The 55,295-nt window shown below is 66.5% G+C and carries 53 protein-coding genes and 1 tRNA gene (2 of these 54 cut by a window edge); 21 read left to right on the top strand and 33 right to left on the bottom strand.

The window, feature by feature from the left end:
- Positions 1-1,492: the 5' portion of an aminotransferase class III-fold pyridoxal phosphate-dependent enzyme gene (locus ACN5W5_RS19565; RefSeq protein ID WP_420050132.1), read on the bottom strand. Its footprint begins 164 nt before the window's first position; 1,492 of the gene's 1,656 nt are visible here — the first part of the coding sequence; the start codon lies at positions 1,490-1,492; the stop codon falls past the left edge of the window.
- A gap of 59 nt (positions 1,493-1,551) precedes the next feature.
- Here ACN5W5_RS19565 and asd point away from each other — a divergent pair, with 59 nt between their 5' ends.
- Together asd and ACN5W5_RS19555 are read left to right on the top strand one after the other, a co-directional pair.
- Positions 1,552-2,475 (top strand): archaetidylserine decarboxylase, encoded by a 924-nt coding sequence (gene asd, locus ACN5W5_RS19560; RefSeq protein ID WP_420050131.1) that lies wholly within the window; start codon positions 1,552-1,554, stop codon positions 2,473-2,475.
- Positions 2,462-3,688, top strand: a complete 1,227-nt coding sequence (locus tag ACN5W5_RS19555; RefSeq protein WP_420050130.1) for a glycosyltransferase — start codon at positions 2,462-2,464, stop codon at positions 3,686-3,688. Before asd ends, ACN5W5_RS19555 begins: the two co-directional genes overlap by 14 nt.
- On the opposite strand, the gene ACN5W5_RS19550 is transcribed toward ACN5W5_RS19555, so the two are convergent.
- Positions 3,689-4,663, bottom strand: a complete 975-nt coding sequence (locus ACN5W5_RS19550) for a Bug family tripartite tricarboxylate transporter substrate binding protein (RefSeq protein WP_420050129.1) — start codon at positions 4,661-4,663, stop codon at positions 3,689-3,691. It lies immediately after the preceding gene.
- Positions 4,660-5,655, bottom strand: coding sequence for an esterase (locus ACN5W5_RS19545; RefSeq protein ID WP_420050128.1), 996 nt, complete (start codon positions 5,653-5,655; stop codon positions 4,660-4,662). Before ACN5W5_RS19545 ends, ACN5W5_RS19550 begins: the two co-directional genes overlap by 4 nt.
- A gap of 69 nt (positions 5,656-5,724) precedes the next feature.
- On the opposite strand from ACN5W5_RS19545, the gene ACN5W5_RS19540 reads away from it, so the two are divergent.
- Positions 5,725-6,624 (top strand): LysR family transcriptional regulator, encoded by a 900-nt coding sequence (locus ACN5W5_RS19540; RefSeq protein ID WP_420050127.1) that lies wholly within the window; start codon positions 5,725-5,727, stop codon positions 6,622-6,624.
- Positions 6,625-6,693: 69 nt separating this feature from the next.
- Here the strand turns inward: ACN5W5_RS19540 and ACN5W5_RS19535 are convergent, their stop codons facing one another.
- Both ACN5W5_RS19535 and ACN5W5_RS19530 read right to left on the bottom strand, forming a co-directional pair.
- Positions 6,694-7,956: a glycerophosphodiester phosphodiesterase family protein gene (locus tag ACN5W5_RS19535; protein WP_420050126.1), complete on the bottom strand. Its 1,263-nt coding sequence runs from the start codon at positions 7,954-7,956 to the stop codon at positions 6,694-6,696.
- A gap of 138 nt (positions 7,957-8,094) precedes the next feature.
- Positions 8,095-8,262 carry a hypothetical protein gene (locus tag ACN5W5_RS19530; RefSeq protein WP_420050125.1) on the bottom strand — a complete coding sequence of 56 codons (168 nt, stop codon included), beginning with the start codon at positions 8,260-8,262 and terminating at the stop codon, positions 8,095-8,097.
- A gap of 179 nt (positions 8,263-8,441) precedes the next feature.
- Here ACN5W5_RS19530 and ACN5W5_RS19525 point away from each other — a divergent pair, with 179 nt between their 5' ends.
- Together ACN5W5_RS19525 and ACN5W5_RS19520 are read left to right on the top strand one after the other, a co-directional pair.
- Positions 8,442-9,458 carry a M14 family zinc carboxypeptidase gene (locus ACN5W5_RS19525; protein WP_420050124.1) on the top strand — a complete coding sequence of 339 codons (1,017 nt, stop codon included), beginning with the start codon at positions 8,442-8,444 and terminating at the stop codon, positions 9,456-9,458.
- A 547-nt stretch (positions 9,459-10,005) separates the two neighbouring features.
- The gene (locus tag ACN5W5_RS19520; RefSeq protein ID WP_420050123.1) at positions 10,006-10,767 is read left to right on the top strand and encodes an alpha/beta fold hydrolase; all 762 of its coding nucleotides are present in this window, start codon (positions 10,006-10,008) and stop codon (positions 10,765-10,767) included.
- Position 10,768: 1 nt separating this feature from the next.
- Here ACN5W5_RS19520 and phnE (ACN5W5_RS19515) read toward each other — a convergent pair whose 3' ends face one another.
- From phnE (ACN5W5_RS19515) to ACN5W5_RS19505, 3 genes are read right to left on the bottom strand one after another with little or no spacing between them, the layout of a single operon-like run.
- On the bottom strand, positions 10,769-11,578 hold the full coding sequence (phnE, locus tag ACN5W5_RS19515) for a phosphonate ABC transporter, permease protein PhnE (RefSeq protein WP_420050122.1): 810 nt from the start codon (positions 11,576-11,578) through the stop codon (positions 10,769-10,771).
- Entirely contained in the window at positions 11,571-12,425 is an 855-nt protein-coding gene (locus ACN5W5_RS19510; RefSeq protein ID WP_420050121.1) for a phosphonate ABC transporter ATP-binding protein, read from the bottom strand. Before ACN5W5_RS19510 ends, phnE (ACN5W5_RS19515) begins: the two co-directional genes overlap by 8 nt.
- Positions 12,426-12,435: 10 nt before the next feature.
- Complete coding sequence (locus ACN5W5_RS19505; protein WP_420050120.1) at positions 12,436-13,311, bottom strand: PhnD/SsuA/transferrin family substrate-binding protein; 876 nt, start codon at positions 13,309-13,311, stop codon at positions 12,436-12,438.
- Positions 13,312-13,481: 170 nt separating this feature from the next.
- Here ACN5W5_RS19505 and ACN5W5_RS19500 point away from each other — a divergent pair, with 170 nt between their 5' ends.
- Positions 13,482-14,684, top strand: a complete 1,203-nt coding sequence (locus ACN5W5_RS19500; protein WP_420050119.1) for an alpha-D-ribose 1-methylphosphonate 5-triphosphate diphosphatase — start codon at positions 13,482-13,484, stop codon at positions 14,682-14,684.
- Between the two features lie 326 nt (positions 14,685-15,010).
- On the opposite strand, the gene ACN5W5_RS19495 is transcribed toward ACN5W5_RS19500, so the two are convergent.
- From ACN5W5_RS19495 to phnG, 12 genes are all read right to left on the bottom strand, one after another.
- On the bottom strand, positions 15,011-16,210 hold the full coding sequence (locus ACN5W5_RS19495) for an MFS transporter (RefSeq protein ID WP_420050118.1): 1,200 nt from the start codon (positions 16,208-16,210) through the stop codon (positions 15,011-15,013).
- A 30-nt stretch (positions 16,211-16,240) separates the two neighbouring features.
- Positions 16,241-17,047, bottom strand: coding sequence for a phosphonate ABC transporter, permease protein PhnE (gene phnE, locus ACN5W5_RS19490; protein ID WP_420050117.1), 807 nt, complete (start codon positions 17,045-17,047; stop codon positions 16,241-16,243).
- Positions 17,048-17,141: 94 nt separating this feature from the next.
- Entirely contained in the window at positions 17,142-18,086 is a 945-nt protein-coding gene (gene phnD, locus ACN5W5_RS19485; protein ID WP_420050116.1) for a phosphonate ABC transporter substrate-binding protein, read from the bottom strand.
- Between the two features lie 100 nt (positions 18,087-18,186).
- Positions 18,187-19,047, bottom strand: coding sequence for a phosphonate ABC transporter ATP-binding protein (gene phnC / locus ACN5W5_RS19480; protein ID WP_420050115.1), 861 nt, complete (start codon positions 19,045-19,047; stop codon positions 18,187-18,189).
- An 82-nt stretch (positions 19,048-19,129) separates the two neighbouring features.
- Positions 19,130-20,299, bottom strand: coding sequence for an alpha-D-ribose 1-methylphosphonate 5-triphosphate diphosphatase (locus ACN5W5_RS19475; RefSeq protein WP_420050114.1), 1,170 nt, complete (start codon positions 20,297-20,299; stop codon positions 19,130-19,132).
- On the bottom strand, positions 20,296-21,012 hold the full coding sequence (gene phnL / locus ACN5W5_RS19470; RefSeq protein ID WP_420050113.1) for a phosphonate C-P lyase system protein PhnL: 717 nt from the start codon (positions 21,010-21,012) through the stop codon (positions 20,296-20,298). Before phnL ends, ACN5W5_RS19475 begins: the two co-directional genes overlap by 4 nt.
- The gene (gene phnK, locus ACN5W5_RS19465; protein ID WP_420050112.1) at positions 21,009-21,794 is read right to left on the bottom strand and encodes a phosphonate C-P lyase system protein PhnK; all 786 of its coding nucleotides are present in this window, start codon (positions 21,792-21,794) and stop codon (positions 21,009-21,011) included. Before phnK ends, phnL begins: the two co-directional genes overlap by 4 nt.
- Before the next feature lies 1 nt (position 21,795).
- The gene (locus tag ACN5W5_RS19460) at positions 21,796-22,248 is read right to left on the bottom strand and encodes a GNAT family N-acetyltransferase (protein ID WP_420050111.1); all 453 of its coding nucleotides are present in this window, start codon (positions 22,246-22,248) and stop codon (positions 21,796-21,798) included.
- Complete coding sequence (locus ACN5W5_RS19455) at positions 22,245-23,147, bottom strand: alpha-D-ribose 1-methylphosphonate 5-phosphate C-P-lyase PhnJ (protein ID WP_420050110.1); 903 nt, start codon at positions 23,145-23,147, stop codon at positions 22,245-22,247. The genes ACN5W5_RS19460 and ACN5W5_RS19455 overlap by 4 nt, the downstream gene beginning before the upstream one ends.
- Complete coding sequence (locus ACN5W5_RS19450) at positions 23,144-24,253, bottom strand: carbon-phosphorus lyase complex subunit PhnI (RefSeq protein WP_420050109.1); 1,110 nt, start codon at positions 24,251-24,253, stop codon at positions 23,144-23,146. Before ACN5W5_RS19450 ends, ACN5W5_RS19455 begins: the two co-directional genes overlap by 4 nt.
- Before the next feature lie 2 nt (positions 24,254-24,255).
- Positions 24,256-24,894: a phosphonate C-P lyase system protein PhnH gene (phnH, locus tag ACN5W5_RS19445; protein ID WP_420050108.1), complete on the bottom strand. Its 639-nt coding sequence runs from the start codon at positions 24,892-24,894 to the stop codon at positions 24,256-24,258.
- Entirely contained in the window at positions 24,894-25,412 is a 519-nt protein-coding gene (gene phnG / locus ACN5W5_RS19440) for a phosphonate C-P lyase system protein PhnG (protein WP_420050107.1), read from the bottom strand. Before phnG ends, phnH begins: the two co-directional genes overlap by 1 nt.
- Positions 25,413-25,487: 75 nt before the next feature.
- Between phnG and phnF the strand changes: the two genes are divergently transcribed.
- From phnF to ACN5W5_RS19420, 4 genes are read left to right on the top strand one after another with little or no spacing between them, the layout of a single operon-like run.
- Positions 25,488-26,249, top strand: a complete 762-nt coding sequence (gene phnF, locus ACN5W5_RS19435; RefSeq protein ID WP_420050106.1) for a phosphonate metabolism transcriptional regulator PhnF — start codon at positions 25,488-25,490, stop codon at positions 26,247-26,249.
- Positions 26,239-26,955, top strand: coding sequence for a DUF1045 domain-containing protein (locus tag ACN5W5_RS19430; RefSeq protein WP_420050105.1), 717 nt, complete (start codon positions 26,239-26,241; stop codon positions 26,953-26,955). The genes phnF and ACN5W5_RS19430 overlap by 11 nt, the downstream gene beginning before the upstream one ends.
- Positions 26,952-27,506 (top strand): phosphonate metabolism protein/1,5-bisphosphokinase (PRPP-forming) PhnN, encoded by a 555-nt coding sequence (phnN, locus tag ACN5W5_RS19425; RefSeq protein ID WP_420050104.1) that lies wholly within the window; start codon positions 26,952-26,954, stop codon positions 27,504-27,506. The genes ACN5W5_RS19430 and phnN overlap by 4 nt, the downstream gene beginning before the upstream one ends.
- Complete coding sequence (locus ACN5W5_RS19420; RefSeq protein ID WP_420050103.1) at positions 27,503-28,216, top strand: DapH/DapD/GlmU-related protein; 714 nt, start codon at positions 27,503-27,505, stop codon at positions 28,214-28,216. Before phnN ends, ACN5W5_RS19420 begins: the two co-directional genes overlap by 4 nt.
- A 149-nt stretch (positions 28,217-28,365) precedes the next feature.
- Here the strand turns inward: ACN5W5_RS19420 and ACN5W5_RS19415 are convergent, their stop codons facing one another.
- From ACN5W5_RS19415 to ACN5W5_RS19405, 3 genes are all read right to left on the bottom strand, one after another.
- Complete coding sequence (locus ACN5W5_RS19415) at positions 28,366-28,707, bottom strand: TOBE domain-containing protein (protein ID WP_420050201.1); 342 nt, start codon at positions 28,705-28,707, stop codon at positions 28,366-28,368.
- Between the two features lie 67 nt (positions 28,708-28,774).
- On the bottom strand, positions 28,775-29,164 hold the full coding sequence (locus tag ACN5W5_RS19410) for a carboxymuconolactone decarboxylase family protein (RefSeq protein ID WP_420050102.1): 390 nt from the start codon (positions 29,162-29,164) through the stop codon (positions 28,775-28,777).
- A complete protein-coding gene (locus ACN5W5_RS19405) occupies positions 29,100-29,570 on the bottom strand; it encodes a MerR family transcriptional regulator (protein ID WP_420050101.1) in 471 nt (156 codons plus the stop codon). Before ACN5W5_RS19405 ends, ACN5W5_RS19410 begins: the two co-directional genes overlap by 65 nt.
- A gap of 134 nt (positions 29,571-29,704) precedes the next feature.
- Between ACN5W5_RS19405 and ACN5W5_RS19400 the strand changes: the two genes are divergently transcribed.
- Positions 29,705-31,921 carry an esterase-like activity of phytase family protein gene (locus tag ACN5W5_RS19400; protein ID WP_420050100.1) on the top strand — a complete coding sequence of 739 codons (2,217 nt, stop codon included), beginning with the start codon at positions 29,705-29,707 and terminating at the stop codon, positions 31,919-31,921.
- Positions 31,922-32,088: 167 nt separating this feature from the next.
- Positions 32,089-33,057, top strand: coding sequence for a porin (locus ACN5W5_RS19395; RefSeq protein ID WP_420050099.1), 969 nt, complete (start codon positions 32,089-32,091; stop codon positions 33,055-33,057).
- 179 nt (positions 33,058-33,236) lie between these two features.
- On the opposite strand, the gene ACN5W5_RS19390 is transcribed toward ACN5W5_RS19395, so the two are convergent.
- From ACN5W5_RS19390 to ACN5W5_RS19380, 3 genes are read right to left on the bottom strand one after another with little or no spacing between them, the layout of a single operon-like run.
- On the bottom strand, positions 33,237-33,740 hold the full coding sequence (locus ACN5W5_RS19390; protein WP_420050098.1) for an acetone carboxylase subunit gamma: 504 nt from the start codon (positions 33,738-33,740) through the stop codon (positions 33,237-33,239).
- Between the two features lie 35 nt (positions 33,741-33,775).
- The gene (locus ACN5W5_RS19385; protein ID WP_420050097.1) at positions 33,776-36,100 is read right to left on the bottom strand and encodes a hydantoinase B/oxoprolinase family protein; all 2,325 of its coding nucleotides are present in this window, start codon (positions 36,098-36,100) and stop codon (positions 33,776-33,778) included.
- An 11-nt stretch (positions 36,101-36,111) separates the two neighbouring features.
- Positions 36,112-38,256 (bottom strand): hydantoinase/oxoprolinase family protein, encoded by a 2,145-nt coding sequence (locus ACN5W5_RS19380; protein ID WP_420050096.1) that lies wholly within the window; start codon positions 38,254-38,256, stop codon positions 36,112-36,114.
- A gap of 355 nt (positions 38,257-38,611) precedes the next feature.
- On the opposite strand from ACN5W5_RS19380, the gene ACN5W5_RS19375 reads away from it, so the two are divergent.
- Positions 38,612-40,600: a sigma-54-dependent Fis family transcriptional regulator gene (locus tag ACN5W5_RS19375; protein WP_420050095.1), complete on the top strand. Its 1,989-nt coding sequence runs from the start codon at positions 38,612-38,614 to the stop codon at positions 40,598-40,600.
- Positions 40,601-40,623: 23 nt separating this feature from the next.
- On the opposite strand, the gene ACN5W5_RS19370 is transcribed toward ACN5W5_RS19375, so the two are convergent.
- Entirely contained in the window at positions 40,624-43,059 is a 2,436-nt protein-coding gene (locus ACN5W5_RS19370; protein ID WP_420050094.1) for a UvrD-helicase domain-containing protein, read from the bottom strand.
- A gap of 248 nt (positions 43,060-43,307) precedes the next feature.
- Here ACN5W5_RS19370 and ACN5W5_RS19365 point away from each other — a divergent pair, with 248 nt between their 5' ends.
- Positions 43,308-44,285 carry a GMP reductase gene (locus tag ACN5W5_RS19365; RefSeq protein WP_420050093.1) on the top strand — a complete coding sequence of 326 codons (978 nt, stop codon included), beginning with the start codon at positions 43,308-43,310 and terminating at the stop codon, positions 44,283-44,285.
- 125 nt (positions 44,286-44,410) lie between these two features.
- On the opposite strand, the gene ACN5W5_RS19360 is transcribed toward ACN5W5_RS19365, so the two are convergent.
- Positions 44,411-45,295 carry an alpha/beta hydrolase gene (locus ACN5W5_RS19360; RefSeq protein ID WP_420050092.1) on the bottom strand — a complete coding sequence of 295 codons (885 nt, stop codon included), beginning with the start codon at positions 45,293-45,295 and terminating at the stop codon, positions 44,411-44,413.
- An 82-nt stretch (positions 45,296-45,377) separates the two neighbouring features.
- Between ACN5W5_RS19360 and ACN5W5_RS19355 the strand changes: the two genes are divergently transcribed.
- The 6 genes from ACN5W5_RS19355 to ACN5W5_RS19330 all read left to right on the top strand — a co-directional run bounded on the left by ACN5W5_RS19355 (position 45,378) and on the right by ACN5W5_RS19330 (position 49,463).
- Positions 45,378-46,082 (top strand): GntR family transcriptional regulator, encoded by a 705-nt coding sequence (locus tag ACN5W5_RS19355; protein ID WP_420050091.1) that lies wholly within the window; start codon positions 45,378-45,380, stop codon positions 46,080-46,082.
- 132 nt (positions 46,083-46,214) lie between these two features.
- Entirely contained in the window at positions 46,215-47,123 is a 909-nt protein-coding gene (locus ACN5W5_RS19350; RefSeq protein ID WP_420050090.1) for an NAD(P)-dependent oxidoreductase, read from the top strand.
- A gap of 108 nt (positions 47,124-47,231) precedes the next feature.
- Positions 47,232-48,056, top strand: a complete 825-nt coding sequence (locus ACN5W5_RS19345; RefSeq protein ID WP_420050089.1) for a motility protein A — start codon at positions 47,232-47,234, stop codon at positions 48,054-48,056.
- On the top strand, positions 48,043-48,879 hold the full coding sequence (locus ACN5W5_RS19340; protein ID WP_420050088.1) for an OmpA/MotB family protein: 837 nt from the start codon (positions 48,043-48,045) through the stop codon (positions 48,877-48,879). Before ACN5W5_RS19345 ends, ACN5W5_RS19340 begins: the two co-directional genes overlap by 14 nt.
- Positions 48,880-48,928: 49 nt before the next feature.
- Positions 48,929-49,004, top strand: a tRNA-Ala gene (locus ACN5W5_RS19335).
- A gap of 93 nt (positions 49,005-49,097) precedes the next feature.
- Entirely contained in the window at positions 49,098-49,463 is a 366-nt protein-coding gene (locus ACN5W5_RS19330; RefSeq protein ID WP_420050087.1) for a hypothetical protein, read from the top strand.
- On the opposite strand, the gene ACN5W5_RS19325 is transcribed toward ACN5W5_RS19330, so the two are convergent.
- The 3 genes from ACN5W5_RS19325 to ACN5W5_RS19315 form a co-directional block, all read right to left on the bottom strand.
- The gene (locus tag ACN5W5_RS19325) at positions 49,460-50,089 is read right to left on the bottom strand and encodes a hypothetical protein (RefSeq protein ID WP_420050086.1); all 630 of its coding nucleotides are present in this window, start codon (positions 50,087-50,089) and stop codon (positions 49,460-49,462) included. The two genes, ACN5W5_RS19330 and ACN5W5_RS19325, sit on opposite strands and share 4 nt — an antisense overlap.
- Positions 50,090-50,298: 209 nt before the next feature.
- Positions 50,299-51,324 carry an MlaD family protein gene (locus ACN5W5_RS19320; RefSeq protein ID WP_420050085.1) on the bottom strand — a complete coding sequence of 342 codons (1,026 nt, stop codon included), beginning with the start codon at positions 51,322-51,324 and terminating at the stop codon, positions 50,299-50,301.
- 20 nt (positions 51,325-51,344) lie between these two features.
- Positions 51,345-52,151 carry an MlaE family ABC transporter permease gene (locus tag ACN5W5_RS19315; protein WP_420050084.1) on the bottom strand — a complete coding sequence of 269 codons (807 nt, stop codon included), beginning with the start codon at positions 52,149-52,151 and terminating at the stop codon, positions 51,345-51,347.
- A gap of 145 nt (positions 52,152-52,296) precedes the next feature.
- Between ACN5W5_RS19315 and ACN5W5_RS19310 the strand changes: the two genes are divergently transcribed.
- Complete coding sequence (locus ACN5W5_RS19310) at positions 52,297-53,856, top strand: acyl-CoA synthetase (protein ID WP_420050083.1); 1,560 nt, start codon at positions 52,297-52,299, stop codon at positions 53,854-53,856.
- 36 nt (positions 53,857-53,892) lie between these two features.
- Here the strand turns inward: ACN5W5_RS19310 and ACN5W5_RS19305 are convergent, their stop codons facing one another.
- Both ACN5W5_RS19305 and queG read right to left on the bottom strand, forming a co-directional pair.
- Positions 53,893-54,330 (bottom strand): c-type cytochrome, encoded by a 438-nt coding sequence (locus ACN5W5_RS19305; protein ID WP_420050082.1) that lies wholly within the window; start codon positions 54,328-54,330, stop codon positions 53,893-53,895.
- A gap of 135 nt (positions 54,331-54,465) precedes the next feature.
- A protein-coding gene (gene queG / locus ACN5W5_RS19300; RefSeq protein WP_420050081.1) for a tRNA epoxyqueuosine(34) reductase QueG crosses the window boundary here: on the bottom strand, positions 54,466-55,295 show its 3' portion. 262 nt of this gene lie beyond the right edge of the window; the window shows 830 of its 1,092 coding nt (coding positions 263-1,092); its start codon lies beyond the right edge, outside the window; the stop codon is at positions 54,466-54,468.

Genomic DNA, 55,295 nt, shown 5'->3' with positions numbered 1-55,295 from the left:
AGTTCAGGCTGAAGATCAGGCGCCCCGTGCCCACCCAGCTCAGGGCCAGACCGTGCCAGCGCAGGTAATACTGCAGCAGCCAGTTGTAGCGCGAGGGCTCGGTGTAGCCGATGGTCCAGATGCTGTGCAGGTGGGTCGCGCGCATCGGCAGGCCTTCGGCGGCCATGGTCTGATTGAAGCGCAGGGCGCGCGCGTCCCAGCGCGCCTCCTGCCCGTCGTAGATGGCCCGCACCTCGGGCGTGTCCAGCCGGCGCAGGAAGGCATTCATGCCACCCATCACATACGGATGGGCGTTGAAGGTGCCACGCGCAAAACACAGGTCGGCCGGGCGCTCGGGGCGGTAGCGCTGCATCAGGTCGTGCCGCCCGCAGACCACGCCCACCGGGTAGCCGCCGGCCAGCGTTTTGCCGTAGGTGACCATGTCGGCCTTCACGCCAAAGTACTGCTGTGCGCCGCCCGGCGCGAGCCGGAAGCCGAGGAACACCTCGTCGAAGATCAGCACGATCCCGCGCTCGGTGCAGACCTCGCGCAGCTGCTGCAGCCACGCGGTGTAGGCGGCCTTGTCGTAGCCCGCCTGACGGCTGCTGTCGACCAGCGCCGAGTCGGCCGGCGCGTTGCGGTTGGGGTGCAGTGCCTGCAGCGGGTTGACCAGCACGCAGGCGATGTCCTTGCGCGTGCGCAACACCTGCAGGCTGCGCTCGCTCAGGTCGGCCAGGGTGTGGGTCTCGCGCGGGGGCAGCGGGTTGCCCGGGCCGGGCTGCACGTCTTCCCACCAGCCGTGGTAGGCGCCGCAGAAGCGCACCAGGTGTTGGCGCCGCGTGTGGTAGCGCGCCAGGCGCACGGCCTGCATCACCGCCTCGGTACCCGACATGTGGAACGACACCTCGTCCAGCCCCGAGATCGCGCGCAGCCGCGCGATGTTGTCGGCCACGCAGGGGTGGTAGGCGCCGAGCACCGGCCCGAGGTCCTGGGCCATCGCCGCGCCCTCGGCCATGGTCGCCTTGTAGAAGTCCACGCCGAACACATTCACGCCGTAGGAGCCGGTCAGATCGATGAAGCGGTTGCCGTCCAGGTCGGTCAGGCTCACGCCCTCGGCCGACTGCACGAACGCGCCCACCTTCAGGCGCTCGCTCACGATGGGGCTGAACTGGAAGGGCACGCGGTATTGGCCGGTGAACTGCAGGTCGGCCAGGCCCTCGCGTGCCTCTGCGGTGAGCGCCAGGGTCTTGGCATAGCGCTGGGCGAAACCGGCGCACAGGGTCTCAAACGCGGCGCGGCGCAGCTGCGCGACCTCATCGGACACCCCGTCGCAGTTGAAGAACTTTTCCTCGTCGTAGGCGTAGCCCGGCAGCAGCCGCGCCAACCGCTTGGCCATGCGCGAATGGCCGGCGAGCGAGCGGTGCTTGGCGCGCGAGAGGTCGAGGCGGCGCTTGAGCGCGGGCAGACCCAGCGCGAGCGCGGCGGCCGGGAGGGCGTATTCGATGAAGGGCATGGCGATGACTGCTCCGTGACTGCAATCCCGCGTTTCTATTTCACCCCCATGACACCCGTATGAACCTGCGAGCCGCCGCTCAGCGCCTGGCGCTGAACGAAGACCTGAATTTCCTGCTGACCAACCGCGTGCCGCGCATCGCGCTCACGCGCTTCATGGGCTGGTGGAGCCGCATCCGCCACCCCTGGGTGCGCGACGCGTCGATGGCGGTCTGGAAAACTTTTTCCGACCTCGACCTGAGCGAAGCCAGAGAGACGCACTTTCACAGCCTGCACGACTGCTTCATCCGCGAACTCAAGCCGGGCCTGCGCCCGATCGACCCGCGTCCTGGCGTGCTGACCAGCCCGAGCGACGGCATCGTCGGCGCCTGTGGCCGCATCGAGGCCTTGCAGTACGGCACGGACGCCCAGCTGTTCCAGGCCAAGGGCTTCCCCTACCGGCTGCTCGACCTGCTGGGCGATGACGAGCGCGGCCGGGCGCTGGCGCGCGAGCTGGCCGGCGGCAGCTTTGTCACGCTGCGCCTGACGTCGAGCATGTACCACCGCTTTCACGCGCCCTGCGACGCCACGCTCGAACACGTCACCTACATCAGCGGCGACACCTGGAACGTGAACCCGATCGCGCTGCAGCGCGTCGAGCGCCTGTTCTGCCGCAACGAACGCGCCGTGCTGCGGCTGCGCCGGGCCGACGGCGGCCTGCTGGTGCTGGTGCCGGTGGCGGCGATCCTGGTGGCCAGCATGCGCCTGCGCGCGCTGGACGTGCCGCTCAACCTGCTCTACCGCGGCCCCCACCAGCTGCCCTGTTCGGCCCGCTACCAGCAGGGCGATGAACTCGGCTGGTTCGAACACGGCTCCACCATCCTGGTGCTGGCGCCGCCCGGGCTGGCGCTCGACCCCACGCTGCGCGACGGCCACCGCATCCACATGGGAGAGGCCCTGCTGCAAACCACCCCCTTCACCCCTCAAACCCATGACCACGGTTGACCTGATCTACTTCAACGCCGGCGGCGGCCACCGCGCCTCCGCGCTCGCCCTGCAATCCGTGCTGCGCGAACAGGGGCGCCCCTGGGACGTGCGGCTGGTGAACCTGTTCGAGGTGCTCGACCCGTCGGGCCGCTTCAAGCGCATCACCGGCAAGGCCCCTGAGGACTGGTACAACCAGCGCCTCGCGCGGGGTTGGACCCTGGGCATGGCGCAGGAGCTCAAGCTGCTGCAAAGCCTGATCCGCGTGGCGCACCCTGCCCTGCTGCGGCGCCTGCGGAGGCACTGGCAGACCACGCAGCCCGACATGGTGGTGTCGCTGATCCCTAACTTCAACCGCGCGCTCTGCGAGAGCCTGGACGCGGCCCGGCCGGGCGTGCCGTACGTCACCGTGCTGACCGATCTGGCCGACTTCCCGCCCCACTTCTGGATCGAGCGCCACCCCTTGCAACACTTGGTGTGCGGCACGCCCCGGGCGGTCGAACAGGCCCAGGCACAGGGCCACGACGCGCACCACGTGCACGCCACCTCGGGCATGATCCTGCGCCCCGAGTTCTACCGGCCGAGCACCGTGAACCGCGCCAACGAACAGCGCCGCCTGGGGCTGGACCCGGGGCGCCCGACCGGGCTGGTGCTGTTCGGCGGCCACGGCTCCAAGGCCATGCTGGGCATCGCCGAGCGGCTGATCGACACGCAGCTGATCCTGGTCTGCGGCCACAACCAGAAGCTGGCCGATGCCTTGCGCGCGCTGCCCCAGGTGGCGCCGCGTCTCGTGGTGGGGTTCAGCACGGACATCCCGCGCTACATGCAGCTGGCGGACTTCCTGATCGGCAAGCCGGGGCCGGGCAGCGTGAGCGAGGCGGTGCAGCAGCAGTTGCCGGTGATCGTGGTGAACAACGCCTGGACCATGCCGCAGGAACGCTACAACGCGTTATGGATCGAGGAGAACCGGGTCGGTCTGGTGCTGCGCAGCTTCCGCTCCATCGACCGGGGCGTGGCGAAGCTGCTGGGCGACCTCGAGGCCTACCGCGCCAGCGTGCGCCAAGTCAACAACCGGGCGCTGTTCGAGATCCCGGAGATCCTGGCCGGCCTCCTGCAAAGCGGGGCGCCCGAGCGCCCCGCTGTCTCAGAGGGCAAAGAGCTGGCGACGACCTCGCGTCGGGCTCTCGAAAACTCGCCTCAACATTGTTCAGGTGTCAGCGCAACCGCGCCCTGACTACTTGGCCTTCGATTGCCGGAGAACGCCGGTCCAGGTGTCATTGCTGGCGGCAACAAACGAGAAGAACTCTGCGGGCTTCATGGGGCCGATCAGCTTGACGCCCACATCGTGGAAGCGCGCGGCGACAGCGGGTTCTCGAAGCGCTTCCTGGAAAGCGACGTTGAGTTTGTCGATGATGGGGGCGGGTGTGCCCTTGGGCGCAAACAGCCCGGTCCAGAAGTAGAAGTCCATGCCCTTGAGCTCGGGCGTTTCCGCAGCGGAAGCCATGTCCGGGTTTCCAATGTCGCGGTCTTTGCTCATCACACCGACCGGGTTGAGCTTTCCCGTTTTGACGTATTCGAGCAGGGCCGGCAAGCCAGAGACCGCCACGTCAATGTGGCCACCCAGCGCATCCTGCGCGATTTTCGACGCACTGGCATAGGGCACGAAGTTGACATCAATCCCGGCTCGGCGTTTGAGGTCTTCCATGGCCAGGGCAGGCAAGGACCCTGCGCCCGTCGCGCCATACGACAGTTTTCCCGGGTTCTTCTTTGCGTAGGCGATCATGTCCGAGAACGACTTGATGCCGGTGCTGGGAGCGGCCACCACGCCAAGGCCGCTGGTGCCCAACGGTGCAATGGCGTCCAAGTCTTTGTATGTGTAGGTTGCCGAGCTTTCCGTCAGGGGGGCGAGGACCACGTCAGACACGATGCCAAGCAAGATGGTGTAGCCGTCGGGAGCGGCTCTCGTGACGCGGCTCACGCCAATCATCCCGCCGGCACCAGCGACGTTCTCGATGACGACCGTCTTGCCCAGTTTGGCTTCAAGCCGGGGGACCACCAAGCGGGCAAACGCATCCACCGTTCCGCCCGGCGCATACGGGACCACCAGCTTCACTGGCTTCTCGGGGTACTGTGCGAACGCCGTCAGCGGGGCGGCCAGCATCGAGAGTCCCGCGCCAGCAGCCAGAAGGGTTGCTTTGAGATATTTCATGATTTGTCTCCTTGGATCATGCTTGTTTCAGTGTTCGAGGACTGCGAAGCGATCCACGCGCAAATGAGCGCGAGAACCTCATCGCTGTTGGTGTCCATCATCGGAAAGTGAGAGTTGCCCGTGATGCCGCTGCGCGGCAGGTCAAGCTCGGTGACGCTGGCCACCTGGTGGGCCGCTGCGAAGTACTGGGTGGCTTGGGCCCGGTAGCGGGACCAATACGGTCCAGACGCCTGGATGTGGTCCCCCCAAACCACCAGATGGGGAGGCAAGCGGTCTGGGTTGGGGGCCACGGGGACACCCCCTGGTTCAACGGCGACCACACCTGCCACCAAGTGCGGAAGGCGATTCGCGATCTCTGCGGCAAACCCGGCACCCTGGCTGTGACCGACGATGAAGCAGCGGCCGGTCTTTCGAATGAGCGCTTCGTAGGCCGCCAGAATCCGCGCCTCGTTGTCGGACCAGCGCGGGACCCACTGCTTGACGAAGTCATCAAAATGCTCGACGGGAAAGCGCTGTCCCTCATGAACATGCCGCTCCGTGGCGTTCGCTGAGTACCTCAGGCCAAGGCGAAAGGTGGTCCAACCCTCTTCCTTGGTGCGAAACACGGGATCGGACCCATAGATCTGGGGCGACATGGCAAAGGATGATCTGCCGCGCTCGACCGCGTCGCACACGATGACGTCATAACCCGCCTCCAGGAAACGCCAAGCCCATCCGGTCCCGCCACCCGGCTTGGTCTCCCATGTGCACCCGGTCATCCCGCCGCCATGCCACAGAACAACCGGCACGGTGCACCTGGGCGCAGCCAGGCGGTATTCCTGGACATACATCTGCCCGGCCATGTGTGCGCCATTGGGATTCACCTCTCGCGGCGCACCATTGAGCACCATGCTCTTGTGCGTGACGGGAAGGCCACTGAGCACGTGCGTTTGACCACCCACAAAGTAGGTGTTGATGTCTTTGAGCTGAACAGCTGCTTGTTGCGTCTCCATACCGGCAGATTACAAATCGGCCTACACTGCGTCAAACGGAAATATCGCAACGATTGTTGAGTTTCACGCATGAATTACAGCATTGACGATCTTCGGGCTTTCTGCGCGGTGGTGCGCCTGGGGCGCTTTTCCGAGGCGGCGCAAGCGATGCACATCACCCCATCGGCATTGAGCCGCCGGATTGCCAGCATCGAGCGCGAGGTGGGGGGCGAACTCTTTGAGCGTTCCACCAGAAAGATCGTGCTCACCCCCACCGGAGCGACGCTTCACGAAAAGCTGCTGCCGCTGATAGCGCAGATGGACGAAAGCCTCAGCGAAGCGTCAAGATCGCTTCAAGGGCGTTCGAGGGGACTGTCAGTGGCATCCGTGGCCACCCTTGCCTCGTCCACGCTGCCGCTCGTGGCCAAGGCACTGTTTGAAGAGTTTCCGGACCTCGTCCTGTCCATCCGCGATGGAACGGCGTCTGCGGTCACGGCGCTGGTCGAGCAAGGCGCGGTCGACTTTGGCATCACCACCCAACTGACCTTTGGCTCATCGATTCATGCAGACTCCCTGGGTCGCTATGGCTTCAATCTCATCGTCGCTTCACCAGAAGAGATGTTGGGGAAAAATCGGAAGTCCCTGTCCTGGAAGGACATCCAGAACCTGCCTTTCGTTGGCCTCAACCCCTTGAGTTCAACCAGACTGCAGATAGATGGGGCCTTGAAAACCCTGGGGATGAGCATCCCTTGGAAGGTCGAGGTGGATCAGCTGTCGACCTTGGTCACCATGGTGAGGTTCGGCGGCTACGCATCGATCATGCCGACACTCTTTGACTGCACGCAGCAGGGTGTGTACAGCGTCGCACTTCGTCAGCCCACCCTGACCCGTGAGCTCTATCTGATTCGCCGATCTGACGCCTCCATCTCGGCCAGCGGGTCCGCCTTCATCAGGCACGTCCGCGCTTTCTCGAAGGGGATTCTCGACTGAGACGGTGCATGGCGCCCTCGCGGCGCGATGCACCGCCATGGCTCGTGGGTCATGGCGGGCATTTTCGGATCAGCGCAGGCCGGCACAGTTCGCGTAGAAGGTGGTGGTGGCGGGCCAGTCGGAGAACACGCCCATCACCTTCACGTCGCGCGCCAGCACGTCGAGCACGCGCAACACGTCGCCCTCGGTCTTGATGGCGCTGTCGAACGACTGGTAATAAAAGCCGTTGTTGCCATCGGCCAGCAGACCCGAACGCTCCAGCGACCAGGCGATGATGCCCAGCCCGGCCGCCCGGGCGTCACGCGCGTACTGAGAGGGCACGATGTCGCCCGCGGCGTTGGTGCTCAGCAGGGCAAAGATCGGAGGCGCCACGATCTGGATGCCCTGGCTCTTGTAGTCCACCAGCTCGTTGCGGCCCGGCAGGTCGGCCACGGTGTTGGCGTCGTCCAGGTACACCGCCTGCTTGCCGAACGCGGCCTCGTTGCGCACCCAGTACAGCACGTCGTCGATGTTGAACGACTGCGCAAACACCTGGCGCGGCGACACGCCGGCCTGCTTGTACTCGTCGATCATCTTTTGCGCGTAGGCGGTCTGCGTGAATCCGTCAAAAGGCATCGTCACGCTCGCGCTCTTGAGTTCCGGCGTCATCTTCACGCCCAGCCGCTTGAAGAGTTCGATGCTCTCGGCGTGGGTCATCAGCGTGCCGCTCGTGGGACCCGAATACAGGTCGGTGCGGAAGTTCGCCGTGCCGCCCAGGTATTCCTGCGGTGTGCGGGCCGCCGGGTTGGATGCATCCATCTTGCCGCGCAGGGTGCGGAACTCGGCGAGCGTGATGTCGCTGGTGCGGCATTCGGCCTTGGCGGGCGTGACCACCTTGCCGTCGGCATCGAGCGTGGCCGGCACGAAGGGCGTGGTGCACTTGGCGGCCAGCGGCGTGACCAGGATGTTGGTGGTGGTGTGCAGGTCGTTCTGCGCGTGGCGGCAGACCAGCTCCTTGTCCTTGGTGAAGGTCACGTCACACTCGACAACGCCGGCCCCCATGCGCGCCGCAGCGGTGTACGACTCCACCGTGTGCTCTGGGAATTGCAGCGGTGCACCCCGATGACCGATGGAGAAATCGCGCGCGGTGAACTGGCCGCGCTGCGCACACTGCTGGAGCTTCTGCTTCAGGCGGCTGTCGGCCATGTCGTCGACGAGGAAGAACGGGCGCACGCCCAGCTCGACGGATGCCAGCTTTTCAGCGCGGTGAGCAGGCCGCTGGTCGCCCGGTGAAGCCAACGCAGCGGTGGCGGTCAGACCCAGCAGGGCCAGGACGGGAATCAGGTGACGCATGGAGTACCTCATGAAGGAGATGGTGATCGGTGTGTGAACGCGACGCGGACTGCATCGCCCGGACCATGCTAGGTCGCCCATGTGGCAACGGCGTGGCAGCCGCCACCGGTCAGCACTGTCACATCAGGATCGCGTGCTTCAGCGGTTCCAGGCGGACTGGCTGCGTTCGCGGCGGGCCTGGAAACGACAGCGCTGCAAGGCCAGCAACTCCAGAACGCCACCGACCACGCCGCAGCCGATCGCGCCCAGCAGCTTGAGTGTCCGAAGGGGATCCCGCTTGCGGCGATCTCCGGCGTTGTTCATCATGCAAAGCCCTTTCTGGCCGACCCGTGATGCCGACGCGCCACCTTAGCTTTTTCATGTGACGATTTTGCGTCTACCCCAGTCCTGCGCAAAGTTGGCCGACGGTGTACCGAACCGGTCCCCCAGCGTTATGCTCGGCGCTGATCCAACCGTCATCACACCCCACACCACCGCGCCGCACCGTGCCTGAAACCGCCCTGCCCGAGCTGCTGGCACTTGAAAAGATCATGGAGCTGGGCGCGCCCCATCTGCAGGTGCAGGAGCCGTGCCGGATCACGCTGCCATCGGGCCGCAGCTTTCCCGTGCATGCCATCACCCTGGGCAACCCCAGCCCCGAGGTGCCTGCGGTGGGCTACTTCGGCGGTGTGCACGGGCTGGAGCGCATCGGTGCCCAGGTGGTCATCGCCTTCCTGCAGAACATCGTCACGCGGCTCGCGTGGGACACCTCGCTGCACAGCCTGCTGGAGGGCGTGCGCCTGGTGTTCATGCCCATCGTCAACCCCGGCGGCATGTGGGCCGCGACGCGGGCCAATCCGCGCGGCGTGGACCTGATGCGCAACGCCCCGGTCGAAGCTCGCGAAAAGGTGCCTTACCTGCTCGGTGGCCAGCGCCTGAGCGCGGGCCTGCCCTGGTACCGCGGGCGCCTCGGCGATCCGCTGGAGGCGGAGAGCCAGGCGGTCTGCGATGTGGTGCACAGCGAACTGCTGAACCGCCCGTTCAGCATCGCGCTGGACTGCCACTCGGGCTTCGGCATCAGCGACCGCCTCTGGTTCCCCTTTGCCCACACGCGCGAGCCCATCCACCATCTGGCCGAAGTGCACGCGCTCAAGACCATCTTCGAGCAGGCCCACAGCCACCACCCTTACATCATCGAACCGCAGAGCGCGCAGTACCTGACCCACGGCGACCTCTGGGACCACCTCTACCTGCAGGCCAGCGCCGCGCATCCAGAGCGCACATTCCTGCCGCTGACCCTGGAGATGGGCTCGTGGCTGTGGATCAAGAAAAATCCGCGCCAGCTGTTTTCGCGCCGGGGCATCTTCAACCCGCTGATCGGCCACCGCCAGCAGCGCGTGCTGCGCCGTCACCTGGCGCTGCTGGACTTCCTCTCCCGCGCCGCGAGCAACCACATGCGGTGGGCACCTGGCGCCGAACAGCGCGGTCAGCGCCATGCGGATGCGCTGGCTGACTGGTATTGAGCTGGTTTTTCATGATGCTCTTCTGTTGTGAACTGTCAGTGTTGTTTGTTGCACCTCGCGAGCCAAGGCGTGCGCGGGCAGAAATGACGTTGGCGCGCCACCGTTGGAGAGCCAACACCCCTTCATGCTGCGGCAGGCGCTGTCCGGTGGGGGCGATGTTCCGGGGTGGCTGTGTCCGCCCGTCGGGGGCCGGGCGCGCCAGTGCGCGCTTCGTTTCTGACTTGCGGCCAAAGTGCCTTGAGCCCCCACGCTCCACCGCTGCGCGGGTCGCTGCCCCCCGTAGGGGCTGTTTCGGCTTGGGGCGGCCCGGCGCCGAAACGGAGCGGAGAGAGCGCCAGCGAAAGCAGCGAGTTTGGCCGCGCCGGCCCCAGGCGGGTGGGCGCAGCGGAGTCGGCGCAACGCGCCGACCACCCTGGATGAGCCCCCGCCGGGCAGCGCCTGCCGCAGCCGCGAGAAGCAAAGAACGAGACGTGCAGCGGCAGATCCGCTCAACCCCAGTCATTCCAAAAGGAACTCACACAACAGCACGACGTGAGGAGATTTCCCCATGACCACCTGGATTTTCCTCAGGGGCCTGACGCGCGAAGCCGCGCACTGGGGCCGCTTCACAGCCATCTTCCAGCAGACCCTGCCCCACGCCCGCATCCACACCATGGACCTGCCGGGCAATGGCGAACACCACCGCCAGACCAGCCCGCTCTCGGTGGCCGGCATGGTGGCCGCCTGCCGCGACGAATGCGCCCGCCGCAGCATCGAGACCCCGGTGTACCTGCTCGCCATGTCGCTCGGCGCCATGGTGGCGGCCGAATGGGCGCGTGTGGCGCCCGACGAACTGGACGGCTGCGTGCTCATCAACACCAGCATGCGGCCGTTCAGCCCCCTGAACCACCGGCTCCGGCCCGCCAACTACCCGGCCCTGCTGCGCCTGGCCCTGGGCGGGGGATCGGCCGAAGCCATCGAACAGACGGTGCTGCGGCTCACCAGCAACCAGCCGGGGCAACTGCGCGAAGTGATCCCGGACTGGGCGGCCGTGCGCCGCCACCGCCCGGTGAGCGCCGGCAACGCCGTGCGCCAGCTGCTCGCCGCGGCCCGTTACCGCGCGTCCCGGGAGGCGCCCGGCGTTCCCCTGTTGCTGCTGGCCAGCGAACACGACCAGCTGGTGGACAGCCACTGCTCCCAGGCCATCGCCAGCGCCTGGCACTGCCCGCTGCTGACGCACCCGGCCGCTGGCCACGACCTGCCGCTCGACGACCCGCGCTGGGTGGCGGACCAGGTGCGGCGGTGGCTGTCTGGCCAGCCCGGGGGCTGACTCACATCACCTTCTTGCGCAGCAACGCGCTGAGGCGTTCCACCAGCACCACCAGCGCGAAGATCGCCAGGATGATGGTGGCCGCCTCGTCGTAGTTGAACAGGTCCATCGCCACCTTCAGCTCGATGCCGATGCCGCCCGCCCCCACCAGCCCGAGCACCACCGACGAGCGTGTGGCCTTTTCCAGGCTGAACAGCGAGGTGTTGATGAACGACGGCATGGCGGCCGGGAACACCGCGCACATGATCAGCGACAGGCGGCTCGCCCCCATGGCCGAGAGCGCCTCCTGCGGCCCGCGGTCCACCTCTTCCATGGCCTCGGCAAAGAAGCGGCCGCAGAACCCGATCTTGTCGATGACGATGGCCAGGGTGCCGGCGAACGGCCCCAGGCCCACCGACACAACGAAGAGCAGCGCCCACACCAGGTCGGGCACGGTGCGGAAGAAGGCGATCAGGTTGCGCGCCGCGTGGTAGACCAGCGGATGGGGCGACAGGTGCGGCGTGGCCAGCACGGCGATCGGCACGCTCAGCAGCACCCCGACCACCGTGCCCACGAAGGCCATCTGGAAGGTCTCCAGCAGCGCCCAGCCCACGGCCTCCAGCCGCGCGGTGGACGGCGGCAACATCTCGCCCACCAGGCGCGTCATCTGCGGAATGCCGCCCCAGAGGTCACCGAACGAGACGCCGGTCTTGTTGACCGACCAGGCGAAGAAGCCGAGCACGATCAGCCAGAGCATGAAGCTGGACGGGCTGGTGCGTTCGAAGCGGTCGGGCAGGACCCGCAGGGCCGGGGTGGCGGTGTGCTCAGGCATACAGGGCTCTCAGTTCGGCGACGTCGATCTCGTGGCTCAGGGCATCGAGCACGATCTCGCCGCGCTGCAGGGCAATGACCCGGTCGGCGTATTTCACGGCGTGCACCAGGTCGTGGGAGGTGAAGACCATGGTCAGGCCTTCGTCCTTCACCAGCCCGGAAAACAGCGACATGACCTCGTCGCCGGCCACCGGGTCCAGGCTGGCCGCGGGCTCATCGGCCACGATGAGGCGGGGCCGCTGCATCAGGGCGCGCGCCACCGCCACGCGCTGCGACTGGCCACCCGAGAGCTTGTCGGCGCGGCGCAGGGCGATGTGCGCCAGCCCCACACGCTCCAGACAGTGCATGGCCTCCTCGCGCAACGCCGCCGGAGCCAGGCTCTGCAGCCAGGCGCGGGCCAGCGGTGCGCGCGGCAAGGCACCGTGCAAGACGTTGGACAGGGCCGAGAGGCGCGGCACCAGGTTGTGCTTCTGGAACACGAAGCCCACCTGGGCGCGCAGCCGGCGCAGCGCCTGGGCGTCGAGCCCGCCCAGCGGTGCGCCGAACAGCCGCACCTCACCCGCGTCGGGCCGGATCAGGTGCATGCAGCAGCGCAGCAGCGTGGACTTGCCCGCGCCGTTGGCGCCGATGAGCGCCACGCGCTGTCCCGTCGTCACCTGGAAGTGCACGTTCCTGAGCACCGGCGTGCCCGGCTCGAAGGACTTGCCCAGCGCGCTCACCTCGAGTTCGGCGACCGGGCCGCCGGTGGCCGCCGCGCCCGGGCCCATGGCGGGCGACGCACCGACGAACGAGGTCACCGGTGGGGGCACATGCAACACCCGGGCGGCGGGTTCGGGCCAGCGGGACATGGCACCGTTCTCAATCACCGACGAAGGCGGCGTACTGCGCCTGGCCGATGGTGGTGTACATCTTGCGCACGTAGTTGTAGTCGGCATCGGCGATGCTGGGGATGAACTTCATGCCCTGGAACTTCTGGTTTTCGTCCGGGCCGAGCAGCACGGCGGCGATGAGCGCTTCGGAGTTTTCGCTGAAGACTTTCTTCATCTGGCCGACCACGGCGTCGGGCACGTGGGTGCCGGCGAGCAGCACGTCGTTGGGCAGGTCGCGGCCACGGGCGATCACCTTGAAGACCACATCGGGGTGGCGCTTGGACAGGCCCGGCAGGTCGGTGCGGTTGATGCCGATGGCGGCGACGTCGCCGCGCTTCATGGCCTCGACCGCCACGTTGCGGTTGATGTGCAGGATCTGCACGTCCTGCCCGGGCTTGAGGCCCAGGTCGGCCAGCACCTGGATCGGCGACAGGTGGCGCGAGGTGGAACCGACGTCACCCAGCGCGACCTTCTTGCCCTTGAGGTCTTCCACGCCGTCGATGCCCGAGCCCACCAGCGTGACCACCGAACCGTAGTACTCGGGGCGGCTGAAGCCCACCACCAGCTTGGCATCGGTGCGCTTCTTGAACACCACGTATTCGGCCGGGCCGGTCAGCACGAGGTCGATCTTCTTCGCGTTGAGCGCTTCCACCGCGGCGGTGCGGTTGGGCACGGGGAACAGCTCGACCTTCATGCCCGATTTTTCCGACAGGATCTTCTGGAAGCCGGCGTATTCGCGCTGCAGGTTCTCCAGTCCGACGATGTCGGTGACGGCCAGGCGCAGCGTTTGCGCCTGGACTGAGAAAGCCGTGGCGGTGAGGCCGATCACCGCGGCGGCGGTGGCGAGGTGTTTGGTCCAGTTCATGAGGCAACTCCAGGTGGTTTAGACAACTTCACGAGCGTGACGCCGTGCGATGACAAAGTTGTGTAGACGACATGAAGTTCTCATGACTTGCATGACACTGCGGTTTCGTCGTGCAGCTGTCACACAAACGGGGCACGCTGGACGGCTTTCGATCACCGGGGACACCAGGCATGAACACATTGGAACGGTTTGCGATCGCGGGAGGCAGCGCCCTGCTGCCATCGGGTTTTCAGGACGACGTGGTCATCACGGTGGACCACGGCGTCATCGTGGAGATCGGCAGCGAAGCCAACGGCGCACCGCTGATGGACGCCCGTGGCCTGCGCGTGATGCCGGGCATCATCGACCTGCACGGCGATGCCTTCGAGCGCCAGATCATGCCCCGGCCAGGCGTGCATTTCGACCTGCAGATCGCCCTCGCCGAAACCGACCGGCAACTGGTGGCCAACGGCATCTCCACCGCCTTCCACGGCGTGACCTTCTCCTGGGAACCCGGCCTGCGCAGCCGTGAGACGCTGGTGCGCCTGATGGCCGCGATGGACGCCGCGGCCGACCACCTCTCGTGCGACGCGCGCCTGCACCTGCGCCACGAAACCTACAACCTGGACGGTGAAGACGAGGTGCTGGCCTGGCTGGCCGAGGGGCGCATTGCCCTGCTCGCCTTCAACGACCACACCGCCGACATCCTGCGCAAGATCGCGCACCCGAAAGACGGCATGACGGTGCTGCAGCGCACCGGCCTGACCGCCACCGACCTGCAGGCGCTGGCCGAGCGGGTCGCCGCGCGGCGCGACGAGGTGCCGGCCTCCATCCGCCGCCTGGCCGCCGCCGCCCTGGCCGCTGGCGTGCCCATGGCCTCGCACGACGACCCGTCGCCCGAGGTGCGCACGGACTACCAGTCGCTGGGCTGCGGCATCTCGGAATTTCCCAAGACCCGCGAGACCGCGCTGCTGGCCCGCCAGTACGGCAACCCGGTGGTGTTTGGCGCACCCAACGTCGTGCGCGGCGGCAGTCACATGAGCAACGCGATGTCGGCGGCGGTGATGGCGCGCGCCGGCCTGTGCACGGTGCTCACGTCCGACTACTACTACCCGGCCATGTTGCCGGCCGCCTTCCGTCTGCACGAAGACGGCGTCTGCGATCTGCCCACCGCCTGGGCCATGATCTCCAGCAACGCCGCCGATGCCGCCGGGCTGTCTGATCGCGGGCGCCTCGCCGTGGGCCTGCGGGCCGACATCGTGCTGGTGCGCACGCCGGCCGGGCGGCCACCGAGCGTGGCGGCGCACGTCATCGGCGGTCACCTGGCCTTTGCGGCCAAGGGGGCTCCGCGGTTTCATGCCCCGTCGAAAGCCGTTGCCCTGGAAACGCTCTGACGGTTTGCTGGAGGTTTTTTTGCAGGCCAAAGCCGAGGGGCTGCACCTCGCGGCTGCCAAGGCGTGTGCAGGCAAGCCGCAGCGCGCCTGTGAGGCGCCGAGAAGCGCAGTGGCCGTGGCCGCGCGCGCAGCGCGCTTCGTCAACTGACTTGTCGCACTTGTCTGAGCGGAGAGAGCGCAGCGAACGCAGCGAGTTGTGCGACGGGCCACGGCCGCGAGCATCGCAGGGAAGTCGGTGCGCAGCGCCGACCGCCTCACTGAAGCGCTGCGGCCTGCCCGCACACGCCTTGGCACGCGAGGTGCAACAACTACAGGCAGCAACGCCGCTACCGAACCACCGACCCGCTGCGCTGCAGCCACACCAGCGCGGCCAGGCCGACCAGCCCCACCCCGGTGGACACCCAGAGGGCACCACCCCCGAACTGGTCAATCGCCAGGCCAAAGACCAGCGGTGCAAAGGCCTGCGCCACCCGCGCCGGCACCATCAGCAAGCCCTGGCGCGCGCCGTAACCCTGCGGCCCGAAGATCACCAGAGGCAAGGTTCCCTTGGCGATGGTGAGGATGCCGTTGCCCGCGCCGTGCAGGACCGTGAACAACAGCGCCGCCGGCCCCCCCACCACCATCAGCAACACGGCGCCCAGCGGGTGCGCGGCCGTGGCCAGCTGGGCCGACAGCAAGGGGTGCACCTTGCGCAAAAAGCCGAATTCCAGAAGTCGGGCCGCCACCTGGGCCGGCCCCACCAGGGCCGCCAGGGCCAGCGCAGCGGCCAGCGTCAGACCGTGGGCCTGCAGCAGGCGCGGCAGGTGGGCCGCCATGGCGGTGCTGGTGAACCAGGTGACGGCGAAGACCAGCGACAGCAGGACCGTGGGCCAGAACGTGGCACCCAGCGCCGCCGCTGGTGTTGGTGTTGGTGCGGCAGTGGGTGACACCGCCGCCACCACCGGGCTCACGCCGGGCGCTGCTGCGCTGCGCGGCAAGGAGGCGTTGAGCGGCAGACCCAGCAACAAGTGCAGGCCCGCCCAACACAGACAAGCGCCGCGCCAGCCGAATTCGAGCTCCAGCCAGGCCGTCAGCGGCCAGCCCACGGTGCTGGCGAAACCGGCGATCAGGGTGATGCCGGTGATGCTGCTGCGCGCGTCGTGGCCATACAGGCGCACCAGGGTCGCGAAGGCGGCGTCGTAGAGGCCTGCCGCCATCGCCACGCCGATCAGGCCCCAGGCCAGCAACAGCAGCACCGGCCCTTGCGCCAGCGCCAGGGCCAGCAGCCCCGCGGCGAACAGCAAGTTGGTGCCGATCAACACCGGGCGACCACCGTGGTGGTCGATCAACTGCCCCGCCCAGCGGCCGAACACCGCCGAGACGATCAGGGCAAACGAAAAGGCAGCAAAGACCGTGGTCACGGACACGCCGAGGTCCGCGGCCATCGACGTGGCCAGCATGGCCGGGAGGTAGTAGGACGAGGCCCAGGCCAGGGTCTGCGCGGTGCCCAGGCGGGCGACCACCGAAGTGCGGTGCGAGATCAGCATGGTGCCGACTCTATGCCGGCCAGAGCCATCTCAGATCAGAACCTTGCGAATCCGGGAGGAAATCACGTCGATCACGCTCACCGTGACGATGATCATCAGCATCACGGCGCAGGTCTCGGCGTACTGGAAGCCGCGGATGATTTCCCACAGCACGACGCCGATGCCGCCCGCGCCCACCATGCCCACCACCGAAGCCGAACGCACGTTGGACTCGAAGCGGTACAGCATGTAGGAAATCCACAGCGGCATGACCTGCGGGATCACGCCGTAGACGATCTCGTGCAGCGCGCTGGCACCGGTGGAACGGATGCCCTCCACCGGCTGCGGGTCGATGGCCTCCACCGCTTCGGAGAACAGCTTGGCCAGCACGCCCGCGGTGTGGATCCACAGCGCGAGCACACCGGCAAAAGGCCCGAGACCGACCGCGACCACGAACAGCATGGCGAACACCATTTCGTTGATGGCTCGGAACGCGTCCATCAGGCGGCGCACCGGCTGGTGCACCCACCAGGGCGTGATGTTGCTGGAGGCCAGCAGGCCCAGCGGGATGGCGGTGAGCACGGCCAGTGCCGTGCCCCAGAGCGCGATCTGCAGCGTGATGATGATCTCGCTCAGGTACAGCTTCCACTGTGAAAAGTCGGGCGGAAAGAAGTCGGCCGCGTAGGTGGCCATGTTGCCCGAGTCGCGGATCAGGTCGAGCGGGCGCATGTCGGCGCCCTTCCACGAGCCCGCCAGCAACAACAACAGCGCAGCCCAGGAGAAGTACCAGGTCAGGCTGCGCCTGGACGCTGGAACCATGGGCGGTGTCAGGCGGTGGACATTGAGCGTGGAAGACATCTTCGTGATCGGGAGGTGGATGTTCAGGAGGCAGGTCAGACGAAGACCGTCTGTGGCTGCTGCCACGGACGGTCTTCGATCTGGCGGCAGGCGATCAGTTCAGCGCAGCCAGCAGCTTGTCGATCTCGGCCAGCTTGGCCATCTTCTCGGCTTCGCTCAGCGCGGTGTCGGATTCGATCTTGTTGCGCTTGCCGAACAGGTCCAGCTGGCGAATGGGCAGCAGCTGGGCGTTGGTCGACGCCTTGAAGCCCGAGAGCTTGGAGATCTTCACCAACACCTCTTTTTCACGCGCATCGGTCTTGCCGTAGTTGAAGAGGAAGTTCTTGATCTTGGCTTTGGTGGCGTCCGGCAGGTCTTTGCGCATGACCAGCGGGTCCAGCGGGATCAGCGGCGAGGTCCAGATCACGCGGATGTCCTTGCGCTTCTCGGGGAATTTCTGGGCGATCTTCTCGAGGTTCTCGCTGTTGTTGGTGGCCACGTCGACCTGCTGGTTGGCCACGGCCAGGGCATTGGTCTCGTGGTTGGCGGAACGCACGATCTTGAAGTGCGTGCGTGCATCGATCTTGTTCTTGGCGAACACGTAGAAGCTGGGCACGACGAAGCCGGAGGTGGAGTTCGGGTCGCCGTTGCCGAAGCTGTAGCTCTTGCCGTTCTTCAGCACATCGTCCAGCGACTTGATCGGGCTGTCCTTGTGCACGATGAGGTGCGAGTAGTAGCCCTCGGTGCCGTCGGCGTTGACCATCTGGGCGAACACCTCGCCGCTGGCGCGGTCCACGGCCTCGATGGCCGACTTGTTGCCGTACCAGGCCACGTGCACCTTGTTGAAGCGCATGGCTTCGATCACACCGGCGTAGTCGGGCGCGAAGAAGGCCGTGACCTTGAGGCCGGTCTGCTTGGCCATGTCGTCCAGCAGCGGCTGCCAGTCGGCCTTCAGGTTCTGCGACGACTCGGTCGAGATGATGCCGAAATTGATGTCCTGCGCCATGGCGCCGGTGAGGGTGAGACCGAGCGCGAGGCCGGCCAGGGTTTTCTTGAGCATGAAAGACTCCGTCAGGATGGGAAGGGATGGGAAACGGGGATCGGATGGAAGCAGGGAAACGCGGGAACAGAAGGCAGAAGGAAACGCGGCTTTCAGCCGCTCAAGCCGCTTGCGCCAGCGGCGTCGGCCAGTGGCGCTCGGGCATCGGGGCGAGAGAGATCGGGGCGGGCGCCTGGGGAGCGCCCATCAGCATTTCGTCGGCCTGCATGCCGTAGAGCTCGCGCAGCAGCGCCGGCGTGAGCGACGATGCAGCGCCGTCAAAAACCACCTGGCCCTGGTGCAGCGCGATCACGCGCGGGCAGTACTTCAGTGCCATGTCCACCTGGTGCAGCGACACCACCACGGTGGAGCCGTCTTCGCGGTTGATGCGCGTGAGGATTTCCATGACCTTGCGCGAGGATTCGGGGTCGAGCGAGGCGATGGGCTCATCGGCCAGCACCACCTTGGCGCCCTGCACCAGCGTGCGGGCGATGGCCGCGCGCTGCTGCTGGCCACCCGAGAGCGTGGACGCGCGCTGGGCGTGGCATTCGGCGATGCCGACACGGGCCAGGGCTTCGATGGCCATCGCCCGCTCCTGGGCGTTGAACCAGCGGGTCAGGCCGCGCCACAGCGGCATGCGGTGCAGGCGACCGACCAGCACATTGGCCATCACCGGCAGGCGGTCCACCAGGTTGAACTGCTGGAACACAAACCCGATCTCCGAGCGCACCTTGCGGATGTCGCGGTGCACACGGCCGCCCTGCTGCACACACTGGCCACCGATCTCGATCAGCGAGCCTTCGCCCGCGTCGGCCACCACCAGGCCCGCCACATGGCGCAGCAGCGTGGACTTGCCGGAGCCGGATGCGCCGATCAGCGCCACCATCTCGCCCTGGCGGATGTCCAGGTTGATGTCGCGCAGGGCGTGCTTGCCGTTGGCGAAATGTTTGTTCAGCTTGTGAATGCGCAGGGCGGTTGTCATGGGTGGCTCCAAAGTCGTCTAGACACGCTGAGTGTGGTTTCGCGTTGTGACAGTCGTTTGACGGTTCACGGAAGATTGCAAGTCAGAGCACCCTCTGACCTTCTCTCCAGACCGCGCGCACGACCCCGTGGCGCAACCCGTTGGGCATGTTCACCACACGCACCTGGACCAGGTCGGCGCGCAGGCCGGGCTCGATGGCGCCTCGGTCATCCAGACCGGTGGCGCGGGCCGGGTTGCGGCTGACGATGGCCACGGCCTCGGGCAGGCTCAGGATCTCATCGGCCACCAGCCGCAGCACCGCGCTGAGCAGGCTGCCCGGCACGTAGTCGCTGGAGAGGATGTCGAGCAGGCCGTGGCGCGCCAGGTCGGCCGCGGCCACGTTGCCCGAATGCGAGCCGCCGCGCACCACGTTGGGACCGCCCATCACCGTCAACAAGCCGTGCTCGCGCGCGGCCCGCGCAGCCGCCATCGTGGTCGGGAACTCGGACAGGCTGGCGCCTTCGGCATGCGCCTGCTCCACATGGGCGACGGTGGTGTCGTCGTGGCTGGCCAGCGCGATGCCGTGTTCGCGGCAATAGTCCACGAAGTAGTCGCGGTGCGGCTCGGCGTACTGGGCCTGCAGGCGCTCGGCGTGTGCCACCTGGTGCTCGAACTTTTCCTGGCTCCAGCCCTTCTTGCCGGTGTAGTAGATCCGGGCGTGTTCGATGTTTTCCCACTGGCGCTGGCCCGGCGTGTGGTCCATCAGCGAGATCAGCGACAGGCGCTGGTGGCCGTGGAAGGGCTGGAACAGGTCGATGGTGTTGTGCGCCGGCAGTTCGCAGCGCACGTGCAGGTGGTGGTCGGCGCGCAGCACGTTCTCGGTCGTGCAGGCGTCCAGCGTCTGCAGCACCGCGTCCCACGCCGTGCCACGCAGGCTCTCGTGGTCGGCGTCGCCCACACCCAGCGCGTCGAAGACGGTGGTGATGCCGGCGGCGGCGATCTCGGCGTCGTGGGCCAGCAGCGCCGGCATCTCGGCCCACTGCACCTTGGGACGCGGCATCAGGTGGCGTTCGAAGTTGTCGGTGTGCACCTCGATGAAGCCAGGCATGAGGTAGTCGCCCTCCAGGTCGATGGCCTGTGGCAGCGAACTGTTGCTGGCGCCGAAACCGGCGATGCGGCCGGCCTCCACCGACAGGCTGCCGGCCTGCACTTCATCAGGCAGCACCATGCGGGCGTTCTTGAACACGACGGGTGGGTTCACGGTGTGATTCATGGGGCGCTCCTGAAATCACCGACGTTGATGCGCCGCGTGGCCACGGCATCGCCCACATGGGCGTCGTGAAAGATGCCAACCAGCGCGGCGCCGCGCGCGGCGGCTTCCTGGATCAGCTCGATCACGGTGCCGGTGTTGGCCGCGTCCAGCGAGGCGGTGGGCTCGTCCAGCAGCATCAGCGGCCGGGGCTTGATCATGTTGCGTGCGATGTTCACGCGCTGCTGCTCGCCGCCGGAAAACGTGGCCGGTGGCAAGGCCCACAGGCGCTCGGGGATGCGCAGCCGGGTGAGCCAGGCGCGCGCCTGCTCGCGTGCGGCCTCCAGCGCCGCCGGGTCGTCACCACTGTCTTCCACCAGCGGCTCGGCCACCACGTCCAGCGCCGACACGCGAGGAATCACGCGCAGGAACTGGCTCACGTAGCCGATGCTCTCGCGGCGCAGCCGCACCAGCTCGCGCGGCGAGGCCTCGGTCACCTCCACCGGCGCGCTGCCCGGGGGCGCCACCGTGATGCGGCCTTCGGTGGCGCGGTAGTTGGCGTAGATGAGCTTGAGCAGCGTGCTCTTGCCCATGCCGGACGGGCCGTCGAGCACCAGGCATTCGCCGGGGCGCACCTCCAGATCGACGTTGTGCAGCACCGAGAGTTCGGCGCCGTTCTGGTGGTGCAGGGTGAAGCGCTTGGCCACCCCTTTCATCTGAAGCAGGGGTGGGTTCATGGTTGCAGTACCGATGAGACGAGGAGCTGGGTGTAGGGGTGTTGCGGGTCGTCGAGCACCTGGTCGGTGAGGCCGGCTTCGACCACGCGGCCGCGTTGCATCACCATCATGCGGTGGGCCAGCAGGCGGGCCACGGCGAGGTCGTGCGTGACGATGATCGCGGCGAGCTGCATCTGGCGCGTGAGCTGGCGCATCAGGTCGAGCAGGCGGGCCTGCACCGACACGTCCAGCCCCGAGGTGGGCTCGTCCATGAAAATCAGGCGCGGCTGCGTGACCAGGTTGCGCGCGATCTGCAGGCGCTGGCGCATGCCGCCGGAGAAGGTGCGCGGTGCATCGTCGATGCGGATCGGGTCGATCTCGACGCGCTGCAGCCATTCTTCGGCGGTGCAGCGCAGCCGCCCGTAGTGGCGCTCGCCCAGGCCCATCAGGCGTTCGCCCACGTTGGCACCGGCCGACACGTCCATGCGCAGGCCATCGGCCGCGTTCTGGTGCACAAAGCCCCAGTCGGTGCGCGCCAGCAAGCGTTGCTGTGCCTGCGACATGCCGTGCACGTCCTGCAGCAGGCCGTCGCGGCCCAGGAATTCGACACTGCCGGCGTCGGGCGTGGTGCGCGCGGCGATGGCGTTGAGCAGGGTGGTCTTGCCCGAACCGGACTCGCCCACCACGGCCAGCACCTCGCCCGGCCAGAGATCGAAGGACGCCTCGTGCAGCGCGACACGGTCGCCGTAGCGCTTGGCCACGCCGCGCACGCGCAGCAAGGGGGTTGAAGAAGAGGGTTTCATTTCAAGTCTCAATCACAAAACTCAGGCCGTGGCGCTGGAAGCCGAGGGATTCGTAGAAGGCGTGTGCGGCCTGGCGTTTGGCGTTCGACGACAGGGCCAGCTTGTAACAACCGGCGGCGCGGGCCTGTTCGATGGCGTGCGCCATCAGCTGGCGACCAATGCCACGGCCCTGGCGTTGCGGGTGCACGACCACGTCTTCGACGATGGCCGAGGGTGCGCCGCAGTGCGCGAGGTTGTGCATCACCAGCAAGGCGTAGGTGGCGATCACGCTGTCGGGAAACGCGGGCTCGCAGGCGACGAAGAGCCGGTAGCTGGGGTAGCGCGCAAACTGCTGGAACACCTCGCGCGCCTGCGCCAAGGAAAGCACGGCGTCGTTGTCCAGTCCCGACTGCCCGTACAGCGCCAGCACGCCGGGGAGATCGGCTTCGGTGGCTTCGCGGATCTGCAGGCTCATGAACCCTCCCTTGCTGCCGGCTGGCGCGACTGGCAATAGTCCGAATCCGAGCACACGTGCATGCGTGCGCCGGCGTCGTCGGTGATCACCTCGTCAAGGAAGGAATCGGTGGCGCCGCACAGGGCACAGGCGGCGTCCCAGCGCTGCACCTCGAACGGGTGGTCCTCGAAGCTGAGGCTCTCCACCGGCGTGTACGGCGGCACGGCGTAGATGCGCTTCTCGCGACCTGCGCCAAAGAGCTGCAGGGCGGGGTTCATGTGCATCTTGGGGTTGTCGAACTTCGGGATCGGCGACGGCGCCATCACGTAGCGGCCGTTGACCAGCACCGGGTAGTCGTAGGTGGTGGCGATGTGGCCGTAGCGCGCGATGTCTTCGTAGAGCTTCACGTGCATGAGGCCATATTCAGCCAGGCCGTGCAGGGTGCGGGTCTCGGTCTCGCGCGGCTCCAGGCGCTGCATGGGTTCGGGCACCGGCACCTGGTAGACCAGCACCTGGCCTTCCGCCAGCGGGATCTCGGGAATGCGGTGGCGCGTCTGGATCAGCGTCGCCTCGGTGGTGCGCGTGGTGGTGGCCACGCCGGTGGTGCGCTGGAAGAAGCGCCGGATGTTGACCGCGTTGACGGTGTCGTCAGAACCCTGGTCGATCACCTTCAGGGTGTCGTCCGGCCCGATCACCGAGGCGGTGACCTGGATGCCACCGGTGCCCCAGCCGTAGGGCAGCGGCATCTCGCGCGAGCCGAACGGCACCTGGTAACCGGGAACGGCCACGGCCTTCAGGATGGCGCGGCGGATCATGCGCTTGGTGCGCTCGTCGAGGTAGGCGAAGTTGACCTCGGCCGCGCGTTCGACGGACGGCTCGGGCAGGCGCTCCAGCGCCACGGCTTCATAGGGTGCGTTCATGCGGCGTCCTCTTCTTCGGGGATGGGCTGTGTGGCGGACACGGTGCGCATCTTGCGCACCAGCTCCAGCTCGGCCTGGAAGTCCACGTAGTGCGGCAGCTTCAGGTGCTGCACAAAGCCCGAGGCTTCCAGGCTGTCGCTGTGCGAGAGCACGAACTCCTGCATCTGCGCCGGCGACGTCACGGCCTCGCCGAGTTCGTCGGCGCGCAGGGCGCGGTCCACCAGGCTCATGGCCATGGCCTTGCGCTCGCTGTGACCAAAGGCCAGGCCGTAGCCGCGCGTGAACTGCGGTGGCTCGGTCTTGCTGCCTGCGAACTGGTTGACCATCTCGCACTCGGTCAGCTCCATGTCGCCGATGGAGATGGCAAAGCCCAGCTCTTCGGGCACGATCTCCACCGCCACCTGCCCAAGCCGGATTTCGCCGACGAAGGGGTGCGAGTTCGCATAACCGCGCTGGGTCGAATAGGCCATGGCGAGCAGGAAACCCTCGTCACCGCGCGCCAGGTTCTGCAGCCGCGTGGCGCGGTCGGCCGGGAAGCGCAGCGGTTCGCGCGTCAGGTCCACCGGTGCCGGGTCGCCCGGCGGCACCGGGCGGGTCTCGATCAGGCCTTCCTGGTTCAGCAGGTCCACCACGCGCGGCGTGGCCTCGGACTGGGCGCTGCCCGCTGCGGCCGCGTCACCCGACACCACCGGTGCGCCGCTGGCCAGCAGGGTGAAGTCGAGCAGACGCTGGGTGTAGTCGTAGGTGGGGCCGAGCACCTGGCCACCGGGCAGGTCCTTGAAGGTGGCCGAGATGCGGCGCTCCAGCGCCATGCGCGCGGTGTCCAGCGCGCAGGTGGTGCCCAGGCGCGGCAGCGTGGCGCGGTAGGCGCGCAGCAGGAAGATGGCTTCGACCAGATCGCCCGAGGCCTGCTTGATGGCCAGCGCGGCGAGCTCGGGGTCGTACACCGAACCTTCGGTCATGACACGGTCCACCGCCAGCTTGAGCTGCTCGCGGATCTGCGCCACGCCGAGCTCGGGCTGGGCCGGGTCGCCACGGCGCTGGTCGGCCAGCAGGCGGTAGCTGTTGAGGATGGCGGTTTCTCCGCCCTTGACGGCAACGTACATGGTCAGGCCTCCAGAGCGGTGTGGGTGTGGATGCGCGTGGTGCGCGGCAGGCCCACGAGCTGGTCGCGGGTGGCGAGGAACAGGTCGACACCGCGCGGGAAGCCGGCGTGGTTGAGCGCCCATTGCGCGGCAAAGTCGTCGGGCAGGCCGGTCACGCCGAGCAGCGCCTGCTCGCGGATGCCGGGACCGCTCAGCGTCCAGTGCTGCGCATCGGCATCTGCATCGACATCGGCGGACAGGGAACCCACATCAACCACGCAGGTGGCCGACTGCTCGGGGCATTCGTCGCTGCCCTGGCGCAGGCTCTGCAAAGCGGGCAGCGGGTCGCCAGCGCCCACCCAGACGAACTGGGCCTGCGCCGCGTGCGCCACCAGCTGGCAGCCGGTGTGAAAGCGCAACCACATCGCCACATCGCTGTCGCGCAGCGAGGGTGACAGCCAGAGACCACAGTCGGCGTCGAGCATGGCGAGCAGGAACACCGCCGCGGCGGCATTGCCGTGGCGCGGCAGCTCGGCGTCGTGCGCCACGGAGATGCAGCGGCCGGGGTGCGACAGGGCCTGCAGGGCCGAGCGGAACACCGCCTGGCTGCCGAAGGCCTCGTGGGAAAAACCGGCGCCCACCAAAGACAGATCGTGGGCCATCAAGCGCCCTCCTCTTCGTCGTCGGCACCGCCCGACTCGCGCGCCACGGTGAAGAATTCCACCTTGGTGCTCTGCACACGTTGCTGGCGTTGCACCTGCTGATGCGCCAGGTGTTCGCGCACCGGCTGCAGCAGTTGCACATCGAGAACGGTCTGCTGTGACGGGTCCTGCAACAGGGCATCGGCCAGTGCCGCGAGCTGCGCATGGCGGTGTGAGCGGCCCATCACATAGGCCACGCCCACCGGGGCCTGCTGGGTGGCGCCGGGCAGGCGCAGTGCGCAGCGGGTCACGGTGACTTCGCCGAGGTTGAAACGCTCGCCGGTGCCGCCCGCGCGGCCCTGCACCATCATCAGGCCGGTCTCGGGTGCGCGCATCCAGCGCGGTGCTGTCGCGCTGTGGGGCGCCAGCGCGGCTTCGAGCACCGGCATCGGTGCGCGCGCCAGCAGGGCCATCCAGTCAGGCCTTGTCAGCGGTGATTTCGGCCGGTTCGGCGCCGAACTGTCAAATGCGTGAAACATGTCCGTGGTACCTTTTAAGACGTCTAGACAAATTGAATCCAGGCCCCGAGCGTAGAGCCACCAAATGTCCCTTTCATGACAAAACTCCTGACCCTTGCAACATCCCTCCCGGACACGCCCCGCGAAAGCCAGAGCTTCTGGGCGCGCATCGCCAACGAACTCGCCGAAGCCATCGCGCGGGGCGTGTACGAGCCGGGCCAGCGCCTGCCCTCGGAGCACGTGCTGGCCGAGCAGTACGGCGTCAACCGCCACACCATCCGCCGCTCGCTGGCCAGCATGTGCCAGAAGGGGCTGGTGCGCATCACGCAGGGCAGCGGCACCTACGTCGAAGACTTCGCGGTGGACCTGATCATTGGCAAGCGCACGCGCCACCGCCAGAACATGGCGCAGGCTGGTCTGCAAGGGCGTTTCGAAGTGCAGGACGCCCAGCGCACCCGCGCCACCGCCGCGATGGCGCAAGCCCTGCAGCTGCCTGCGCGCGGCCCGGTGTTGCGCCTGCAGGTGCTGGGGGTGGGTGCCGGCCAGCCGCTGCACGTGAGCGACCGCGTGTTTCCCCTCCCCCGCTTCGACCGGCTGGAGGCGGTGTTGCGCGAGACCGGCTCCATCACCGACGCCTTCACCGCCCATGGCGTGACGGACTACACCCGGAAAGAAAGCCGCATCACGGCGCAGCTGCCGAGCCCGGAAGTGGCGGCCTTGCTCAAGCAACCGGTCAACCGGCCGGTGCTGTTCGTGACCAGCGTGAACGTCGACGGCGCGGGCGTGCCGATCGAATTCGCCAGCACCTGGTTCGCGGGCGACCGCGTCAAACTCACGGTGACCCACGATGACCGTTGACCTCAGCAACGCCCACCGCTTTGCGGTCTACTTCGCGCCCGCGACAGACTCGGCCTGGTGGGCCGCGGGCAGCGGCTGGCTGGGCCGTTGTGCGGCCACGAACGACGCGCTGCCCCAGCCCACCATCGACGGCATCGCGCCCGAGCTGCAGCGGCAACTGACCGCCGATCCGCGGCGCTACGGCTGGCACGCCACGTTGAAGGCACCCTTTTCGCTCGACGAGGGCGTGGGCCTGGACGGCCTGCGCAACGCCCTGCAGACGCTGGCCGCGACGTTCAGCCCTTTCGATCTGCCCCCGCTGCGCGTGCGCCGGCTGGGCGGTTTTCTGGCCTTGTGCGCCGACGGCGACCCGGACGCCATCAACGCCGTGGCCCGCGCCTGCGTCACCGGCCTGCAAACGCTGGCGGCGCCGCTGTCGTCGGACGAGCTGGCACGCCGCCGCCGCAAGGGCGCGCTGTCGATCCAGGAAGACGCGCTGCTGGTGCGCTGGGGCTATCCCTATGTGCTCGACCGCTACCGTTTCCACCTCTCGCTGACCGGCGATCTGGACGGCGTGGCACTCGATACCGTGCAGCGGCTCGAACGCGCCGCGCGGGACACGTTCGAGCGCCTGCCCCCCTGCCGCTTCGACAGTCTGGCGCTGTATGCCGAGCCCGCGCCGGGCGCGGATTTTGTACTGCTCGAACGCATGGGGTTCACAGGATGAGCCGGCGCCTGGTCTACGTGGTCGGGCCGTCGGGCGCCGGCAAGGACAGCGTGCTCGCCTGGTTGCGCCACCACCTGCCACCCAGCCCGGCGGTCCACTGGGCGCGGCGCACGATCACGCGGCCGGCCCGCGCCGGCGACGAGGTGCACGAAGCGGTGGACCCGCCGCAGTTCCTCGCGCTGCGCGAGCGCGGCGCCTTTGCGCTCGCCTGGCAGGCCAACGGCCTGCACTACGGCGTGCGTGCCAGCGAGCTGGCGCCCATCGAACACGGCGGCTGGGTGCTGGTCAACGGATCGCGCGCCCACCTCGACCCCACCCGCAGCCGCTTCCCCGGGCTCACCGTGGTGCACATCACCGCCCGCCCGGACACTTTGCGCCAGCGCCTGCTGGGGCGGGGCCGCGAAAGCGCGGCCGAGGTGGAAGCGCGCATCCAGCGCACCCAGACCCTCCAGCTGCCGCACGCCCTGCAGGTGCAGAACGACGGCGCGCTCGACGACGCCGGGCACCAGCTGCTGAACCACCTTCAAACCCTGCCCGGATGGCCTGCATGAGCGCAGCGCCGGGCCGTTCCCAAGCCAGCTCGCACCGCAGCCCACAGGGCGAAGGCAATCCCATGAACTACACCCACATACCGTCTTTCAATGTTGAAGCGACCCGCATGCTGTCGGAAGCGCCCAGCATCGCCCCCACCGCGGTCATCAAGGACTGCCGCTTCGGCCGCTACACCGATGTGGGCGACCATGCGCGCCTGGCCGACAGCCTGCTCGACGACTATTCGTACATGGACCGCGGCTGCGACATCATGTCGGCCGACATCGGCAAGTTCAGCAACATCGCATCCATGGTGCGCATCAACCCGGGCTTTCACCCGGTGGAACGCCCGACCCTGCACCACTTCACCTACCGCCGCTTCAAATACGGCATGGCGCCCGAGGACGACGCGAACTTCTTCGAATGGCGCCGCCGACAGCGCGTGCACATCGGCCACGACACCTGGATCGGTCACGGCGCGGTGATCATGCCGGGCGTGCGCATCGGCAACGGTGCGGTGGTCGGCAGCAACACCGTGGTCACCAAAGACGTGCCGGCCTACGCCATCGTCGCCGGTGCGCCGGCCAAGGTCATCCGGCAGCGCTTCCCGGCCCCGATCGCGGCCGCCATCGAATCCACCACCTGGTGGGACTGGGACCACGCCACCCTGACCGAGCGCATGGACGATTTCTGCGACCTGCGGAGGTTTCTGGCGAAGAACGCCGCATGACGACCCACTCCGGTCATGTCCACGCACCGGGCACCGCCCATGGAGACGGGCTTTCACACCAACGTCATGTTTTTGTCATCAAACGCGGCGCCACCGCCGGTATGCTCGGCCCTAGGGCATACCCTGAGGCCTTTGGTATGCCAGCCGATTCACAAACCGTTGAGAGAGAGCGAGGTCCCATGATTGCCCTGAAAAAAGCCCGCAAGCTGATCGAGAACCACGCCGGCAAACCGAAGGCAGATATCCTGTCCCGGCTGGTGCTGGCGCTGGAATCGGAAGTGCCGTTCCTGCTGTCGGACCTGTATCGGCTGGACTACGACGACTTCAACCTCGCCATGGAGATCATGGCCGAGTGGCGCCTGGACCGTTACTACACCAGCAAGGCCGTGCTGCTGGACCTGTCGATGCAGGTGAGCCAGCAACAGGAACAAGCCAGGGGAGCGCTGCCCCAGGCCGCCTGAATCCCCGGCGGCTTGCGCCGGAACAGCCACACCCGCCCACAAACCCCTGCCCGTGTTCGCCGGCAGGGGTTTTTTTGCGCTCAGGCCATCGCCCAGTTCATTCGCCGCCGCACTCTGCAAACACTTCCTTGGCCACAGCGAGTCCGTTCAAGGCCGCCGGGAATCCGGCATAGACCGCCATTTGCATGATGGTCTCGACGACTTCCGTGCGTGTCGCCCCCACGTTGAGCGCCCCCTGGATATGCACTTTGAGTTGGGGTGCCGCATGACCCAATGCGGTCAGCGCGGCGACGACCGCAATTTCCCGGCTCTTCAGGTCGAGACCCGGTCGGGAGTAGATGTCTCCAAAGGGAAATTCGATCAGGTAGCGGGCAAAGTCGGGGGCGATACCGTCCAGACTTTCCAGCACACGGTCACCGGCTTCACCGTCGATTTCCCGCAGCTTTTCGAGTCCGCGTTCGTAGCGGTTCTGGGTGTTCATCAACATCGTCAACACGTCCTTCATGAGAGAGTGAACCCGGCGCCAGGGACTTCTCGAACGAGCGGTAGTGCTCGATCTTTGCTTGCAGCGCTTGCGCAGATTGACGCATCGCCTCGATGCCTGAAAGCACATCGGTCAGGTGTGCTTCCAGCATCTGGCGGCGATCCGGCACCGTCGAGTCCCCAACGCCACGCAGTTTTGCGAACGCCTGCATCTTGCCGATGGGCATCTTCGTCGTCCGCAGCCGCAGCAGGAATCCGATCCAGGCCATGTCTGTAGCCGCGTAGCGTCGTTGCCCACCGGCGGCACGGGCGACAGGCGCAATCAAGCCAATGCGCTCGTAATACCGCAGGGTGTGGGCCGTCAGGCCTGTTCGCCTGGCTGCTTCGTCAATGCTCAGAGGGGATTCCATGGGGTGATCCTAGAAGTTGGAGCGCACTCGAAGTCAACCACTTTATCGGGCATGGCTTGTGACGTCTTCGGGTCACAGCCATGACACATGCGAAACGTAGGCTGCGAGGTTCTGTTCCTCGCTCACCATTTCCCATGAACACACTTCGCTTCTGCACCCTGACCGCGGCGCTGGCCGCTTCCTTCGCCTTCACCTCACTGGCCCAGGCGGCGCCGTCGGCCGGTCGCTTTGCCATGGTCCACCACCTGCCCGTGGACGGCGTGGCCGAGATCGTGGCCGCCACGCCCGACGGCATGACCCTGGTCTACACCAGCGCCGACGCCGGCGTGCTGGGCATGGTCGACATCACCAGGCCCGAGCAACCGGTGCTGCTGCCGCGCGTGGACGTGCGGCTGATGGGCGTGGGCGAACCAACCTCGGTCACGATCTCGCCCGACGGGCGTTTCGCCGTGGTCGCGGTGCGCCTGGGTGACGACGTGGCGAATGCGCGCCGCGGTCTGGTGCGCGTGTACGACATTCGCCAGCCCGCCGCGGTGAAGCACGTCAAGGACATCACCGTGGGCATCGGCCCCGATTCGCTGGCGCTGACGGGCCAGGGCCGCACGCTGCGCGCCGTGGTGGCGATCGAAGACGAAGAAACCGATGCCGAGGGCGACGCCACGCTGGGCGGCCAGCGCCCCGGTCGCATCGACGTGGTCGGTCTGCAGGACCTGTATGGCGGTACCAGCAGCGGTGTGCAGTCGATCGAACTGGTGCAGGCACTGCAGACCGTGCCCGGCATCGTCTACCCGAACGACCCGCAACCCGAATTCGTTTCAATCGATGAGCGTGCCCGGAAGGCGGTGGTCTCGCTGCAGGAGAACAACGCGGTCGCCCTCATCGATCTGAGTCACCCGCGGCGTGCGCGCCTGGAGCGCGTGTTCTCCATCGGCACGGTGACCCGCAACGGCAACGCCGACCTGAAGAAGGACAAGGAAGTCGCGTTCAAGGACAGCTTCACCGCGCGCCGCGAGGCCGATGCGGTGGCCTGGGTGGCCCCCGGCGTGTTCGCCACCGCCAACGAAGGCGACGGCAAGAAGGACAAGAACGGCGTGCTGCCTGGCGCACGCGGCTTCACGCTGATGAACACCCGCGGCGAAGTGGTCTACGAGACCGGTGAACACACCGAGCTGCACGCCCTCGCGCATGGCCACTACCCGGACGGGCGCTCGGCATCCAAGGGCGTGGAGATGGAATCCGTGACGGCCGGCCGCTTCGGCGGCAGGCCCCACCTGCTGGTCGGTTCGGAGCGGGGTTCCTTCGTCGAGGTCTACCGCCTGGACGATCCGAAGCAGCCGCAGTTTGTGCAACTGCTGCCCACCGGGATGTCGCCAGAGGGTCTGACCACGGTGACGAAACGCCGCGACGGCCAGCAGCTGTTCGTGACAGCGAACGAAAAAGAAAACTCGCTCAACATCTACCGCTTCCATGCGCGGGGCATGCCAGCCGGCGCTGCCGAACCGCAACTGGTGGCGAAGGACGCGGGCCGGCCCTGGGGCGCGCTCTCGGGCCTGAGCACCGATGGCACACACCTCTACGCCGTGCCCGACAACGCCTTCGGCCAGTCGCGCATCTTCCGCATCGACCCGACCGATGCGGCGCAGGGACGTTTGACCCTGGACCAGGTGACCCTGCTCACCGAGGCCGACGGCCAAGCGCTGAAGGTGGACCCCGAAGGCCTCGCCAAGGTGGCCGATGGTTTCTGGATCGCCTCGGAAGGCAAGACCGTTGCCGACAACGAGCTCATCAAGGTGAACATGGCCGGCGTGGTGCAGCAGCGCGTGAAGCTGCCCGCCAGCGTGCAGGCCAGGTTCGCCAGCCCCAAGACCAGCACCGGCTACGAGGGCGTGACCGCCAGCGCCGACGGCCAGACGCTCTACATGGCGGTGCAGCGCGGCTTTGACCTGAACAAACCCCAGGCCGCCATCCTGAAGCTGCACCTGCCCACCAACACCTGGACCACGGCGCTCTATCCGCTGGAGCAGCACAGCAAGGACGCGAAGAAATACTGGATGGGCCTGTCCGAAATCCAGCTCACGGACGACGGCCGCCTGCTGCTGCTCGAACGCGACAAGGGCGGTGGCGAAGGCCAGGCCATCAACGCCGAAGTCAAACGCATCTACAGCGTGAAAGCCGCCGACGTGACCGAAGGCGCCGTGCTCGCCAAGACCCTGGTGCGCGACCTGCGCAAGGACTTCAACTACGTGCAGGAAAAGGCCGAAGGCATGGTGGTCTTCAAGGGCGCGCTCTGGGTCGTCAACGACAACGACGGCGCCGGCTGGACGCGCTGGGTCAATGCCGGCAGACCCTGAAAAATGTTTGTTGTTGCATTGCAACAATGAGAGCAAACCCGGCTTGTGTCACAGAGCTTTTATGGTCATTCGATGAAATACACACACCTGCTTGCAAATGGCAACGGGTGTGGAAGCCGGCGGTCTCTCGCTGGCTTCCCATTCACCAAACCTCTGGAGAAAATTCAATGAAAAAGAGCCTCATCGCTCTGGCCGTGCTGGCCGCTTCGGGCGCCACCATGGCGCAATCTTCCGTCACCCTCTACGGCCGCGCCGACGTGGGCGTGGGCTCCGAAAAAGTCGACGGCGACAGCACCACCAAAATGATCAACGGTGGCCTGACCACCTCGCGCTGGGGCCTGCGTGGCACCGAAGACCTGGGCGGCGGCCTCAAGGCCCATTTCAAGTTCGAGCAGCGCCTGGACCTGAGCACCGGTGAAGTGCAATCGCCTTCGTTCAAGGGCGAAGCGAGCATGGGCCTGATGGGTGGTTTCGGCAAGCTGACCCTGGGTCGCGGCTACACCGTCTACGACGACGCGCGCGCTCTGTCTGTCAGCAACTCCGTGTTCGACTCGTCCTTCACCCCTGCGGGCAACGGCGTGTTCAAGTCGGGTGGCGACTACGCGAGCCGCGCCAACAGCCAGATCCGCTACGACCTGCCGAGCATGGGCGGCGTTTACGGCGGCCTGTCCTACGCCTTCGACCAGAAGGCCGACGTGGACAGCACGATCACGGCCTTGCTGCTGGGTTACAAGAACGGCCCGATGAACTTCGCGCTGGGTTACCAGAACCAGAAGGAAACCGAGGACAAGTACCTGCAACTGGCCGGTGCCTATGACCTGGGCGCAGCCGCTCTCTCGATCGGCTACAACACCCGCTCGGGCACGGATGCCAAAGGCGACGACACCGAGCTGACCCTGGGTGTGAACGTGCCCGTGGGCGCCTTCGACTTCTCGGTGGGCTACGCCACGAGCAAGACCGAAATCGGCGGCGGCACCAGCGCCAAGGCCAGCGGCCTGGGCCTGGGTGCCACCTACAAGATGTCCAAGCGCACCAAGCTGTACGCCGGTCTGCGTGACATCGAGAACAAGGACGGCGCTGGCAACAAGACGGGCGAGAACCGCCTGTACGCCGTGGGCGTGCGCCACGACTTCTGATGTGACTTGAAACGGCGTGCCTCGCGCACGCCGCGGCAGTTGCCAGGTTGCGCGGAGACATCAGTCAATCAGAGACCGCGTGATTTTTTTAGCCGCGACAGGCTGTGCCTGTCGCGGCTTTTTTGTCGCCTGGCCGTTGCAAACCAAAATCACGCTGGCTTGCCCGTTGCCAGCGGCTGTCAGTCGGCCCGCTCAGGCACCGGCAGATGCACCCATTCCTTGTAGAAGGCCTCGATGTCCGGCTCGAAGTCGTGGATCACCGGGTACCACGGGGTCGGTGCCTCGACATCGTGCAGCGTGCCGCAAGTCGGGCAGTAGTACTCGCGGTACACCTGCCACTGGGTATCCGCCGCCATCAGCTTCGGGTACACCTCGGTCATCGCCTCCTCGGTGTCGCGCACGTAGATCGCCGCGTGCAGCTTCCAGTTTTCTTTGTAGCCGCAGAACTCGTGGCCACAGTCGCACTTGATGAGCCACTGCTTGGTCTTGGCCGACTGCACGATGTACATGTGCGGCGCCAGTGGCAGCACGATGCGGTCCTTGAAGCGGACCTTGGCCTGCAGGGCCGCGACGTACTGCTCGAAGCGGCTGTTGTCCTTGGGCATCGACAGCATGCGGAAGGTGGTTTCCCAGTCCAGCGTGCCTTCGACCAGATGTGAAACCTGTTCATTGGTGTATGACATGTTTGTCTCCTTGATTCAGATGGTGGGTTGTCGGCTTACTCTTCGACCTGGACGACGGTCTTCACGTCGGGCATCAGCGAGAGGTCCATGCGGTGCTTGGAGCCATAGGTCGGCACGCCCAGCTCCTCCTCCAGCAACTGCCAGTCGGCCGGCAGGGTCCAGAAGTCCTTGAACTCCTGGGTGAACTTTTCGGACAGGGCGAAGCTGGTGGCGAACATGTGCTGGACCTGGACGGACGCATGCTTGTTGATGATGCGTTCGCGCTCTTCCTTCATCCACTCCCGGGTCGGCAGGGCACGGGCCAGGCGCTCCTTGCGCATGGCCAAACGCCGGGCCTGGGTCTTGGCGGCGTCAATGACAAACACACCCTTGGCATCCTGCGTGAACACCGCGCCATAGACCTTCTGCGCATATTCCGGCAGCAGGAACTTCTGGTTGAGGTCGTTCTCGATGGCCTTGACGTCACGATCGATCGGATCGCCGAAGCCCGGGCCGCCCCGCAGGTAGTTCAGGTACAGGTCGTGGTTGTCATAGCAGTCCTCGGTCGTCATGCACTGCTTGTCGCGCTTGACCACAGCGGTCGCATCGAGGTGGCGCTCGTAGTCGGGCGCGCTGGGATCGATGTCGCCACCGAGCGGCAGCGAGTCGCCGATGGCGATGCGCTCCTTGAGGCCGGTCTTGTGCGCTTCGAAGCGGTAGCCGGTGGCCGACGGGTAGCCGCCCATCATGCCCCAGTCGCTGTTCATGTAGCCATTGCCCATGAAGAACATCGTCCAGTCCTGGGCGTTCCAGACCATGCGCAGGGTTTCGAAACCACAACCGCCACGGTACTTGCCGTAGCCGCCGGAGTTGGATTTGACGTTGCGCCCCAGGTAGAGCAGCGGCTCGGCCATTTCCCAGATCTCGATGTCGCCCATGTCGCCTTCCGGGTTCCAGATGGCGGCGGCATGGTTCAGACCGTCCTTGACGGCGCAGGCACCGGTGCCACAGGATGAGGCTTCGAAGCTGTTGACCGCGTGGATCTCCCCGTCCTGGTTGATGCCGCCACCCTGCAGCCAGTTCGAGGTGTTGGCGTTGCCGGCATTGACCTCTTCCAGATAGCCGCGGCTGAAGTAGGACTGGCTCAGGCCGCGCCACAGCGCCGCCCAGCCGGAGACCAGGAAGTGCCAGGCGTAGGCGTGGCCGGTGCGGCGGTCGTCCGGGTTGCACCAGGTGCCCTTGGGCAGGTGGAACTCGGTGGCGAAGTAGGCGCCGTCGTTGATGCGCTGGGTCGGCACCAGGGTCTGCGACATCATCACCCAGATGCCCGAGGTGAAGGCCACCTGGTGGGCATTGAAGGTGTGCCAGCCCCAGCGGCTGGCGCCTTCGAAGTCGAGCCGCCACTTGCCGTCCGGCTTGATGGTCATCTCGACCGGCGAGTGCATGATCGAGTCGAGCTTGGCGAAGGCGTTGGACACCTGGATGTCCTCGTGCTTGAACGGCACATCGACGAAAGAGACCTTGCGGTATTTGCCCGGCAGGGTCATCGCCTTGATCCGGCTCATCAGGCCACGGCGCCCTTCTTCGATCACTTCTCCCGAGAACTTCTCGTAAGCCTCCAGGCCGTCGGCCCGGATCACTTCTTCGACCAGCTCGCGGATCATGTGGCAGCCGGCGATCCGGGTCTTCTCGTCGAGGATCCAGTATTTCGGCGTGCGCACCGAGCGCTGCGATTCGTGCAGCCAGTCGCGCAGCGGCTCGTCGTTGATACCGGTCTTGCGGCAGGTGATCATGTAGCCGTCGCCGAAACGCTGCGTCTGGCCGGTGGACATGGAACCCGGCGTCACGGCGCCGGTGTCGATGACGTGGGTGACGCCGCCGACCCAGCCGATCAGCTTGCCGGCCCAGAAGATCGGCACGATGGTGGCGATGTCGCAGGGGTGCACGTTGCCGATGGCGCAGTCATTGGTGGTGAACATGTCGCCCGGGTTGATCGTCGGATTGGCTTCCCAGTTGTTCTCGATCATGTACTTGATCGCCGCGCCCATGGTGCCGACGTGGATGATGATCCCCGTCGAGGTCAGGATGCAGTCGCCGGCGGCGTTGTAGAGCGTGAAACAGAGTTCGCCTTCCTGCTCGACGATGGGGCTGGCGGCGATCTTTTTCGCCGTTTCCCGTGCATGGACCAGGCCGCCGCGCAGCTTGGAGAACAGCTTCTCGTAGCCGATCGGATCGCTGTCGCGGAATTCCAGTTTCTCCAGGCCGTTGTAGTAACCCGTCGACTGGGTGCGCTCGAGGATGGCATCGCGGTGCTGCTTGAGCGTCATGCCGCTGGCCAGCAGGCTGCTGATGCCGATTTCTTGGGTGCTCATCATGTTCATGGTGGGTCTCCTTACTTGACTTCTTTGAGATGGAACAGGCGGTGTTTGTCGATCGTGGTTTCGAAGCCGTCGGGTACGACGAAGGTCGTCGCATCGGATTCGATGATGGCGGGGCCGACGATGTGGTTGCCGGCCTTCAGCGATTCCATCTTCCACAGCGTCGCCTCGACCCATTTCTTGTGGCGGTAGAACGGCCGGGTGCCGAGACAGGCGTCCTTCGGCGGCGTCGGGCCGGCATCCGGGTCTTCCGGCAGCACCGGCTTCTGCGTCACGACCATGCCGCGCAGGATGGCGCCGGTGACCGAGAAACCCAGCTCTGGCGAGCGTGCGGAATTGGCGTAGACGCGGCCATAGGTGTTCTCGAAGGACTCGATGATCTGCTGCCAGTCGGCGGCGGTGGCTGCACGGGTCACCGGCGAGACGATTTCGAGGTCGTTGAGCTGACCCATGTACTGCATCTTGTAGCCGGGGATCAACAGCACGTCCTCAGCCTTGTAGCCATTGATGACGAACTCGTCGATGACCTTCGTCGCCAGTTCTTCCCAGGCTTCCTGCAGCGTGGCGCAGGCCGCCGCTTTCTGCTCGTCGCTGGCCAACTGGGCGACGCCCAGATCGACCGACTTGTCGTAGCGGTACTCGAAGTCGGCACAGGCGCAGCCGAAAGCCGAGAACCCTGCCGCCCAGGCCGGGACCACGACATCCTTGAAACCGACGCCTTCGGTGTAGCCATACGTATGCACAGGACCGGCGCCGCCGTAGGAGAAGCAGGTGAACTCGGCCGGGTTGTAGCCCTTGGCGCTGATGTTGGCGCGCAGGTATTCGGACAGCGTCAGGTCGAGCAGTTCGATGACGCCGGCCGCCGCGTCTTCGACCGACAGGCCGAGCGGGTCGGCGATCTGCGCCTTGATGTGGTCGCGGGCGCGCTGCACGTCGAGCTTGATGGCACCGCCGAGGAAATTCTCGGGGTTCAGGTAGCCGAGCACGACGTGGCAGTCGGAGACGGAGACGGTATCGAGGCCGCTTTCCGGCCAGCAGGTGCCGACGCGGTAGCCGGCACTGTCCGGGCCGAGCTTGATCGACTTGCTGTAGGGGTCGAGGCGGACGAAGCTGCCGGCGCCGGCGCCGACCGAATCCATTGCGACCAGCGGCAGCGAGAGGACCAGACGAGCCATATCGGGGTCGGACTTGATGGCGAAATTGCCCTTGGTGATCAGCGCCACGTCGAACGAGGTGCCGCCGATGTCGGAGCAGGCGATGTTCTCGTCGCCGAGGTATTCGCCGAGCAGCTTGGAGCCGATGACGCCGCCGATCGGACCGGAGACGATGGTGCGGGCCAGTTCCATGGCCTTCCAGCTGATCGTGCCGCCGTGCGTGGCCATGACCCGCAGGTCGAACTTGGCGCCGTGCTTCTTGAAGCGGTCGCTGACCTTCTTCAGCGTCTGGCGCGACGGTTCGGCGCCGTAGGCTTCGAGGATGGTCGTGTTCATCCGGTGGCTTTCCTTGCGCGATGGGTAGTAGTCCACCGAGGCGAAGACCGGGATGTCGGAGTTCAGCTTCTTCAATTCCTCGCGAACGATGTCGCGGGCGCGCTGCTCGCTGGTTTCGTTCTTGTGCGACTGCAGCAGGCAGATGACGATGGCCTGGGAGCCGGCCTCGACCAGCTCGTGGGTCGCCTGGCGCACTTCTTCTTCACGCAGCGGAATGACGATCTTGCCCTGCACGTCGGTGCGCTCTGCGACGCCGCGGGTGCGGGAAACCGGCACCAGCGGTTCGTCGTAACGGTGGGTGTTGAGGTGGATGCGATCTTCCAGGGCGTAGCCGAGATAGCTCTGCAGCGCCCGGCCCATCGAATGGATCTGCTCGAAGCCACGATTGCAGATCAGGCCGACGTCGAGGCCCTTGCGCATGAGGATGCGGTTGAGCATGGCCGTACCGGAATAGACGCAGGTCGCCAGTTCCGGATAGACGTCATCGACCTTGCGCCCCCAGTGTTCGAGCGCATCGACCGACGAGTTGTAGATGGCGAGCGATTCGTCGCCGGGATTGCTCTGCGCCTTGCCGACGACAAAGCGGCCGTCATCTCGAACGAAGAAGGTGTCGGTCATCGTGCCACCGGCATCGATGCCCATCACCTGTACGGTGGATTGCATTTGCATGTTGTCTCCTGGGTAGGTTTTGAGTGGGTCATCCCACGGCGACTTCATTGCAACGCGCGTGCCAGGGCCGGGCGCAGCTCAGCGTTTCAAAAAACGCCTTTCAATTCAAGTGCGTACGCTCCGTTTCCTGAGTTGCGTGGCGTCTGCGGTCGGTGTCTTTCACCGTCCGGATTCCTGACACCGCGTTGGATGTGTCCGGAATCCGGACGCTCCGAACCACCTTCGTTGGCGTTCCGGTTTGGCGCTCCGGTTCCAGGGCTCAGTAGTTGACCTGTTGACTTCGAAGTTCCGAGTGACTACGTTCACAAGACACTGCCTGTTTTGAACTGAACGCTTTCCTCTTTCAGTCCGCGTCATGCCCTTTTCCCAGCCTGGTTCCCTCATCCCCCGGATCGGTGACGAGCATCTGGTGGCCGCCGCATGGGAACGCTTCATGGAGGACCGGACCCTGCCGGTGAAGGGCCTGCGCAACGTCGTGTTCGACTCCTGGCAACGTTGTCGAACAGAAGCGGTGAATCCGGCCAACCACTGCGCTCCGGGGATCGCCACCGAGAACGTTCGCCAGCTCACCGAACAGAACCGAGACCTGTGTGATGTGGCTCGCCCCGTGCTGGACGGTCTGCGTGAGATCCTGCGGGAATGTGGCACCCTCTTCATGCTCAGCGACCCGAAGGGAACCATCCTGCAACTCGCTGGCGAGACCCGGGTCCGCAGCGCGGGTGAAGAGATCAACCTGGCGGTGGGTGGTCATTGGAACGAAGAGGTCATTGGCACCAATGCCATCGGTACCGCGATCGCGACATGCGCACCGGTTCAGATCTACGCCAGTGAACACTTCTGCCTGGACGTCAAACGCTGGACCTGCGCCGCCGCGCCCGTTCTTGACCCCGTCAGCCGATGCCTGCTCGGCGTGGTGAATGTGTCGGGCGTCAAGGAAACGTTTCATGGTCACACCCTGGGTCTGGTGATGACGGCAGCGAGACAGATCGAGAGCGAACTGACCCACCGTGAGGCCGCTCTGCAAAGCCAGCTCCTGAGCCGGTCACTGGAGTATTTCGGCCGGTATGGCAGCGATGGTCTTGCGCTGTGCGACCACCGCGGGCGCATCGTCCGCACCAGCAGCAACCTGCAGGCGGCACTGGAACTTCATGGCATACATCAGTGCCTGAAGGTGGGTGTTCCGTTGAGCGGCCTCAACCTGAATCAGCCGAAGACGGAGAGCCGAAGCCAGCGCCCGGGTTGGCTCAAAGCCGAATGGATGTGCCCGATCAAGGACCAGCACGGGGAGCTGGGCACGCTGCTGGTTGTTCCTGTGACCGACCGCAAGCTGTATTCCGCCTCACCGCCCCGACCCCTCAACGCCGTGCCGAAGGACGACGACGCGTTCGCCGAGATCATCGGCAACAGCGAGGTGTTGCAGGCCACGCGGGTGCGTGCCCGGCGCATGGCGGCTCTGGACCTGCCCGTGCTCCTGCTGGGAGAAACCGGCGTCGGCAAGGAAGTCTTTGCCCGGGCATTGCACCGTGCGGGTCGCCGGCCCGACGGTCCGCTGGTGGTCGTGAACTGTGGCGCCTTCAACCGCGAACTCCTGGCCAGCGAACTCTTTGGCTATGCCGAAGGGGCGTTCACGGGCGCACGGCGCAGCGGTCTGCCGGGCAAGTTCGAACAGGCCGACGGCGGCACGCTGTTCCTGGACGAAATCGGCGAAATGCCGCTCGACATGCAACCCCATCTGCTGCGCGTCCTGCAGGATGGCATCGTTGTCCGCCTGGGCGATACACGGGAGCGGCGCGTGTCCATGCGTTTGATTGCGGCGACCAACCGCGATCTGCAAAAGGAAGTGGCGCAAGGGCGCTTCCGTGAAGACCTGTACCACCGTCTCTGCGTTCTCAGCCTGCCCCTTCCCGCCTTGCGCGACCGTCCGGGCGACATTGAGACGATCGTCGAACACCTCAACCGCAGGCTGGCCGACAAGTACGGCTGTGCGCCCAAACAACTGGAAGCGTCCGTGCTCCAGGCATTCCACAACTACCGTTGGCCAGGCAACATTCGAGAACTGCAAAACGTATTCGAATCCACGTTCGCGCTCAGTGAAGGCCCTGTGATTGAACTGGCCGCGTTGCCACCGGCGATTGCTCAGGCACTGGCGTCACCCAACAGCGGCTCGGCTCCAGAGCTGACGGGAGGCAAGACCGGCAGGCTGGAAGATGTGGAAAGCCAGGCCATCCTGGATGCCGTTGGCCAGTCGCAGGGCAACATGACGGCCGCAGCACGAACGCTGGGCATTTCCAGAAGCACCTTGTACGTCAAGCTGGCCGCCATCCGATCCCATGCGGGTCAGTGACCGGCCGCCTCGCGGCCCCCGATTCAATCGTCGACCGGCGTGAGCTTGGCCACACTCAGCGCCAGCCACTTCACCCCATGCCGCGTGAAGCTGACCTGGGCGCGCGCGTCGGCGCCCGCACCTTCGAGCGCCAGCACCTTGCCTTCGCCGAACTTGTTGTGGAACACCTTCATGCCGGCCTTGATGTCGGTGCCGCGGTCGGGCTCGGGGTTGCTTTTGCCCCCCAGGCCTTTCGGGTCGCTGCCCGATGCCCAGCCCGGTGACCAGGCGGGCTGCAGCACGGCGGGCGCCCCCGCACCCCGCGTGCCGTAACCCCCCCTGTTGCCCTGCCAGCCACCGCCCGCGCCAGCTGCGCTCGGGTTCCAGGCCGGCTGCTGCGGCGTGAGCCACTTCAGGCAGGCCTCGGGCAGCTCTTCAAAGAAGCGGCTTTTCATGTTGTAGCGGGTCTGGCCGTGCAGCATGCGCGTCTGCGAATGGCTGAGGTACAGGCGCTTGCGCGCGCGCGTGATCGCCACGTACATCAGGCGCCGTTCTTCTTCCAGCCCGTCGCGGTCGCTCATCGAATTCTCGTGCGGGAACAGGCCCTCTTCCATGCCGGTGATGAACACACAGTCGAACTCCAGGCCCTTGGCGGCGTGCACCGTCATGAGCTGCACCGCGTCCTGCCCGGCCTGCGCCTGGTTGTCGCCGGACTCGAGCGCCGCGTGCGTGAGGAAGGCGGCGAGCGGGCTCATGGTCTCGCCGGTCTCGGCGTCGGGCGCGAGCGGTTCGTCCAGCACCGGCAGCGCGGGGTCCAGCCCCTGGCTGGCCGGGCTCTGCGTGAGGGGCTGCCCCTGCGCATCCACCGTGCGCGCCACCGCGTCGCGGCCAAAGCCTTCGATGCCCACGAAGCTCTTCGCTGCGCTCACCAGCTCTTCCAGGTTTTCCACCCGGTCCTGCCCTTCGCGCTCGGCCCGGTAGTGCTCGATCAATCCACTGTGATCCAGCACCAGCTCGATGATCTCGGACAGCGTCATGCCCACCGAGCGCTCGCGCAACACGTCGAGCTTGGCCACAAAGCCGCCGATGGCAGCGCCCGCCCGGCCGGTCACGGCGCTCACCGCGTCGTGCAGCGAACAGCCCGAGGTGCGCGCCACGTCCTGCAACTGCTCGATGCTGCGCGCCCCGATGCCGCGCGGCGGGAAGTTCACCACGCGCAGGAAACTGGTGTCGTCGTTGGCGTTCTCCAGCAGGCGCAGGTAGGCCAGCGCGTGCTTGATTTCGGCGCGCTCGAAGAAGCGCAGGCCGCCGTACACGCGGTAGGGCATGCCGGCGTTGAACAGCGCGGTTTCCACCACGCGGCTCTGCGCGTTGCTGCGGTAGAGCACGGCCATCTCGCTCTTCGGAATGTCTTCGCGCGCGAGTTGTTTCATCTCGTCCACCATCCACTGCGCTTCGGCGAAATCGCTGGTGGCCTCGAACACGCGCACCGGTTCGCCCGCGCCCGCGTCGGTGCGCAGGTTCTTGCCCAGGCGGTTGCTGTTGTGGCTGATGAGCTGGTTGGCCGAGTCCAGGATGTTGCTCACGCTGCGGTAGTTCTGCTCCAGCTTGATCTGGTGCTTCACGCGGAACTCGCGCACGAAGTCGGCCATGTTGCCCACGCGCGCGCCGCGGAAGGCGTAGATGCTCTGGTCGTCGTCGCCCACGGCGAAGACCGCGTTGCCCGAGGGCGTGAGTCCTTCGAGCGGCGGCGTGCTGAACATCTTGATCCAGGCGTACTGCAGGCGGTTGGTGTCCTGGAACTCGTCGATCAGGATGTGTTTGAAGCGGCGCTGGTAGTGCTCGCGCACCGGGTCGTTGTCGCGCAGCACCTCGTAGCTGCGCAGCATCAGCTCGCCGAAATCGACCACGCCTTCGCGCTGGCACTGCTCTTCGTACAGTGCATACAGTTCCACCTTCTTGCGCGTCTCTTCGTCGCGCGCGACCACATCCATCGGGCGCTGACCGTCTTCCTTGCAGCCGCTGATGAAGTACTGCACCTGCTTCGGCGGATAACGCTCGTCGTCCACGTTGAACTGCTTGCACAGGCGCTTGATCGCCGAGAGCTGGTCCTGCGTGTCGAGGATCTGGAAAGTCTGCGGCAGGTTCGCCAGCTTGTGGTGCGCGCGCAGGAAGCGGTTGCACAGGCCGTGAAAAGTGCCGATCCACATGCCGCGCACGTTGATGGGCAGCATGGCCGAGAGCCGCGTCATCATCTCCTTGGCGGCCTTGTTGGTGAAGGTCACGGCCAGCACGCCGCCGGGCGTCACCTGCCCGGTCTGCAGCAGCCAGGCGATGCGGGTGGTGAGCACACGGGTCTTGCCCGAGCCGGCGCCAGCGAGGATGAGCGCGTGCTCGGCCGGCAAGGTGACGGCAGCGCCCTGTTCGGCATTGAGGCCCGCGAGCAGCGGGGAGGAGGCAACGGGTTCTTCAAACAACATGGTTCCGATTGTAGGAAGCCGGTGCCCGGTGGTGGATCTATATGGGCAACCATATGAACGTCATACCGCCACCAACCGGCCCGCGGTCTGGGCGAGCGGCGCCAGAGCGCCTAGAATCAATCACCGGGCCCAAGATTCTTGCGCCCGGTTTCTTTTTGGCCGGATGGATTCCCGCCGAACCGAAAGCCGGACCCAAGCCAAGCGCTCTCCCTGTTCATCTACAACAGTTTTCTGGAGCCTGGTTTCAAATGGAAATTTTTGACTACGACAATATTTTGTTGCTCCCGCGCAAGTGCCGCGTGGAGAGCCGCTCGGAATGCGACGCCGGCGTGGAGCTGGGTGGCCGCAAATTCCGTCTGCCGGTGGTGCCCGCCAACATGAAGACCGTGGTGGATCAGAAGATCTGCCTCTGGATGGCCCAGAGCGGCTACTTCTACGTGATGCACCGCTTCGACCTGGACAACGTGCAGTTCGTGCGCGACATGCACGCCGCCGGCGTCTACGCCTCGATCTCGCTGGGCGTGAAGGCGCCGGACCGCGCCACGGTGGACACCCTCGCCACCGAAGGCCTGGTGCCCGAGTACATCACGATCGACATCGCCCACGGCCACGCCGACAGCGTGCGCGACATGATCGGCTACATCAAGGACAAGCTGCCCACGAGCTTCGTGATCGCAGGCAACGTGGCCACGCCCGAGGCGGTGATCGACCTGGAGAACTGGGGTGCCGATGCCACCAAGGTGGGCGTGGGCCCGGGCAAGGTCTGCATCACCAAGCTCAAGACCGGTTTTGGTACTGGCGGCTGGCAGCTCTCGGCGCTCAAGTGGTGCGCGCGCGTGGCGACCAAGCCGATCATTGCCGACGGCGGCATCCGCAGCCACGGCGACATCGCCAAGAGCATCCGCTTCGGCGCGTCCATGGTCATGATCGGCTCGCTGTTCGCCGGGCACGAAGAGTCACCGGGCCAGACGGTGGAGGTCGACGGCGTGCTCTACAAGGAGTACTACGGCTCGGCCAGCGACTTCAACAAGGGCGAGTACCGGCACGTCGAAGGCAAGCGCATCCTGGAGCCGATCAAGGGCAAGCTGGCCGAGACCTTGATCGAGATGGAGCAGGACGTGCAGAGCTCCATCAGTTATTCGGGCGGCACCAAGCTGCTGGACCTGAAGAAGGTGAACTACGTGATCCTGGGCGGCGAGAACGCCGGAGAACATCTGTTCATGTAGGCCCACCCCCGCGCCGCGCCCAAGGGCGCGTCACCCCCTCAAGGGGGCGATGCGAGTGGCCCGGCGAAGCCGGTTCCACCGCATCCTGGGCTTGGGCACGCTCGCCGGAGAGGTTTGTGCCTAACCTAGACCTTCAACAGCTGCTTCGCGAGCTGGTTCAACCGGTGCCGCGGCTGCACCAGCGCTTCGAGCACGCTGAAGTGGTTCAGGCCCGGCAGGGCTTCGGCCACGGGCACCACCTGCGAACCCCAGGCCTGCTGGATCAGCTGGTTCTGGCGCAGGAACTCGCTGCTCTCGTTGCCCCCGGCCACGCTGAACAGCGCGCCCCGGCCCTCGCGCAGCGGCGGCGCGGGCAACAGGGCCGGGCTGGCCTTTTTTACCTGCGCCGGTGTCAGGCGCAAGGAGTCGGCAACAAAGGGTGTGTGGCGCAGCGGCTCCAGATCGAACACGCCTGAGACCGAAAGCGCGTTCTTCACCAGATCCGGCGGCAGATCGGCCGCCACCGCCGGCCACTGGCAGGCCAGCAGCATGGCGGCCAGGTGCCCGCCCGCAGAATGGCCCACCACGGTGATGCGCCGCCGGTCGCCGCCGTGCACAGCGATGTGGCGGTACACCCAGGCCAGCGCCTGCACCATCTGCAGGGTGATGTCGGGAATGGTCACCGCCGGGCACAGCGCGTAGTTCGGCACCACGACGCAGGCGCCCTGCTTCACGAAAGCCGGCGCCAGGAAGCTGTGGTCCGCCTTGTCCAGGCTGCGCCAGTAACCGCCGTGGATGAACACCAGCACCGGCGCCAGCGGCGCGTCCGGCTTGCGCTGCGCGGGAAAGACGTCGAGCTTTTCACCCTCACCGTGTCCGTAGGCCACATCGAGCAGCCCGCCAAGTTGTGTGCGCGCGCGCTGCGAGTCGGTTTTCCAGCGCTCGAAATGAACGCCGTGCTCGGGCACGAGGGCGCGGTTGTTGTACTGGCTGTCGAGCCAGGCGGGGTCTGGGCGGGCGGCTTTTTTCATGGTCGCGCATTGTGTCACGCAGGCGCGACGGTGACAGCAGCGGGCAATTCGTGTATTCTGAATTCAGAATTCAAAAGTAACCATGACCGCCCAGCTCCTGCAGATCGAAACCACGCCCGACCTGACCGACCAGGTCTACCGCGCCCTGCTCGACGCCATCAGCGACGGCTCGCTGCCGCCCGGTCAGCGCATCACCCAGGAAGAGCTGGCCGAACAGCTCGCGGTGTCGCGCCAGCCGGTCGTGCAGGCCTTGCGCCTGCTGAAAAAAGAGGGCTTTGTGCACGATGCGCCCATGGCCAGCGGCCCGGGTGGACGCAGCCGCGGTCTGCTGGTGGCGCCGCTGGACGCCGACTGGATCGCCCAGGTTTACGAAGTGCGCGGCGCGCTGGACGTGCTGGCCGCACGACGGGCCGCGGAACGGCGCACCCGCATCGACCCGGCCGTGCTGGAGCGCGGCCGCGAAGCCGTGCGGCGCGCCAATATCCAGGCCATGATCGACGCCGACCTGGCCTTCCACCGGGCGCTCTACCAGGCCGCCGGCAACCCGCTGATCGAACAGAGCGCACTGCTGCACTGGCACCACATCCGCCGCGCCATGGGCGTCACGCTGCAGACCTCCAGCCTGCGTGAGCCGGTGTGGGACGAACACGAAGCCATCGCCCACGCCGTCGCGGCCGGCGATGCCGTGCTGGCCGAAACCCTGATGCGCCAGCACTGCGGCCTGGCCAGCCGCAACCTGGGCCACCACATGAGCCGCACTGCACCTGCCATGGCGACAGCCACCTAGAACAACTCCATGGTTCTTTTGAACCATTTGCAGCGGTTTTCAGGCCCGTCCTGAAAACCGCTTTTTTTGTCTGTCGGCAGACCGCCAACCCCTACAATTTTTCCCTTTGCCCTTGTCAAAAACACCCGAAACATGCCTGGCTCCACACCCCACACCGACCCAGTCGTCCCGCTGTCCATTGCCGTGCTGGGCATCGGCCTGATGGGCTTCCCCATGGCGCGCCGGCTGTGCGAGGCGGGTCACCAGGTGACGGCCTGGAACCGCTCGCGGGCCAAGGCCGAACGCCTGCAGCCCTTCGGCGCCCGGGTGGCCGACACACCGGCCCAGGCCGTGACGCAAGCCGACTTCGTGATCACCCTGCTGGAAAATGGCGATGTGGTGGAAGACGTGCTGTTCCGCCAGGGTGTGGCCACCGCCCTGCGCCCGGGCACGCTGGTGGTGGACATGTCTTCCATCCTGCCGCGCCAGGCCCGTGATCACGCCGCGCGGCTGGCGGCGCTGGGTGCGATGCACCTCGACGCGCCGGTGTCGGGCGGCACGGTGGGCGCCGAGGCCGGCTCCCTGGCGATCATGGCGGGCGGCGAGGTGGCCGATTTCGAGCGCGCGGCCCCGGTGTTCGGCGCCCTGGGACGCGCCACCCATGTGGGCCCCCACGGCGCGGGCCAGCTCGCCAAACTGGCCAACCAGATGATCGTCGGCATCACCATCGGCGCGGTGGCCGAGGCGCTGCTGCTGTGCGAGAAGGGCGGCGCCGACATGGCCAAGGTGCGCCAGGCGATCAGCGGCGGTTTTGCCGACAGCCGCATCCTGCAGGTGCATGGTCAGCGCATGGTCGAGCGCGACTTCGCCAAGCGCGCGGCCATCACCGTGCAGCTCAAGGACATGCGCAACGCCCTGTCCACCGCCAGCGAGCTGGGCTTTGATGCGCCGATCACCGGCCTCTTCGAACAGCTCTTCGCCCAGGCCGCCGACCACGGCCTGGCGGACCAGGACCATGCCGCCCTGTTCGTTGAACTCGCGCAGCGCAACGGCATGACCTGAGGGGCTGAGCGTCTGAAACAAACAGCGGGGTTTTGCCCCCGCTTATGTGGCGTTTGGCCAGGACGGCCACGGGAACAATCGGGAGACAACCACCCAGCGAGTCCCAGCTTGAACCCGTCCACCCTCATCGGCATGATCGCCAGCGTGCTGCTCATGGCCGTCATCGTGCTGTTTGCCGCTGACAACCCCTGGGTGTTCATCGACGGTCCGAGCATCGCCATCGTGCTGGGCGGCACGCTGGCCGCCACCTTTCTGAGCTATCCGCTGCGCGAGGTGCTGCGGGTGTTCCACCTGGTCGGCCAGGTGATGCGCCAGGAACGGCTCGATACCCGTGGTGACATCGAAGAACTCGTGGCCATCTCGCGCCTCTGGATCCAGGGCGACCTGGCCGCCGTCGAGCGGGCGCTGCTGAAGGTCAACAACCCCTTCCTGCGCACCGGCGTGCAGCTCATCATCGACCGCACGCCGGAAGACGAGATCGTGGACATGCTGCAGTGGCGCATTGCGCGCCTGCGCTCGCGCGAAACCGCCGAGGCCCAGCTCTTCCGCGTCATGGCCGGCTACGCGCCCGCCTTCGGCATGCTCGGCACCCTGCTCGGCCTGGTGAACCTGATGGACCTGCTGGGCGACGGCAACATGGGCGTCATCGGCAGCCAGCTCGCCATTGCGCTGATCACCACCTTCTACGGCGTGCTGCTCGCCAACCTGCTGTTCAAACCCATCGCCGTCAAGCTGGAGCGCCGCACCGAACAGCGCCTGGTGCTCATGAACATGGTGCTGGAAGGGATTTCCATGATGTGCGCCGGCCGCAGTCCGTCCATGATGCGGGAGACCCTCAAGGCCTTTGTCGCCCAGTACGACGACGAAATCTACGACGGCGGCGGTCCCAAAGGGCCCACCACAGGAGCAAGGACACCCCATGTCAAGCGGTGAATCGTCCCAGTTCATGACCGTCGGCGAACTGCCCCGCATGACCTTGCCCGAGAGCCCTCCGGTCCTCACCCGCAAGCCCAGGGCATCCGGTCGCGGCTACAGCCGCTGGCACCTGGAGCCGAAGGTCGAAACCGAAGAAGAAGGTTGGTTGCTGACCTACCTTGACGTCATCACGCTCATGCTGGTCATGATGGTGGTGATGCTCTCCTTTGCCGGACCGCCCGGCGGCACCAAAGCCCCGGACAGGCAGGTGGCCAACAGCCCGACGGCAGAACCCGCCCAAGCCGCAGCCGGCAACACCATCGTGCCGCCGGTACCGCTGCCCATCCCCCTGCCCCATTCCAGCAACCCGACCGGCAATGGCAGCGGCCAGCCCGAGAACCCGGTGGCCAAGCTGAAGCTCGACACCCTGGGCAGCAACATCCAGGTGGTGAACATCGACGACGTGATCCGTTTTCGCATCAGCAGCGAACTGCTGTTTGCCTCGGCCTCTGCCGTGCTGAACCCGGCCGCGCGCCCGGTGCTCGACGAACTCGCGGCCGTGTTCAAGGCCCAGCCCGACATGCGGCTGGTGGTCGAAGGCCACACCGACAGCACCCCCATCAGCTCCGAGCGTTTCCCCTCGAACTGGGAACTCTCCAGCGCACGGGCCGCCGCCGTCGCGCGTTACCTGAGCGAACAAGGCGTGGCACCGCAACGCCTGCAGGCCAGTGGCTACGCCGACACACGCCCGATGGCCGCCCCGTGGAACCCGGTCGACCGCGCCGTCAACCGCCGCGTTGAACTCACCATGGAAACCCCCAAGGCGCAGTCCCCCACGTGAACACGTGGATCAGCGGGGCGCACGGCACTTTGATAACATCTGCCCAAGTGGGGACGTAGCTCAGCTGGGAGAGCGTCGCGTTCGCAATGCGAAGGTCGGGAGTTCGATCCTCCTCGTCTCCACCATCAGCGCCACCGGGCGCTGTTCTTCAAACTCACCGGTGCCGGCAGGCGGCACCGCCCTGTGGGTTTCCCTCCGACCGATCACCCCACACGCTCATGACCCGCAAGGCCGGCACCCCCGTACCCGAACACTGGCGCTGCGACGCCGGCAGCGCATCGGTGGCGGTGCTCCACATTCCGGGCGCACTGGACCGGCGCAGGACCTTTGACATCGACGTGGCGCTCATCGTGAACGTGCCCGCCGAAGGCAACGAACCCTGGCACGAGCTCGCGGTGGAACTCGACGGCCGGCAGCAATGGCGCCGCCGCATTCCCAGCCACAGCCCCGGCCAGACCGACGGACTGGACTACCACCACCGGATCGAGCTGGAAACCGGCCGCGCGCTGCGCATCCGCGCGACCGCAGGCGTCGGCGGCTCGCGCGTGCAGCAACTCTGCATCGAGGCCCGGGAAGAAATCTAGCGGGCGGCTTTGCCCAGCACCACGTCGATGCGCCGCTGGATGCGCGCCACCTCGTCGGTTGCGCCCGCGGTCTGTGCGCGCTGCAACTGCACCTGAAGCCAGGCCAGCAGCGGACGGCGCCAGCCGCGTGCGGACGCAGTGTCAACGGCCTGCGTGATCGTGCCGGGCGTGGCCAGACCGCGCCTGAACAGCACGCCAGCGGCCACCAGACGGGACATCGGGTCGGCGATGCCGGCGAGCGCCGCGTCGGGCGCAGCCGTCGCGCCCACCAGACCCCGGTGGGCCTCAGGCAACAGCGGTGCATCGGCCGCCTGCGCAGCGCCCTTCAGATAACGCGCATAAGCCTGCTCGGCTGGAGCAGCGTCACTCGCAAGCGCTTCAAACGCGCTGCAGGGCTCAAAGTCGAGCGCCGCCGCCCGCGCGGCACAACGCAGCAACTCGACGCGCGCCAGCAGGTCCGGCCGTGCCGTGCGCGACACCTCGGCGCGCGCCCGCGCAAACTCCGCCGCCTCCACCCGGCTGTCACCACTGAGCCAGGCCTCCGCCGCCCGGTCCGCACTGCCCTTGGCATTCATCTGCCAGTCGGGCGCGGGCGGGTTGTTGCCGCAAGCGGCCAACGCCAACACCGAGACAGCTACGAAACAGCGAGCGATTCTTCTCAATTGACCCACAGCGAACAATCCGACCGGAGCGAAGTGACTTAGCCCAGAAACACCGCGGAACTGGCTTTGCCAGGCCGCAGGTGTTGCCCCCTTGAGGGGGGATGCGGCTGAGCGGATTGCCGCTTGAGGCGGCAATCCGGGGCGCAGCGAGCAAGCAACGGGGGTGTCTCGTGTCATGGCAGCTTGATCTCCGTCTCACGCGCAAACGGCCACTTGCGGTTCAGGTCGTTGATCAGCGCGTCCACCTTGCGCAGGCTCGCGTCCACATCACTTCGCAGCGCGCCCAGATCGGCGGTCGCTTCGCGCGTGTTGCTGGCGATGCCTTGTGCATCCACCAGCAAGGTGTCCAGCTTGGTCAGGCTACCGCGGGCTTCGCCGAGCAGGCCGTTGAGCTGCTGCACGGTGGTGCGGGCGTCGCCCACCAAGCCTCCACCAGTGGCGTTGCCAGACCCGCCCGGGTCCTGCCCGAACACCTGCCGGTCGGCATTGATCACCAGAGAATCCAGCCGCTTGACCAGGCCATCGGTGCGCGCCAGCACGGCGTTGGCGTTGCCCAGTGTCTTCGCCAGCTGCTTCGCATCGTCGTCGTTGCCCAGCAGCAGGCCCATCGCCCCCTGCGGCCCCTTGAGGCGATCGGTGGCCAACTGGATGTTGGCCAGCGACTGCTGCAGCGGCGCGTCCTCCTTGGTCATGTTGTTGAGGTTGTCGAGCAGGTCGCGCACCTGAGTGACCAGCTTGGGGATCTCGGCCGCTGCGTCGCCGCGCAAGACCTGCCGCACCGCGCCGTCTTCCAGCGGCGGGTCGCTCAGCACGCCGCTGTAGGCGCGGATCTTCGTACCACCCACCAGCGCCTTTTCCATCGTGAAGATGCTGGAGCTGCGCAGCCACTTGGCGTCCTTGGTGGGCACGTCCACCAGGATGCGCACATTGCCGTCCTCGGCCAGTTCCAGCTGCGCCACCTTGCCGATGGCAAAACCCGCGAAGGTCATGTCCATGCCGGCGACCACACCTTCGGAGTCGTCGGACATCAGCACCAGGCGCTGCGTGCGCTCGAAGGCGCCGCGCGCGTACATCACGTACAGCGCCGAGCCCACGATCAGTGTCAGCAACAGCAGCAGCAGGAGCGCAGCCTTGACCTCCAGGTTGTTCACCGGGGGCACGGGGTCGGGCACGGGGCCCTGGGGGTTCGTTGGGTTCATGGATGGTGTGCGCGGTGGATTCAATAGTAGTTGCCCATGAGGGACACCACTTCCAGCAGAAGAATCACCGACAGCAGACGGGCAAATTCGGTGATGTCGCTGCGCCGCGCGTAGCCGCCGCCGGCGTCGGGCTGGGCGCTCGCGGCCATGGGCACGAAGGCCACCGCCAGGCTGAAGAACAGCGTCTTGAGGCCAAAGATCAGCGAGACCGCGGGTGAAAACACACTGCCCACACTGCGGTTGTAGTCGGCCAGCGCCCAGGGCGAAAAGCCGTACACGTTCAGGTAGGTCAGCACCAGCGCAATGAAGCAGCTCAGCGCGGCCAGCAGCAGCACCGAGAACACACCGGCCAGCGCGCGCGGCAGCATGTCCAGTCGCAGCAGCTGCTGGCGCGGGCGGCGCAGACCGCGGCGGTGCTCGTCGCTCAGCAAGCGGCGGATGCGCTGCGACTCGGGCATGGTGTAACGCACGGCCACGAAGAGCGCTGCGTACAGCGGAATGAGTTCCAGCACCAGGGTGCGCACCAGCACCTCCAGCGCGTATTGCGAGAGACCGTAGCTCAGCGCCGTGGCCACCACGATGCGGATCAGCACCAGGCTCACCAGCGCCGACAGCACCAGGAACCAGGTCAGCAACGGCGCGCTGGCGCGGTACAGGTGCGCCATGATCGCGTGGCGCTCCTCGGGATCGTCGTAGCTGGAGGGCGACAGCGCCAGCACCACGATCTCGGCGCCGATCAGCAGCACCTGCCACCAGGCGCCCCAGGCGCCCAGCACCCCCCGCCCCCATCGCAGCAGCGTGTTGTGCATCGAAGCAAGCAGGTTCATGCGCCGGATCATAGCGGCGCGACGCGAAGGTGACAGCACCAGCCCGGAAGCTGGTGAAAACGCCCATGGCCGCGCACGCGGTTTGTGGATTCAATGCCCCCATCATGCCCCGCAACCGCGGGCGCTGCCGTAACAGGAGGCCTCCGTGACCCATTCCATTTCTCCCGCCGTGCGCCGCCAGACCATCGCCGACGCCCTGCACCGCACGGCTGTTCGCCTGCCCGCCAAGACCGCCATCGTCTGCGGCGACACGCAATGGACCTACGCCGAATTCGACGCACTCGTGTCGCGGCTGGCCGCCGGCCTGCACCGCATCGGCGTCGGCGAAGGCGACAAGGTGGCCGTGCTGGCGCGCAATTCGCACGGCTTCGCGGCGCTGCGCTTTGCGCTGGCGCGCCGCGGCGCGGTGCTGGTGCCGATCAACTTCATGCTCAAGGCCGACGAGGTCGCCTACATCCTGCGCCACGCGGGTGCCCACACGCTCGCCACCGACAGCGGCCTCGCCGGGCTGGCGCGCGAGGCTTCGGCGCTGGAAACGCAGGTCCAGCGGTTCATCTGGCTGCCCAGTGAAGACCCGAGCGAGCCCGCGCCCGGCATGCACCTGTTCGACGAACTCGCCGCCTGCACCGATGCCCTGCCCGCCGTGGCGCTGGGCAGCTTCGATCTGGCGCAGATCGTCTACACCAGCGGCACCGAATCCACCCCCAAGGGCGCCATGCTCACGCACGACGCGGTGTTGTGGCAGTACGTGAGCTGCGTCATCAACGCCGAGATCGCCGAGGCCGACCGCACCCTGCACGCCCTGCCGCTGTACCACTGCGCCCAGCTCGACGTGTTCTTCGGCCCGGCCATCTACATCGGCAGCAGCAACGTCATCACCGGCAAGCCCACGCCCGACAACCTGCTCGCACTGATCGAACGGCACCAGATCACCAGCTTCTTCGCCCCGCCCACGGTGTGGATCGCGCTGCTGCGTTCGCCGCTGTTCGACGCCAACAAGCTGGGCAGCCTGGCCAAGGGCTACTACGGCGCGTCCATCATGCCGGTGGAGGTGCTGAAGGAACTGGCGACGCGCCTGCCCAATGTGCGACTCTGGAACCTCTACGGCCAGACCGAGATCGCGCCGCTGGCCACCATGCTTGGCCCGGACGACCAGCTGCGCAAACCCGGCTCCTGCGGCAAGGCCGTGCTCAACGTGGAGACCCGCGTGGTCAACGACGACATGCAGGACGTGGCCGTGGGCGAGGTCGGTGAAATCGTGCACCGCTCGCCGCATTTGATGCTGGGCTACTTCAACGACCCCGAGCGCACGGCGGCCAGCTTCGACGGTGACTGGTTCCACAGCGGCGACCTGGCCATCATCGACAGCGAAGGCTTCATCACCGTGGTGGACCGCAAGAAGGACATGATCAAGACCGGCGGCGAAAACGTGGCCAGCCGCGAGGTGGAAGAAATGATCTACCGCCTGCCCGCGGTGAGCGAGGTGGCCGTGATCGGCCTGCCCGACCCGAAATGGGTGGAAGCTGTGACCGCTGTGATCGTGGTCAAGGCCGGGCAGACGCTGACCGAAGACGAGGTGCTGGCGCACTGCAGCCAGCACATGGCGCACTTCAAATGTCCGAAACGCGTGGTGTTCACCGACAGCCTGCCCAAGAACCCGAGCGGGAAGCTGCTGAAGCGGGAGCTTCGGCGGCAACACGCGTAAAGGCCAGGCACGCGCGAGCGCACCCGGCACGCTCGCCTATTTCCGCTGCATGCGCTCCAGATGGTCGATCAGGTCGTCGATACGCCGCTGTGCGGCCCGCTCGGCCTGCTCCTCGGTACCGCCCACTTTCTTCACCCGATCAGAGTAAATACGGCCCCAGGCGGGCATTTCGCGCGTCCCGTGCAAGCCGATGTCCGCGGTGCCGCGCCCGTCGATCATCGCGGCCACCCGGTCCTTCGGAAACACTCCGCCGTTGCGCTGGGCCAGCCGCGTCAGGTCGCTCGGCCGGGCCACCAGGTAGGGCGCCAACGGGCCGTCACCGCGCCCAGCCACACCGTGGCAGCTGGCGCAGCTGTTCTCGAAGTCCCAGCGGCCAGGATCTCCCGGGCGCTGCGTCGTGGCCTGTGCGTGTGCCGCCCCCGCCAGCCACACAACACCACCCGCCACCAGCCACTTCCATGCCAACGTGCCCATGCTGCTTTCCTTTGTATTGAAATCTGTTGCGAACGGGAGACACAGTACCACCCCGGTCTGAAGTGATCCGCCCGGGACATCCTGAGAATGTTGGTTTCGCGCTCAGGACCCGGTTGTGCCTTCCCGAAATCCGTTCTACCGCCCACCCCGTTCCAGCGCCCAGGCCACGTGCTCGCGCACGAGCGCACTGGGCTCTGCACTGCGGGAGGCCAGGGCCTGGCGCAGGGCATCCCCCTCTTTGCCCACCTCCTTCGACAACGCATTCCCCATCGCCACCGCGATGTTGCGCAGCCAGCGCTCGTGCCCGATGCGGCGGATCGGGCTGCCCTCGGTGCGGCGCAGGAATTCGTCTTCTGACCAGGCAAACAACTCGACCAGCGTCGCGCCCGCGAGGCCTTCGCGCGGGTCGAAGTCGGGCAAGGGGCTGCGCTGCGCGAACTTGTTCCAGGGGCACACCAGCTGGCAGTCGTCGCAGCCGTAGATGCGGTTGCCGATCAGCGGGCGCAGGTCTTCGGGAATGGGGCCGGCGTGTTCGATGGTGAGGTAGCTGATGCAGCGGCGTGCGTCCAGCCGTTGCGGGCCGAGGATGGCCTGGGTCGGGCAGATGTCGATGCATGCCGTGCAGGCACCGCAATGCTCGCTCACCGGCTCGCTGACGGGCAGGGCGAGGTCCACGTAGATCTCGCCCAGGAAGAACATCGAGCCGCCTTCGCGGTTGAGCACCAGTGTGTGTTTGCCGCGCCAGCCCTGGCCGCTGCGGCTGGCGAGTTCGGCCTCAAGCACGGGCGCGGAGTCGGTGAACACGCGATGGCCCAGCGGGCCCACTTCGGCTGCGATGCGTTCGGCCAGTTTCTGCAAGCGGCTGCGCAAGACCTTGTGGTAGTCGCGGCCCCGGGCGTAGAGCGAGACCACGGCCTCGCCCGGCCGCGCCAACCGGCCGAACTCGATCGCCTGCCAGCCTTCGG

Origin of the sequence: Hydrogenophaga sp. ZJX-1 (assembly GCF_048590325.1) — a bacterium.
GTDB lineage: Bacteria > Pseudomonadota > Gammaproteobacteria > Burkholderiales > Burkholderiaceae_C > Hydrogenophaga.
Note: the sequence above shows the minus strand (reverse complement) of the source record. Positions and strands in the feature narration are given on the sequence as shown.

Coding starts and splice junctions, on each gene's coding strand:
- ACN5W5_RS19305 (WP_420050082.1), bottom strand. CDS start 54,330: ATGGGCACGTTGGCATGGAAGTGGCTGGTGGCGGGTGGTGTTGTGTGG.
- ACN5W5_RS19460 (WP_420050111.1), bottom strand. CDS start 22,248: ATGAGCCTGCAGATCCGCGAAGCCACCGAAGCCGATCTCCCCGGCGTG.
- ACN5W5_RS19340 (WP_420050088.1), top strand. CDS start 48,043: ATGTCAAGCGGTGAATCGTCCCAGTTCATGACCGTCGGCGAACTGCCC.
- ACN5W5_RS19390 (WP_420050098.1), bottom strand. CDS start 33,740: ATGTCATACACCAATGAACAGGTTTCACATCTGGTCGAAGGCACGCTG.
- ACN5W5_RS19315 (WP_420050084.1), bottom strand. CDS start 52,151: ATGAACCTGCTTGCTTCGATGCACAACACGCTGCTGCGATGGGGGCGG.
- phnE (WP_420050117.1), bottom strand. CDS start 17,047: ATGTCTTCCACGCTCAATGTCCACCGCCTGACACCGCCCATGGTTCCA.
- ACN5W5_RS19510 (WP_420050121.1), bottom strand. CDS start 12,425: ATGTCCCGCTGGCCCGAACCCGCCGCCCGGGTGTTGCATGTGCCCCCA.
- ACN5W5_RS19370 (WP_420050094.1), bottom strand. CDS start 43,059: ATGTTGTTTGAAGAACCCGTTGCCTCCTCCCCGCTGCTCGCGGGCCTC.
- ACN5W5_RS19385 (WP_420050097.1), bottom strand. CDS start 36,100: ATGAACATGATGAGCACCCAAGAAATCGGCATCAGCAGCCTGCTGGCC.
- asd (WP_420050131.1), top strand. CDS start 1,552: ATGAACCTGCGAGCCGCCGCTCAGCGCCTGGCGCTGAACGAAGACCTG.
- ACN5W5_RS19455 (WP_420050110.1), bottom strand. CDS start 23,147: ATGAACGCACCCTATGAAGCCGTGGCGCTGGAGCGCCTGCCCGAGCCG.
- ACN5W5_RS19520 (WP_420050123.1), top strand. CDS start 10,006: ATGACCACCTGGATTTTCCTCAGGGGCCTGACGCGCGAAGCCGCGCAC.
- phnG (WP_420050107.1), bottom strand. CDS start 25,412: ATGTTTCACGCATTTGACAGTTCGGCGCCGAACCGGCCGAAATCACCG.
- ACN5W5_RS19430 (WP_420050105.1), top strand. CDS start 26,239: ATGACCGTTGACCTCAGCAACGCCCACCGCTTTGCGGTCTACTTCGCG.
- ACN5W5_RS19320 (WP_420050085.1), bottom strand. CDS start 51,324: ATGAACCCAACGAACCCCCAGGGCCCCGTGCCCGACCCCGTGCCCCCG.
- ACN5W5_RS19360 (WP_420050092.1), bottom strand. CDS start 45,295: ATGAAAAAAGCCGCCCGCCCAGACCCCGCCTGGCTCGACAGCCAGTAC.
- ACN5W5_RS19505 (WP_420050120.1), bottom strand. CDS start 13,311: ATGAACTGGACCAAACACCTCGCCACCGCCGCCGCGGTGATCGGCCTC.
- ACN5W5_RS19535 (WP_420050126.1), bottom strand. CDS start 7,956: ATGCGTCACCTGATTCCCGTCCTGGCCCTGCTGGGTCTGACCGCCACC.
- ACN5W5_RS19400 (WP_420050100.1), top strand. CDS start 29,705: ATGAACACACTTCGCTTCTGCACCCTGACCGCGGCGCTGGCCGCTTCC.
- ACN5W5_RS19500 (WP_420050119.1), top strand. CDS start 13,482: ATGAACACATTGGAACGGTTTGCGATCGCGGGAGGCAGCGCCCTGCTG.
- ACN5W5_RS19405 (WP_420050101.1), bottom strand. CDS start 29,570: ATGGAATCCCCTCTGAGCATTGACGAAGCAGCCAGGCGAACAGGCCTG.
- ACN5W5_RS19330 (WP_420050087.1), top strand. CDS start 49,098: ATGACCCGCAAGGCCGGCACCCCCGTACCCGAACACTGGCGCTGCGAC.
- phnH (WP_420050108.1), bottom strand. CDS start 24,894: ATGGCCCACGATCTGTCTTTGGTGGGCGCCGGTTTTTCCCACGAGGCC.
- phnL (WP_420050113.1), bottom strand. CDS start 21,012: ATGAACCCACCCCTGCTTCAGATGAAAGGGGTGGCCAAGCGCTTCACC.
- ACN5W5_RS19545 (WP_420050128.1), bottom strand. CDS start 5,655: ATGGAGACGCAACAAGCAGCTGTTCAGCTCAAAGACATCAACACCTAC.
- ACN5W5_RS19375 (WP_420050095.1), top strand. CDS start 38,612: ATGCCCTTTTCCCAGCCTGGTTCCCTCATCCCCCGGATCGGTGACGAG.
- phnE (WP_420050122.1), bottom strand. CDS start 11,578: ATGCCTGAGCACACCGCCACCCCGGCCCTGCGGGTCCTGCCCGACCGC.
- ACN5W5_RS19380 (WP_420050096.1), bottom strand. CDS start 38,256: ATGCAAATGCAATCCACCGTACAGGTGATGGGCATCGATGCCGGTGGC.
- ACN5W5_RS19550 (WP_420050129.1), bottom strand. CDS start 4,663: ATGAAATATCTCAAAGCAACCCTTCTGGCTGCTGGCGCGGGACTCTCG.
- ACN5W5_RS19420 (WP_420050103.1), top strand. CDS start 27,503: ATGAGCGCAGCGCCGGGCCGTTCCCAAGCCAGCTCGCACCGCAGCCCA.
- phnK (WP_420050112.1), bottom strand. CDS start 21,794: ATGAAACCCTCTTCTTCAACCCCCTTGCTGCGCGTGCGCGGCGTGGCC.
- phnN (WP_420050104.1), top strand. CDS start 26,952: ATGAGCCGGCGCCTGGTCTACGTGGTCGGGCCGTCGGGCGCCGGCAAG.
- ACN5W5_RS19355 (WP_420050091.1), top strand. CDS start 45,378: ATGACCGCCCAGCTCCTGCAGATCGAAACCACGCCCGACCTGACCGAC.
- phnD (WP_420050116.1), bottom strand. CDS start 18,086: ATGCTCAAGAAAACCCTGGCCGGCCTCGCGCTCGGTCTCACCCTCACC.
- ACN5W5_RS19540 (WP_420050127.1), top strand. CDS start 5,725: ATGAATTACAGCATTGACGATCTTCGGGCTTTCTGCGCGGTGGTGCGC.
- ACN5W5_RS19410 (WP_420050102.1), bottom strand. CDS start 29,164: ATGTTGATGAACACCCAGAACCGCTACGAACGCGGACTCGAAAAGCTG.
- ACN5W5_RS19365 (WP_420050093.1), top strand. CDS start 43,308: ATGGAAATTTTTGACTACGACAATATTTTGTTGCTCCCGCGCAAGTGC.
- phnF (WP_420050106.1), top strand. CDS start 25,488: ATGACAAAACTCCTGACCCTTGCAACATCCCTCCCGGACACGCCCCGC.
- ACN5W5_RS19555 (WP_420050130.1), top strand. CDS start 2,462: ATGACCACGGTTGACCTGATCTACTTCAACGCCGGCGGCGGCCACCGC.
- ACN5W5_RS19350 (WP_420050090.1), top strand. CDS start 46,215: ATGCCTGGCTCCACACCCCACACCGACCCAGTCGTCCCGCTGTCCATT.
- ACN5W5_RS19450 (WP_420050109.1), bottom strand. CDS start 24,253: ATGTACGTTGCCGTCAAGGGCGGAGAAACCGCCATCCTCAACAGCTAC.
- phnC (WP_420050115.1), bottom strand. CDS start 19,047: ATGACAACCGCCCTGCGCATTCACAAGCTGAACAAACATTTCGCCAAC.
- ACN5W5_RS19475 (WP_420050114.1), bottom strand. CDS start 20,299: ATGAATCACACCGTGAACCCACCCGTCGTGTTCAAGAACGCCCGCATG.
- ACN5W5_RS19395 (WP_420050099.1), top strand. CDS start 32,089: ATGAAAAAGAGCCTCATCGCTCTGGCCGTGCTGGCCGCTTCGGGCGCC.
- ACN5W5_RS19495 (WP_420050118.1), bottom strand. CDS start 16,210: ATGCTGATCTCGCACCGCACTTCGGTGGTCGCCCGCCTGGGCACCGCG.
- ACN5W5_RS19530 (WP_420050125.1), bottom strand. CDS start 8,262: ATGATGAACAACGCCGGAGATCGCCGCAAGCGGGATCCCCTTCGGACA.